The 57,435-nt window shown below is 60.3% G+C and carries 50 protein-coding genes (1 of these 50 only partly in view); 29 read left to right on the top strand and 21 right to left on the bottom strand.

All coding sequences use genetic code 11. The annotated features are described in order from the left end of the window. Positions 1-880, top strand: the 3' portion of a protein-coding gene (locus VF629_RS16535; protein ID WP_331059596.1) for a patatin-like phospholipase family protein. The gene continues 227 nt to the left of window position 1, outside the view; only the last 880 of its 1,107 coding nucleotides appear in the window; the start codon falls outside the window, past its left edge; the stop codon is at positions 878-880. Between the two features lie 22 nt (positions 881-902). Here VF629_RS16535 and VF629_RS16530 read toward each other — a convergent pair whose 3' ends face one another. Next, complete coding sequence (locus VF629_RS16530) at positions 903-1,385, bottom strand: hypothetical protein (RefSeq protein ID WP_331059595.1); 483 nt, start codon at positions 1,383-1,385, stop codon at positions 903-905. Between the two features lie 212 nt (positions 1,386-1,597). On the opposite strand from VF629_RS16530, the gene kbl reads away from it, so the two are divergent. Beyond that, on the top strand, positions 1,598-2,845 hold the full coding sequence (gene kbl, locus VF629_RS16525) for a glycine C-acetyltransferase (protein ID WP_331059594.1): 1,248 nt from the start codon (positions 1,598-1,600) through the stop codon (positions 2,843-2,845). 83 nt (positions 2,846-2,928) lie between these two features. Here the strand turns inward: kbl and VF629_RS16520 are convergent, their stop codons facing one another. Next, positions 2,929-3,366: a DUF1573 domain-containing protein gene (locus VF629_RS16520; RefSeq protein ID WP_331059593.1), complete on the bottom strand. Its 438-nt coding sequence runs from the start codon at positions 3,364-3,366 to the stop codon at positions 2,929-2,931. Positions 3,367-3,592: 226 nt separating this feature from the next. Here VF629_RS16520 and VF629_RS16515 point away from each other — a divergent pair, with 226 nt between their 5' ends. Both VF629_RS16515 and VF629_RS16510 read left to right on the top strand, forming a co-directional pair. Further along, on the top strand, positions 3,593-4,963 hold the full coding sequence (locus VF629_RS16515) for a HAMP domain-containing sensor histidine kinase (protein ID WP_331059592.1): 1,371 nt from the start codon (positions 3,593-3,595) through the stop codon (positions 4,961-4,963). Continuing rightward, positions 4,944-5,669: a response regulator transcription factor gene (locus VF629_RS16510; RefSeq protein ID WP_331059591.1), complete on the top strand. Its 726-nt coding sequence runs from the start codon at positions 4,944-4,946 to the stop codon at positions 5,667-5,669. The genes VF629_RS16515 and VF629_RS16510 overlap by 20 nt, the downstream gene beginning before the upstream one ends. 120 nt (positions 5,670-5,789) lie before the next feature. On the opposite strand, the gene VF629_RS16505 is transcribed toward VF629_RS16510, so the two are convergent. From VF629_RS16505 to folP, 5 genes are all read right to left on the bottom strand, one after another. Further along, complete coding sequence (locus VF629_RS16505) at positions 5,790-6,152, bottom strand: hypothetical protein (protein ID WP_331059590.1); 363 nt, start codon at positions 6,150-6,152, stop codon at positions 5,790-5,792. Between the two features lie 92 nt (positions 6,153-6,244). Then, complete coding sequence (locus VF629_RS16500; RefSeq protein WP_331059589.1) at positions 6,245-10,669, bottom strand: cache domain-containing protein; 4,425 nt, start codon at positions 10,667-10,669, stop codon at positions 6,245-6,247. A gap of 191 nt (positions 10,670-10,860) precedes the next feature. Next, on the bottom strand, positions 10,861-12,261 hold the full coding sequence (locus VF629_RS16495) for a patatin-like phospholipase family protein (RefSeq protein WP_331059588.1): 1,401 nt from the start codon (positions 12,259-12,261) through the stop codon (positions 10,861-10,863). A 497-nt stretch (positions 12,262-12,758) separates the two neighbouring features. Further along, positions 12,759-13,592 (bottom strand): diadenylate cyclase CdaA, encoded by an 834-nt coding sequence (cdaA, locus tag VF629_RS16490; protein WP_331059587.1) that lies wholly within the window; start codon positions 13,590-13,592, stop codon positions 12,759-12,761. A gap of 100 nt (positions 13,593-13,692) precedes the next feature. After that, positions 13,693-14,586: a dihydropteroate synthase gene (gene folP, locus VF629_RS16485; protein ID WP_331059586.1), complete on the bottom strand. Its 894-nt coding sequence runs from the start codon at positions 14,584-14,586 to the stop codon at positions 13,693-13,695. A gap of 106 nt (positions 14,587-14,692) precedes the next feature. Here folP and VF629_RS16480 point away from each other — a divergent pair, with 106 nt between their 5' ends. The 6 genes from VF629_RS16480 to VF629_RS16455 all read left to right on the top strand — a co-directional run bounded on the left by VF629_RS16480 (position 14,693) and on the right by VF629_RS16455 (position 20,628). Beyond that, on the top strand, positions 14,693-15,229 hold the full coding sequence (locus VF629_RS16480) for a DUF1599 domain-containing protein (RefSeq protein ID WP_331059585.1): 537 nt from the start codon (positions 14,693-14,695) through the stop codon (positions 15,227-15,229). Between the two features lie 262 nt (positions 15,230-15,491). Further along, complete coding sequence (locus tag VF629_RS16475; protein ID WP_331059584.1) at positions 15,492-16,763, top strand: TPR end-of-group domain-containing protein; 1,272 nt, start codon at positions 15,492-15,494, stop codon at positions 16,761-16,763. Between the two features lie 98 nt (positions 16,764-16,861). Beyond that, the gene (locus VF629_RS16470) at positions 16,862-18,019 is read left to right on the top strand and encodes a BT_3928 family protein (protein WP_331059583.1); all 1,158 of its coding nucleotides are present in this window, start codon (positions 16,862-16,864) and stop codon (positions 18,017-18,019) included. 98 nt (positions 18,020-18,117) lie between these two features. Then, on the top strand, positions 18,118-19,176 hold the full coding sequence (locus VF629_RS16465) for an ABC transporter permease (protein ID WP_331059582.1): 1,059 nt from the start codon (positions 18,118-18,120) through the stop codon (positions 19,174-19,176). Between the two features lie 153 nt (positions 19,177-19,329). After that, positions 19,330-19,902, top strand: coding sequence for a shikimate kinase (locus VF629_RS16460; protein WP_331059581.1), 573 nt, complete (start codon positions 19,330-19,332; stop codon positions 19,900-19,902). Between the two features lie 69 nt (positions 19,903-19,971). Then, positions 19,972-20,628, top strand: coding sequence for a sterol desaturase family protein (locus VF629_RS16455; RefSeq protein WP_331059580.1), 657 nt, complete (start codon positions 19,972-19,974; stop codon positions 20,626-20,628). Between the two features lie 78 nt (positions 20,629-20,706). Here VF629_RS16455 and VF629_RS16450 read toward each other — a convergent pair whose 3' ends face one another. Further along, entirely contained in the window at positions 20,707-20,886 is a 180-nt protein-coding gene (locus VF629_RS16450; protein WP_331059579.1) for a hypothetical protein, read from the bottom strand. Between the two features lie 159 nt (positions 20,887-21,045). Here VF629_RS16450 and VF629_RS16445 point away from each other — a divergent pair, with 159 nt between their 5' ends. Further along, a complete protein-coding gene (locus VF629_RS16445) occupies positions 21,046-21,672 on the top strand; it encodes a DUF1684 domain-containing protein (protein ID WP_331059578.1) in 627 nt (208 codons plus the stop codon). A 192-nt stretch (positions 21,673-21,864) separates the two neighbouring features. On the opposite strand, the gene VF629_RS16440 is transcribed toward VF629_RS16445, so the two are convergent. The 3 genes from VF629_RS16440 to VF629_RS16430 all read right to left on the bottom strand — a co-directional run bounded on the left by VF629_RS16440 (position 21,865) and on the right by VF629_RS16430 (position 23,826). Next, positions 21,865-22,725, bottom strand: coding sequence for a TPM domain-containing protein (locus VF629_RS16440; protein WP_331059577.1), 861 nt, complete (start codon positions 22,723-22,725; stop codon positions 21,865-21,867). Then, the gene (locus tag VF629_RS16435) at positions 22,722-23,180 is read right to left on the bottom strand and encodes a TPM domain-containing protein (RefSeq protein ID WP_331059576.1); all 459 of its coding nucleotides are present in this window, start codon (positions 23,178-23,180) and stop codon (positions 22,722-22,724) included. Before VF629_RS16435 ends, VF629_RS16440 begins: the two co-directional genes overlap by 4 nt. A 67-nt stretch (positions 23,181-23,247) precedes the next feature. Continuing rightward, positions 23,248-23,826, bottom strand: coding sequence for a LemA family protein (locus VF629_RS16430; protein WP_331059575.1), 579 nt, complete (start codon positions 23,824-23,826; stop codon positions 23,248-23,250). Between the two features lie 186 nt (positions 23,827-24,012). Between VF629_RS16430 and VF629_RS16425 the strand changes: the two genes are divergently transcribed. Continuing rightward, positions 24,013-25,011, top strand: coding sequence for a sugar phosphate nucleotidyltransferase (locus VF629_RS16425; RefSeq protein WP_331059574.1), 999 nt, complete (start codon positions 24,013-24,015; stop codon positions 25,009-25,011). An 18-nt stretch (positions 25,012-25,029) separates the two neighbouring features. After that, positions 25,030-25,494, top strand: a complete 465-nt coding sequence (locus VF629_RS16420) for a hypothetical protein (RefSeq protein ID WP_331059573.1) — start codon at positions 25,030-25,032, stop codon at positions 25,492-25,494. A gap of 94 nt (positions 25,495-25,588) precedes the next feature. Here the strand turns inward: VF629_RS16420 and VF629_RS16415 are convergent, their stop codons facing one another. Both VF629_RS16415 and VF629_RS16410 read right to left on the bottom strand, forming a co-directional pair. Next, entirely contained in the window at positions 25,589-25,969 is a 381-nt protein-coding gene (locus VF629_RS16415; protein ID WP_331059572.1) for a hypothetical protein, read from the bottom strand. 102 nt (positions 25,970-26,071) lie between these two features. After that, positions 26,072-26,740 (bottom strand): carboxypeptidase-like regulatory domain-containing protein, encoded by a 669-nt coding sequence (locus VF629_RS16410; protein WP_331059571.1) that lies wholly within the window; start codon positions 26,738-26,740, stop codon positions 26,072-26,074. Positions 26,741-27,657: 917 nt separating this feature from the next. Here VF629_RS16410 and VF629_RS16405 point away from each other — a divergent pair. The 4 genes from VF629_RS16405 to VF629_RS16390 all read left to right on the top strand — a co-directional run bounded on the left by VF629_RS16405 (position 27,658) and on the right by VF629_RS16390 (position 31,865). Beyond that, positions 27,658-28,767: a hypothetical protein gene (locus VF629_RS16405; RefSeq protein ID WP_331059570.1), complete on the top strand. Its 1,110-nt coding sequence runs from the start codon at positions 27,658-27,660 to the stop codon at positions 28,765-28,767. 74 nt (positions 28,768-28,841) lie between these two features. After that, positions 28,842-29,045, top strand: coding sequence for a hypothetical protein (locus VF629_RS16400; RefSeq protein ID WP_331059569.1), 204 nt, complete (start codon positions 28,842-28,844; stop codon positions 29,043-29,045). After that, positions 29,023-31,083 carry a prolyl oligopeptidase family serine peptidase gene (locus tag VF629_RS16395; RefSeq protein ID WP_331059568.1) on the top strand — a complete coding sequence of 687 codons (2,061 nt, stop codon included), beginning with the start codon at positions 29,023-29,025 and terminating at the stop codon, positions 31,081-31,083. The genes VF629_RS16400 and VF629_RS16395 overlap by 23 nt, the downstream gene beginning before the upstream one ends. Positions 31,084-31,145: 62 nt before the next feature. Further along, the gene (locus VF629_RS16390) at positions 31,146-31,865 is read left to right on the top strand and encodes a hypothetical protein (protein WP_331059567.1); all 720 of its coding nucleotides are present in this window, start codon (positions 31,146-31,148) and stop codon (positions 31,863-31,865) included. Positions 31,866-32,010: 145 nt separating this feature from the next. Here the strand turns inward: VF629_RS16390 and VF629_RS16385 are convergent, their stop codons facing one another. Next, positions 32,011-34,476, bottom strand: coding sequence for a S9 family peptidase (locus tag VF629_RS16385; RefSeq protein WP_331059566.1), 2,466 nt, complete (start codon positions 34,474-34,476; stop codon positions 32,011-32,013). Positions 34,477-34,582: 106 nt separating this feature from the next. Here VF629_RS16385 and VF629_RS16380 point away from each other — a divergent pair, with 106 nt between their 5' ends. Next, positions 34,583-35,632 carry an LLM class flavin-dependent oxidoreductase gene (locus VF629_RS16380; RefSeq protein WP_331059565.1) on the top strand — a complete coding sequence of 350 codons (1,050 nt, stop codon included), beginning with the start codon at positions 34,583-34,585 and terminating at the stop codon, positions 35,630-35,632. 377 nt (positions 35,633-36,009) lie between these two features. Further along, positions 36,010-37,158 (top strand): SDR family oxidoreductase, encoded by a 1,149-nt coding sequence (locus VF629_RS16375; RefSeq protein WP_331059564.1) that lies wholly within the window; start codon positions 36,010-36,012, stop codon positions 37,156-37,158. Between the two features lie 259 nt (positions 37,159-37,417). Here VF629_RS16375 and ahcY read toward each other — a convergent pair whose 3' ends face one another. Both ahcY and VF629_RS16365 read right to left on the bottom strand, forming a co-directional pair. Then, on the bottom strand, positions 37,418-38,737 hold the full coding sequence (gene ahcY, locus VF629_RS16370; RefSeq protein WP_331059563.1) for an adenosylhomocysteinase: 1,320 nt from the start codon (positions 38,735-38,737) through the stop codon (positions 37,418-37,420). A gap of 123 nt (positions 38,738-38,860) precedes the next feature. Beyond that, positions 38,861-39,613, bottom strand: a complete 753-nt coding sequence (locus tag VF629_RS16365; protein WP_331059562.1) for a DUF4397 domain-containing protein — start codon at positions 39,611-39,613, stop codon at positions 38,861-38,863. A 162-nt stretch (positions 39,614-39,775) separates the two neighbouring features. Between VF629_RS16365 and VF629_RS16360 the strand changes: the two genes are divergently transcribed. From VF629_RS16360 to metK, 4 genes are all read left to right on the top strand, one after another. After that, complete coding sequence (locus VF629_RS16360; protein WP_331059561.1) at positions 39,776-40,387, top strand: hypothetical protein; 612 nt, start codon at positions 39,776-39,778, stop codon at positions 40,385-40,387. A 29-nt stretch (positions 40,388-40,416) separates the two neighbouring features. Continuing rightward, a complete protein-coding gene (locus VF629_RS16355) occupies positions 40,417-41,637 on the top strand; it encodes a class I SAM-dependent methyltransferase (RefSeq protein WP_331059560.1) in 1,221 nt (406 codons plus the stop codon). A gap of 64 nt (positions 41,638-41,701) precedes the next feature. Beyond that, positions 41,702-42,436: an SDR family oxidoreductase gene (locus VF629_RS16350; protein WP_331059559.1), complete on the top strand. Its 735-nt coding sequence runs from the start codon at positions 41,702-41,704 to the stop codon at positions 42,434-42,436. 174 nt (positions 42,437-42,610) lie between these two features. After that, a complete protein-coding gene (gene metK / locus VF629_RS16345) occupies positions 42,611-43,870 on the top strand; it encodes a methionine adenosyltransferase (protein ID WP_331059558.1) in 1,260 nt (419 codons plus the stop codon). 136 nt (positions 43,871-44,006) lie between these two features. Here metK and hpf read toward each other — a convergent pair whose 3' ends face one another. The 4 genes from hpf to VF629_RS16325 form a co-directional block, all read right to left on the bottom strand. Next, positions 44,007-44,306: a ribosome hibernation-promoting factor, HPF/YfiA family gene (hpf, locus tag VF629_RS16340; protein ID WP_331059557.1), complete on the bottom strand. Its 300-nt coding sequence runs from the start codon at positions 44,304-44,306 to the stop codon at positions 44,007-44,009. Between the two features lie 37 nt (positions 44,307-44,343). After that, positions 44,344-45,222, bottom strand: coding sequence for a tyrosine-type recombinase/integrase (locus VF629_RS16335; protein WP_331059556.1), 879 nt, complete (start codon positions 45,220-45,222; stop codon positions 44,344-44,346). A 164-nt stretch (positions 45,223-45,386) separates the two neighbouring features. Next, a complete protein-coding gene (gene rpsU / locus VF629_RS16330; RefSeq protein WP_035564799.1) occupies positions 45,387-45,581 on the bottom strand; it encodes a 30S ribosomal protein S21 in 195 nt (64 codons plus the stop codon). Positions 45,582-45,700: 119 nt separating this feature from the next. Beyond that, positions 45,701-46,846, bottom strand: a complete 1,146-nt coding sequence (locus VF629_RS16325) for an acyl-CoA dehydrogenase family protein (protein WP_331059555.1) — start codon at positions 46,844-46,846, stop codon at positions 45,701-45,703. Between the two features lie 366 nt (positions 46,847-47,212). On the opposite strand from VF629_RS16325, the gene VF629_RS16320 reads away from it, so the two are divergent. From VF629_RS16320 to VF629_RS16295, 6 genes are all read left to right on the top strand, one after another. Then, complete coding sequence (locus VF629_RS16320; RefSeq protein WP_331059554.1) at positions 47,213-48,007, top strand: polysaccharide biosynthesis/export family protein; 795 nt, start codon at positions 47,213-47,215, stop codon at positions 48,005-48,007. 65 nt (positions 48,008-48,072) lie between these two features. Beyond that, on the top strand, positions 48,073-50,577 hold the full coding sequence (locus VF629_RS16315; RefSeq protein ID WP_331059553.1) for a polysaccharide biosynthesis tyrosine autokinase: 2,505 nt from the start codon (positions 48,073-48,075) through the stop codon (positions 50,575-50,577). Between the two features lie 80 nt (positions 50,578-50,657). Beyond that, positions 50,658-51,374 (top strand): tyrosine-protein phosphatase, encoded by a 717-nt coding sequence (locus VF629_RS16310; RefSeq protein ID WP_331059552.1) that lies wholly within the window; start codon positions 50,658-50,660, stop codon positions 51,372-51,374. A gap of 90 nt (positions 51,375-51,464) precedes the next feature. Next, positions 51,465-52,484: an NAD-dependent epimerase/dehydratase family protein gene (locus tag VF629_RS16305; RefSeq protein ID WP_331059551.1), complete on the top strand. Its 1,020-nt coding sequence runs from the start codon at positions 51,465-51,467 to the stop codon at positions 52,482-52,484. Positions 52,485-52,648: 164 nt separating this feature from the next. Further along, on the top strand, positions 52,649-54,046 hold the full coding sequence (locus VF629_RS16300; protein ID WP_331059550.1) for a tetratricopeptide repeat protein: 1,398 nt from the start codon (positions 52,649-52,651) through the stop codon (positions 54,044-54,046). Between the two features lie 122 nt (positions 54,047-54,168). Beyond that, positions 54,169-54,999 carry a phosphosulfolactate synthase gene (locus VF629_RS16295; protein ID WP_331059549.1) on the top strand — a complete coding sequence of 277 codons (831 nt, stop codon included), beginning with the start codon at positions 54,169-54,171 and terminating at the stop codon, positions 54,997-54,999. A 96-nt stretch (positions 55,000-55,095) separates the two neighbouring features. Here the strand turns inward: VF629_RS16295 and VF629_RS16290 are convergent. Then, positions 55,096-57,435, bottom strand: a 2,340-nt coding sequence (locus tag VF629_RS16290; protein ID WP_331059548.1) for a T9SS type A sorting domain-containing protein, incomplete at its 5' end; no start/stop codon positions are given.

Below are 57,435 nucleotides of genomic sequence, written 5' to 3'. Positions count from 1 at the left end.
GGCGCTGCTGGCGGTGGGCTACTCGGCGCAGGAAATCATCGACGTGGTGAACGCCACGCCCATACAGCGCCTCAACGACGGCCGCTTCATCTTCTTCGGCGGCAGCCACCGCTTGGTGAAGCAGTACGGCTGGTACCGGGGCGACGAGTTTGCCACCTACCTCAGCGAGCTGGTGGCCCGCAAAACCCAGCAGCCCAACCTCACCCTGGGCGAGCTGCACGCGCTGGCGCAAAAGGAACCAACCCGCTTCCGCGACCTCTACACCACCGGCACCAACCTCAGCACCCAGCGCGTGCAGGTGTTCAGCTACGAAACCACGCCCGCCATGCGCGTGGCCGATGCCGTGCGCATCAGCATGAGCATTCCGCTGTACTTCAGGGCGGTGCTGCTCGATGCGCAAAACCACGTCATCACCGGCACGCCGGCACCCGGCCAGCCCGTGCAGGTGCTCGTTGATGGCGGCCTGCTGGCTAATTACCCCATCGATTTGTTCGACAAGCCCCGCTACCTGCCCGCTGGCACTCCCGCGGTGCCCGATGCCCAAGGCAACGTCTTCAACCCCGAAACCCTGGGCCTGCGCCTCGACCGCGCCGAGCAGATTCCGATGGACACGGCCACCACCGGCCGGCGGCAACTAGCGCCCTACACCATCACGGATTTCAATACTTACGTGGGCGCCCTCTACACCGTGGCGCTGGAAAACCTCAACCCCGTGCAGCCGCTGGATTGGAAGCGCACCGTGAGCATCAATTTCTTGGGGTTCAGCCCCAAAATCAAACGGGTAACGGACGCCGAGAAAAAGGCGCTGATGGACAGCGGACGCGAGGGCGTGCAAGCCTTTATGGCGCGCACCTCTGCCAAGACCAAAGCTGACAAATGAGCCTCTGCTACTTTTTCGCTGTTCAATAGCAACCATAATACCCGTGGCATCCTCCGGTGACTTCTTCCTGATTGAATTGCCACACACTGTCCACACCATTCATTATAAAGAGGCCAAAAAATCTTTCTCGGCCGTTATCGGTCGTGTACTTGGTCATCACGCCATCCTCAAATTCCAGCGTCACTTTTTTGAAGCCGACTGGCAGCAGCAACGGTATAGGTACTATTGCCCACACTTCGATTCCTCGCCACGCCAGCTCGTCGCTTCTGTAAACCCACAGTTCACGTCCTTCTTTTGCCTCTTTGCGTTTGGGACTTCCCCACAGGAAAGCAACCGTCGAATCGGTAACGGCTCCAGGACCGTTACCAGCATCTCCAATTTCGTCCCCGATGTCATTACTGATTGCCACTTGTTTCGTACCCGCCACGATGCTGAGCCCCACACATCCAACCTGAAACAACAGAAGCCCTACGCTGAAAAGACTGATAGCAAACGACTTTCTCATGTAAGGAAACAATTTTGAATGAATTGGTAGCTTCTCAATTACGCCTGTCAAAGTAAACTACCGTTAGAAGAGCAGACATTTGTAGTGTTGTTTCCGCCACGGTCAGAGTCTATTCCGACCGCCTGTGTCACTGCACCGCTTTCATTACCAAATAGAAAGTCCGTGAACAGGGGATTTATCAATCACGCTACTCGTCTCAAACAACCCACCGCATGTACGCCACCCTCCAGCCCGACCTCACCCAACAGCTTCAGGAAATCAAGGACGCCGGCCTTTTCAAAAAGGAGCGCATCATCACCTCGCCCCAAGGCGCCGAAATTGAAACCGACGAAGCCGGCGAGGTGCTGAATTTCTGCGCCAACAACTATTTGGGCCTAAGCTCGCACCCCGAGGTAATTGAGGCCGCCAAAGCGGCCATCGACTCGCACGGCTACGGCATGTCGTCGGTGCGGTTCATCTGCGGCACGCAGGACATTCACAAGCAACTGGAGCAGAAGCTGGCCGAGTTTCTGGGCACCGAAGACACCATCCTGTACGCCGCCGCTTTCGACGCCAACGGCGGCGTGTTTGAGCCGCTGTTCAACGAGCAGGACGCCATCATTTCCGATGCCCTGAACCACGCCAGCATCATCGACGGCGTGCGCCTGTGCAAGGCCCAGCGCTACCGCTACGCCCACAACGACATGACCGACCTGGAAAAGCAACTGCAGGACGCCCAGGCCAAGGGCTCGCGCCACCGCATCATCGTCACGGACGGTTCGTTCAGCATGGACGGCACCATTGCGCAACTCGACAAAATCTGCGACCTCGCCGACAAGTACCAGGCCCTGGTGATGGTGGACGAGTGCCACAGCAGCGGCTTCCTGGGCAAAACCGGACGCGGTACCCACGAACTGCGCGGCGTGATGGGCCGCATCGACATCATCACCGGCACGCTGGGCAAGGCCCTGGGCGGCGCCATGGGCGGCTTCACCTCGGGCCGCAAGGAAATCATCGACATGCTGCGCCAGCGCAGCCGGCCGTATTTGTTTTCCAACACGCTGGCGCCCACCATCGTGGGCGCCTCACTGCGCGTGCTGGAACTGCTCACCGAAAGCACCAAGCTGCGCGACCATCTCGAGGAAAACACCAAATATTTCCGCGAGAAAATGACCGAAGCCGGCTTCGACATTCGCCCCGGCCAGCACCCCATCGTGCCCGTCATGCTCTACGACGCCAAGCTGGCCCAGGAATTCGCGGCCAAAATGCTCGACAAGGGCATTTACGTGGTGGGCTTTTATTACCCTGTGGTGCCGCAGGGCCAGGCCCGCATTCGGGTGCAGCTCAGCGCCGGCCACACCCGCGCGCATTTGGACAAGGCTATTGCGGCGTTCGTCGAAGTAGGCAAGGAGCTGGGGACACTGAAGGAGCCGGGCGCGGCGCAGTCGGCCGCCGGGCAGGTAGTGACCAACACGCCGTGAAGTGACATCAGATGTCCACTAGGTAAAAAAAGCGCCGCCGTTTCCTTGGAAGTGGCGGCGCTTTTTTAGTGGCAAGCAGAAGGTTACTGCGCATTTGCCACCACCGTGCCCTGCAGGCTGAGCACTTGCGGGCCGGCGCCATCGGCGTTGGTGGTCACGGTTACGGTTTTGTTGAATGCGCCCGGGTTGGCCGCGTTGAAGGTGGCGGTGATGACCGAGGACTTGCCGGGCAAAATCGGTTCTTTCGACCACGCGGGCACGGTGCAGCCGCAGGAGCCGTGCACGTCGGCGAGCAGCACCGGGGCCTTGCTCTTGTTGGTGAAGGTGAAGGAGGCCGTAACGGGTACGCCCTGCTTGATTTCACCGAACTGATGGGTGGTTTTTTCCCACTTGATGGCGGCCGGCGCCGTGGAGAAACTGCCGGATGCGGGCGCTGAAGTATTCATGGCCAGCGCTTGTTGGGCCGAAGCGGCAGTGCTGGTCAGCAGCAGAGCAGCGAGGAGCGAGAGGACGGATTTCATGGGCTTGTAGGATTGAGTTGATGTGAAAGATGAATTGCTGAAACAAGGGTTTTCATCTGGCCAGATGGATTGGGTGACGGGCCGTGGCATGGGCGGACCGGCAACGAAACAAAAGTAGACGAGCCCTCTGGCGGGGCTTGTTAACGAAAACCCAACAGTTGTTAATGAGATGTTAATGGTCGGGAAGTTTGAGGGCAGGGGCTCCCAACCGCTGTACTTTCGGACCATGAAGTCCTTACCGATTCGCCTGGTGGTGCTGCTCGGGGTGCTGTCGGTGGTCGGCATCATCGCGGTGCAGGTGTACTGGGTGCGCCGGGCTTTCGACAACGAGGAGCGGCAGCTCGACCAGACGCTGTACATCGCCCTGAAAAACGTGGCCACCAGCCTGGCTGCCTACCGCCGCGTGGACTTGCCCAGCCAAAGCCCCGTGAGCCAGCTGTCGTCGAACTACTACGTGGTAAACGTCAACAGTGAGATTGACGCCAACTTGCTCGACTACTACCTGCGCCAGGAGTTCGGGCGCCTCAACCTGCGCCTCGACTACGAATACGCCATCTACGACTGCGCCACCGACCACATGGTATACGGCAACTACGTGAGCGCCACCGATGCCGCCCCGGCGCCGGCCGCTGTGCCCACTCGGCTGCCCAAATACAGCCAGTACACCTACTATTTCGGCCTGCACCTGCCGCAGCGCGCGCCCTACTTCATGAGCCGCCTCAACGGCTGGGTCCTGACTTCGGGGCTGCTGCTCGTGGTGGTGGTGTTTTTTGGGTACGCGCTGTTCGTCATCCTGCGCCAAAAGCGGCTGTCGGAGGTGCAGCGTGATTTCATCAACGCCATGTCGCACGAGTTCAAGACGCCCATTGCCACCATTGCCATCTCGGCCGAGGTGCTCTCCGCGCCCGACATTGCCAGCCAGCCGCAGCGCCTGCTGAACTACGCCAGCATCATCCGGGAAGAAAACCGCCGCCTCAGCCAGCAAGTCGACAAGGTGCTGCAAATGGCCAAGAGCGAGCGCAGCGAATTCCGCCTGCACCGCGAGCCCGTGAATCTAGCGACGCTGCTGGCCGACGTCATCCGGCAGTTCGACATCAGCGGCAAGCACCCGCAGGGGCGGGTTGAGTTGTTCGTTGATAGTTGTCAGTTGTCAGTTTGTTCTGATGACGCGCACGCCAGCACAACCCTGACAACTGACAACGAACAACTAGCAACTAAATACCAAGTCTGGGCCGACCCCGTGCACCTGGCCAACGTGCTGTTCAACCTGCTCGACAATGCCGTGAAATATGCTGCCGGGCCGCCCGTGGTGCGGGTGGCGTTGGCAGCTGAGGGCCCGCGCCTGCGCCTCACGCTGGCCGACGAGGGCATCGGCATTGCCCCGGCGCACCAGCCGCGGGTGTTCGACAAGTTTTTTCGGGTGCCGGCGGCCAACGACCTGCGGCCGGCCCAGGGCTTCGGGCTGGGCTTGTACTACGTGCGCAACGTGGTGCTGGCCCACGGCTGGCGCATCCTGCTGCGCAGCCAGCCCGGCCAGGGCAGCACGTTCACCCTTTTTTTCCCGCCCGTTCCCGCTCATGCTGCCGCCCGCGCCTAAGGCCCCCGCCCGCATTCTCTACGCCGAAGACGACCCCAACCTGGGCTTCGTGACGCGCGACAACCTGGAGCGACGTGGTTACCTCCTCACCCACTGCCCCGACGGCACTGCGGCGCTGGCGGCCTTCCGCCGCGAGGTGTTCGACCTCTGCCTACTCGACGTGATGCTGCCCGGCCTCGACGGCTTTGCCTTGGCCCGCTGCATTCGAGAGCTCAACCCGCAAGTGCCCATCCTCTTTCTCAGCGCCCGCGCCCTGGGCGAAGACCGCATCGCGGGCCTGCGCACCGGCGCCGACGACTACATCACCAAGCCCTTCAGCCTCGAAGAGCTGGTGCTGCGCATGGAAGTGTTTTTGAAGCGCGCCGCCGGGGCCGTCCCGCCGGCCCCGGCGGCGCTGGGCACCGCCCTCGGCAGCTTCGCCTTCGACCCCCACAACCTCACTTTACACCACACCGCCGGTACCGCCCGCCTCACCCAGAAGGAAGCGCAGCTGCTGGCTTTCTTCGCCCAGCGCGCTGGCCAGCTCCTCAAGCGGGAAGACATCCTGCGCCAGCTCTGGGGCGACGACGACTACTTCATGGGCCGCAGCCTCGACGTGTTCATCTCGCGCCTGCGCAAGCACCTGCGCCACGACGCCCGGGTGCAGCTGCGCAGCGTGAACCGCGTGGGCTTTGTGCTGGAAGTGAGCGAGCAGTCTGCCGCTTAGCGTGCGCGCAAAGCCAGGCTCGCAAACATTAAAAAAAGGCCGCTGCCCATTCGAGCAGCGGCCTTTATCAAATTTGGAGTCATTGCACCAAAACGAGCAGTAGCGCGACCCAAAACTGCCCTAAGCAGTCCGGAAGCCGGTGGCCTGACGAATGCTGCGCTCGTTGCCGCTGGCGGGGTCGGCGTAAGAATGGTCGCCTACTTCCACCGACAGGCGTTTGCCGATGAGCTGTTTGGTGTCGAGGGCTTTGCCTTCTTCGGGCTTGATGCCGGCCGCCGAATACAGCTGCAGAATGATGGGGTGGCCAGCTTCGGAATTGTAGAAGCGCTGGGTAACAAACCCGTCCTCGTTTTCCATGCGCGCGGCGAAAAACGGCACTTGCTGGTGCTCGCTAATGCCTTCTTCAATGTCGGTGATTTCCACGGTGTGGCGGCCGTCGGGCAGGAAACCTTTGTCCTGGCCTTTTGCTACTTCGATTTTCATAACACTAAATTATTTAGGCAAGTCAAACTAAATTTCTTAGGTCATAACGGCCATTTCACGCCAGGGTTGCGCGCCGCACAGCCCTCGCGCGGCTAGCTTTTGGCCTCGGGAGCCGGGCCGCTGCTGGCCAGTGGCGCCAGGCTAAGCAGCCGGTAGAGCAACGGCAGCACGCCGGTAAGGGCCGTGAGGTAGGTTTGGGCCTCGCTCCAGGCGCTGCGCTGCGTCACGAAAATGAACACGCCCACGGCCGCCAGCAGCAGAAAGAGCGGCAGACGCACACTGGCCCAGGTGCCGCCCTGGCTGGTTTCCTGCTCGATGCGCAAGGCCTGCTGGCGGGTGAGCGACGACAAAATGTAGTTGCGGAAGCTCTCGTTGACGAACAGCAGCTTGTGCTGGCGGCGCGCAAACACGAGCAGGCCTTTGTGCAGCAGGTTTTCAATGGCTAGCGCGTTGCGCGAATTGACCAAGCCATCCTGGGCCAGGTCGTACAGCAGGTAGTGCTCGGTGGGCGAGAGCGAGTTCCACAGACTCCGAAACTGAAACTGTGCCCGGCGCTGCAGCAGCAGAATAACGTCTTCCTTGCCCAGGGGCAGGCCGGCGTGGTAGCCTTGCACCAGCCATTCCCCAAGCTCGGGGAGCAAAGGCCTAAGAAAGGGCAAGGCATTACACTCAGTGCAAACGAAAGAATACAGTTCGCGGTAGCGGTCTACAACGGGGCCGCTGGGGGGCACTGGCTGGGGAGCAGCGGCCTGCAGCAGGGCCGGGAAGGTATTGGTGGGCTGGGCTGGTGCTTTCGGAATGGTTTCGTACACAATCTGAAAATCGGCCAGCAATTCCAGCAACTGGTCGCCTGCCGCCCAAATCTTGCCGTGCTCCTTGGCAACCTCTTCTGTGGGGCACGAGCCGCGCGGGTGCCCGCAGTCGCCAAAGGCCATGGGGTGCCGCCGCGAAACCACCACCAGTTCCTTGGCGCCGTGGTCGGTGAGCAGTTGCCGCAGCAGCGCCACTTTGGCAAGGGTCAGGCCGGCATCATCAACCTGAAAATCAAAATTCTCCAGCACCACCCCCGTAACACCGGGACTGTCCGCCGACTTCATGAACTCGTCCAGTGGTGAGCCTGAGGAGGCAGTAGTAGCGGGGAGGAACTGGCGGCAATCGAAATGCCGAAGGCCAGAATTACGGCCTGCCGTCATGCTGGTGCCCGCCTCGGGGTTGAGCAAATACCGATGCTTCGCCCGCGTGGGTAGCACCGTCGCCACTGACAAGCCGTGGCGCGTCAGGGCGTACACTTTGAGAATGTCGAGGTTGTAAATACGGCGGTGCAATCCGCGCAGCAGCCAGTAAAGGGCCGTGAGCAGCAGGCCCAGGCTCAGCATCTGCCCCAGCCAGGGCCGCACGTCGCGCCAACGCGGCCGCCAGTAATCTCCGCTTAAATAATTCCGCAGCGCGTCGCTGGGAAAATACCAGTGCTTTCCCAAGTGCTGGTCGCCGACTTCCGACTGCATGACTTGGCTTGAATAAGCGTTCGGGTTGCGGCTCCGCAACTGGTTGGGGCCGAAAAAGGGGGCCCGGGTTTCCTGCCAGCTGGCGCCGCGGGCCAAGGCATAATGCCCCGCCTGGGCAGTGGTGTCGAAGGCCGGGTGCAGGCCCGTAACCAAGCTGCGGAAGTAGTATTCGGCGGACGCGACCGGGCCCGACAACTTCTTCGCCGCGTCTTTGTCAGCAAAACCGGTATCGAAGAAGAAGCTCGTGTAAGGCGGAGCGTTGACTTGTGCGCCCAGCGCTTGGAATAAGCGCAAGTGGGCGTGGCGGAGTTGGAGCTCCCGCTCGGCCTGGTAGGCCAAATGGTAGCAGTACAAGGCCGGCACTAGGCTGAGCATCACTACCCACGCCAGCCAAGCTTTGGCATACGCGTGCTGGTCTACGTTGGAGTAGGCTGGCGCCGACGAGCTTTGGGTGGCCCTGGCCCGGTGCCACCGCCGGTACAGGTATAGAAAGGCCGCCAAACTCAGCTGAAACCCAATCAGGCATACGCATTCCTCCCATCCCACAAGGTTGGTGCCGGGCGCCAGCCACGGCAGGCTCGCCAGGTTTACCAGGGCAATGGCCGCCACCGTTTGGTTGCGCACGCGCACCCAAGCTCCGTTGTCGCGGTCCTGGGGCCAACGGCGCAGCAACCGGTAGGTAAAGCCAAACAAATACAAGGGCAGCAAGAGCACCAAGAACAATTGCGTGAGCGGCGCCGCCCACGACGCGGCCACGAAGAGCAGCAGGATACCGCCCCCCACCCCGCCCACAATCAGGCGGTAGCTGCCCCTGGCGCGCGGGCCCGTGCGCGGCCACAGATGCGAGAAACTGTCGCGAATGGCCAGCAGTGTGCGGCGCCGCGGCCGCAGCACCAGCAGCGCCCCCGTAAACAGCAGCCCCAGAGCCGCCAGGCCGCCCCACAGCGTGGCCGCCAGCGACAAGGTTTGCACCTGGCGGGCGCGCACGCCGTGAAGGTCGGCCAGGGTCACCAAGTACACCGGCCAGTTGCCCACGGGCCGAATGTGCAGCTGCACTTGCCGGCCCTGGTATTGCACCTGCTCCGAAGCCGTGGTGCGGGCCAGCATGGCCGCTTGCAGCACGTAGGAGGGCTCGCAGTCCTGCAGCAGGTTTTCGCTCAAACTCAGGTTGGGGTCGGAGTGAAACAGGACCTCGCCCGACTGGTCCATCAGGCAGAAGCTGTAGCCGGGGGGCAGCACCGGCTGAGCCAGGCTGCGCAGCTCGGTGCTGTAGAGGCACACTTTTGGCTGTATCGTTCGGCCATTGGCCGCAGCAATGGGCCTCATCGTGCTGCGCCGCACCAGCACGGCGGTTTTGTCGCTGGTGCGGCCGTAGTTCACCACCGAAGCCAGCAGAAAAGCGTCTTCGGGCGCGGTGCTGGGCCAGAACTGCTCCTTCATTGCCTGCTGGAAGTAGATGCGCTCCCTCAGGTTGGGCACGAAGCCAGCCTGCCCGCCATCGGCGCTGAGCACAGCTTCGCCCGTGTCGTCCACCCACAGCATCCGGTCGACTTTGGCTTGCCATGCCGCCGTATCACCAATTTCTCTTGGAAACAAGTGCCCCAACGGAGTATGCGCCGAGCTTAGCGAAGTAAAGTGCGTTTGAAGCCGTTGGCGTGCTGCCGCCAGGGATGGTGTTGCGGGCGGGTTGCCTGCCAGCCACCAGTTCCACGGCGGTGCCAGCAGTGGAGGAAATAAGCCTTGGCCTCGGAAGGGCCAGCCGACCGGTGGCCGCCGGCTCCATTGGGCTATGGGCGACTTCATGGCATAAGCCGACGAACCAGCGGCTTTGGGCACGGCTAGGCTGGCCCAGTGGTCCGCCTGCCGCAGGCGAACGTTAAGTTCCTTCACCTCCGGTTCCAACTTGCCAATCACGGCATTCGATAGCGCCGTGAGCTGCCGGTCCAGCAGGGGCGGCTCAAAAAAATACCGGGCGTTGAGCGAGGAAGAAATGAGCATAAGCATGCCCGTACCCAGCACCAGGGCCACGCTGCAGAGCAGTACGTCGGAGTGGCTGAGGCGCTCCTGGGCGCTCATCAGCAGAATTTTGAGCACAGGCAAGGCGAGCACGCTGAGCACGATGAGGGCCAGGGCCACTTCCAACACCGAGCCGGGCAGGGCTTGCCGCTCAGCGTTGAAACGGGCCGTGGGCACGGCCCCGCACAGCAGCCACGTCACGTCGTCGTGCACCCGCAGGGGCTCCACAAACAGCTGGTACGACTGCCCGGCTATCATCAGCTGGGTTTGGCGGGTGCCTTGGATGCCGGTGGTGTCGCGCAGCCACCGTGGCAAGCCACCTTTCAGACCGGCTTGCAGGTTGACGGTGGCCGGGGTCGGGAACGAGCTGTAGTATACCCGGTCGAACTCTCCACCGGGCGTGCTTTTTCCCAAAATCATGAATTGCCCGAACACGTCGCGGCGCAGTGCTCCGCTCACCAAGTCGGTCAGGCCAGCAGTGCTTAGCACGTAAGCGCGCTTGGCAAAGCCCCCGCTGGGGGCTTCGGGCAGTTGGCAGGGCTGCGCAAACTGCAGCTGCTGTCGGTTGGGCAGCCAGCTGATGGCGGCCGGGGGCTTCGTTGGTTTCCTGGGATTGCCTTTTTTGCTAACGCGCATGCTGTCCTGAAACTTCAGGTAGCTGAACGCAGGCTTGTGGTCTTTCAAGCCTGCAATTGACGCCGCTTTGTTCTGAAAATACGCCGTGTCCCGCCCGCTTCGGGTACTCTGGCCGGCCAAGTCCTGGCGCAGCTTGTATTCTACTTCGCGCTGAATGGCCTCGTTGCGTTTGGCAAATGCATCGGTGCGCTGCTTGAGGTTCTCGCCGATGCGCGCCACCACCCGAAAATAGCGCAGCCGCAGCGAGGCCTCTTGCTGTGGCAAATACACCATCACGTAAGCAGCCACGCCCAGCGCAAACACCAGGCTCAAGCCAATGCCCACAGCGTGACGGCGAAACGATTCGGGAAGCGAAGCCATGAAACGGTAGCGGAGAAACTCGGAATGGTTCGGCTGGCGTACTGGGGCGGGGACACTAAGGATTCCTACTAAAAAGGACCGTCATGCAGAGCGCAGCGACGCATCTCGCCTGCCGCCACTACTTAGTTGAAGCACGCGAGATGCTTCGCTGCGCTCTGCATGACGTTCTGTTGGTTTGCTGTCCACATGCCCTAATGCGCCAGGCTGGGCTCAGGCTTTCCGTCCATGGCTTCGGAGGCTTTCACCACCTGCACCTTGGCTTGGCGCAGCTTCTTGTAGGCGGGCCAGTCGAAGGTTTTGAGAAACTCGGCCGCTCCGCGCGCGCCGGTGGCAAACAAGTCCAGCTTCTGCTGCGTGGGCATGTTGAAATCGAGCCAGTTGAACTGGTCCACGTTCAGGCAATGCACCAGGTGGCGGTAGTCGGAATTGCGCTGGATGAAGTCGAAATCGTACTGCGTGCGGGCCGCGTCGAACATGGCCCCGAGCAAGGCCGGCAGCGAGCCAGTGGCGCGGGGCGCCCCGCGGTCGATGCCCAGCTTCACGCCGAACGTGGGCGCGGCCGGCACCTTGGTGTTGTCGTGAAACAGGTCGATGGGGAAGTTCGACATGATGCCGCCGTCCATGAACGTAGCCGTTTCGGGGATGGCGCCGGTGTAACCGAGTTCTTCCCACGCCTGGCGCTGAGCCTGGGCGTCGGCCTGGCCATGGCCGGGCAGGGGCCCGCGCTGGTAAGGCGTAAAAAACAAGGGTATCGACATGGACGCCCGCACCAGCTCGGAGGGGTGCACCTGGGCCCAATCGTCCCAATACAAGTGCGCCATTTCCGGGAACACGGCCTTGGTTTGGGTCGTGATGTCGGCCGCCACAATGGCCACCCGTCCCAGGTCGGTGGGCGTGTACGGCTCGTCGGTGGGGGTGTTATTCGCGTCGTGCGTGCGGCGCAGGCCGCCCGGCGGCACTTGCTCGCGCCGGGCCGTCATCTCGGCAATGGTGCCGATGTTTCTATCGGTCAGTAGCTTGCTTATCCAGTCTTTGAACTTCTGGCCGGGGTGCAGGCCAAAATCGTCGCGCAGGTTGTCCACGATTTGCAGGCCGTCGTTGATGAGGTCCGCTTTGGCCACGTTCTTCTTTACCCAACCCCAAAAACCGTGGTGTTCCTCCTTTGGCCGCAACAAGTCGTTGGTAAAGTCTTTGGCATCCTTGTCCCCGTCCACGAACTCGTAGAAATTCTGGTTGGCCAGCTGCTCGATAATCCAGTCGGTGCTGGCCTCGTCGCGGCGGGCGGCCACGGCCATCAGCAGCGCGTTGATGGACCCCGCCGAGGTGCCGCCCAGCCCCAAAAACCGGATGCCCACCTGTTCGAGCACGTACACGTAGCCCACCAGGGCAATGCCCAGCATGCCCCCGCCCTCCATCACCAGGTCCACGTATTGCAGCGGGTAGTGCTGACCGTCGGCTTCGACATCGGGCCCGCCGCCTACGTCCGAAATGCGCCAGCCGGGCCGGCTGGCAATGTGGGCGCGGAGGCTGGCTAAGGCTTGCACCACTTCCGGGTGCTGGGTAAATTGGTCAGGAGACAACGTTGGGTTCATGGCGCGATGCGAAAAGAGTGAGAGAACACAGCAAAAGCCCCGCCTTGGGCAAGGCGCGGAACACACGGCACGCTAAACTATTCCTACCCCCGAATGCATGGGCGCGCCCGTCCAGACCCGCACAGGGCGTATAAGCGGGGTGCGCTCGCCAGAGCAACACAGCCCGGAAAACCCAGACGAAAGACACAAAAGCAGGCATCGGCAGGGGTAGACAGCGTGCGTACTCAACCTTGCGGGGCAACGAGCTACCGTCAGTCGCCCGCGCCAAGTCACTGTTTAAATCAATATTGTGGATATTAATTTAAACAATATACATCAACCCGAAGAAATATTATCTATTTTTTCTTTCAATTAAACAATTTTTGCATCTCCCGCTCAAAAAACCCTGCCAGCGAAGCGCGTGGCTTAGAAGCTGTTTGAATTAGCAACAACTGCGTTGGTGCGGTAGAGAGGCAACATGTTGCGTCTCTACCCGGCAGGCCAACTCAAACAGCTTCTTAGGCCGCCGGTTCGGGCTTGAGCGCCACCGCGGACGAATTGCTTGCCCCGCTCAGCAACCACTCGTTGAGGCGAGCGCGGAGTTCGGCAGTGGCCAAGTCGCGGTGCACTTCGCCGTGGCGCACCAGGCTCATGGCGCCGGTTTCTTCGCTCACCACCAGCACCACGGCGTCGGTGATTTCGCTCAGGCCGATGGCGGCGCGGTGGCGCAGGCCGAGGGAGGCAGGCACGTCGGGGTTTTCGCTCACCGGCAAAATGCAGCGGGCGGCCAGGAGGCGGCCACTGGCCACAATCACGGCGCCGTCGTGCAGGGGGCTGGTTTTGTTGAAGATGCTTAGCAGCAGGCGTTTGCTGATTTCGGCGTCGAGGCGGTCGCCGGACTCGGCAAACGCGGACAGGTCCGACGCCTGGGTGAAGCAGATGAGGGCGCCGGTGTACTTGTTGGAGAGGCTTTTGGCGGCCTCCACAAACGGGCCCACGGCCAGGGGCGCGGCGTCGAGGGAGCGTCCGCGGGCCCAGCCGCGCACCCGTTCCAGGGCGGTGGCTTTGCCCACGTTCAGCAGAAAACGGCGGATTTCCTGCTGAAACAGGATGATGCTGGCCAGCACGCCCACGCTCATGAACTGCCCCAAAATCTTGGTGAGCAGCTGCATGCCCGTGGCCTTCACCACCAAGTACAGCAGGTAAAACAGAATCAGGCCCAGGGCGACGTTGAGCGCCACCGAACCGCGCAGCAGCTTGTAGAGCTGGTAGAGCAGCACCGTCACCAGGAGCACGTCGGCCGCGTCAATCCAGCCGAAATGCAGGAAATTGATGGGGAAAGGGCCGGACATGCGGGTGGGACTAGGTGGAGGGCGGGGTGCGCCTGCCTAACAGAGGCGCTGGGAAGTGCGGCCGTTGCACGGCGGGCCTCCCAGCCTCAAATTACGGCCTTTATTCCGCCATTGGAAAGGTATTGGCAAATAATTCTATGGTTTGGGCGGCTTCGGCCACGTCGTGAGCGCGCAAAAGCTTGGCGCCGCCCTGCAGGGCCACCATGTGCAGGGCCGTGGTGCCGTTGAGGGCCGTTTCGGGGCCCAAGCCCAGGGGGCCGTACACCATCTTTTTGCGCGACAAGGCGGCCAACATGGGCAAGCCCAGCGCTTGCAGCTCGCTGAGGCGGCGCAGCAGCTCGTGGCTTTGGGCGGCGGTTTTGGCAAAGCCGAAGCCGGGGTCGAGCACGATGTCGACCACGCCGGCCTGCCGCAGGGCCGACACACCGTCGCGAAAATAGCGCAGCAGGGTGAGCACCAGGTCGTCTTCGTAGTGCGTGAGCTTGGCCATGGTTTGGGGGTTGCCGCGCAGGTGCATCAGTACGTAGGGCACGCGCAGGCGGGCCACGGTGGCAAACATGGTGGGGTCGAGGGTGCCGCCGCCCACGTCGTTCACCAGGTCGGCCCCGGCGGCCACGGCGGTTTCCGCCACCCGGGCCCGGAAGGTGTCGACGGAAAGGAAAGCCTGGGGAAATTCGCAGCGCACGGCTTCCACGGCGGGCAACAGGCGCCGGGTTTCATCGTCGGGCGAGATGTCTTCGGCGCCGGGGCGGGTGCTGTAGGCGCCAAGGTCGAGGACGGCGGCGCCGGCCGCGAGCATGGTTTCGGCGCGGGTCAGCAGGTCCTTCTCAGAAGCCACGCGACTGCCGGCGTAGAACGAATCGGGCGTGAGGTTGAGAATGCCCATCACCTGCGGCCGGTGCAAGCTGAGCAAGCGGCCGTGGGGGCTCAGCAGTGAAGTGGTGAAATGGTGAAGTGGTGAGTTTGCGGTTGGGTAGGTGGCGAATGCAGGCATAGCTAAAGCACGGGCGGGAAAACGACAATATCCGGCCAACGGCCCGAACTTGCGGCGTGAAGCCCGCTGCACGGCTCACCATCTCACCATTTCACCACCTCGCCGCTTGACCACTCCCGAACACTACGACCTGCTGCTGGCCCGCTGCCGCGCCCTGTTTCTGGCCAAAACCCACGACTACGGCACGGCTTGGCGCATTCTGCGGCTGCCTTCGGTGACGGACCAGATTTTCATCAAAGCCAACCGCATTCGCACCATTCAGGAAACCGGCGTGCAGCTGGTGGCCGACGACGTGAACGAGGAGTTCGTGGCCATCATCAACTACTGCCTCATTGCCCTGATGCAGCTGCACCTGCCCGCGGATACACCGCTGGACATGGGCCCTGAAGCCGTGGCCACCGCCTACGACGCCGAAGCCGCCGAAAACCGCCGCCTGCTGCTGGCCAAAAACCACGACTACGGCGAGGCCTGGCGCCAAATGCGCGTGTCGAGCATCACTGATTTGATTTTGATGAAGCTGCACCGCGTGAAGCAGCTCGAAGACATTGGCGGCGCGGCCCTGGTGAGCGAAAGTGTGGAAGGCAGCTACCGCGACATGCTGAACTACGCCGTATTTGCGCTGATTTTGCGCGGCGAACAGTAGCAACGGAGGCCCTGATTCATGATGTGAATCGGAACGTCATGCTGAGCGCAGCCGAAGCATCTCGCTCGGGGCAGTAATCCAATCGTAAGAAAAGAGTCACTACCACACGCGATATGCTTCGGCTGCGCTCAGCATGACGGTAGAGTAGTGCGGCAGACGGCAAGGCAAACTCCAGTTGGTATTCAGACTGATTCTTGGCCATCTTCGGACAATTGCTTGACCTGTTCATGCATCTTCCTAGCATAAACCAGCACTATTCTTCATGAAACTCTGCCTTTTTCTGCTGCTGTGGGTTGCCGCTTTCTCGGCCTCGGCCCAAACCATGTCCCGCGCTGACTCGCTGCTGATGCGCGCCCAGCAAGCCAGCAAACAAAAAGATTATCCGGCCGCCATTAAGGCGTTTCAAGCGGTGGTGAAGGAGCCCACCGTGAAGCCCAGCTATAAGGCAGCGGCGCTGTACAACATTGCCTGCTACTACGGCCTGCAGAACGACGCGCCCAATGCCCTGAACAACCTGCGTCGCGCCATCGAGGCCGGCTACGTGAAGGCCGACCACATTGCCGCCGACTCGGACCTCGCGCTGCTGCACTCCGACAAGCAGTGGCCCAAACTGCTGGCCCGCGCCCGCAAGCTGCAAGCGAAAACCATCATTCGGCGACCCGAAGACGTGAAGCTCGTCACCACCGACCTCGACCATTTCTGGACGGCCTACGCCGCGGCCCAGCGCGACACCGCACACGCGGAGGCTATTTTCCGGAAGCAGTACTTTGACAAGGCTTCGGTGGGCTTGCAGGACTACCGCGCGCTCAAAATTGCGAGCGACGCCACCTTCACCAAACGCATTTTGCGGCGTCCGCAGTACTACAATTCCATTCGAACCACCACGCTGGCTTTGGCCGACCAGAAGCCCAAGATTGTGGCCGCGTTTCGGCGGTTTCAGGAGTTGTACCCGGCCGTGAAGTTTCAGAACATCTACTTCGTGGTGGGCGGCTGGGTGTCGGGCGGCACCGTGTCGGACGCCGGCTTGCTCATCGGCGCCGACCAAGTTGCCAACGGGCCCGGCGCGAATACCTCCGAGCTGAGCCTGGTGCAGCGCAACCGCTGCGCCCCAGTCACAGAAATGCCCTCGCTGATGGTGCACGAGCTGGTGCACCTCAACCAGGGCCCGCAAGACGGCACGCTGCTCAACTACGCCCTGAACGAAGGCATGGCCGACTTCGTGGCCGAGCTCGTGACCGGCCACGTTACCAACGCCCGCCTGCACCCCTACGGCAACGCCCACGAGAAAGAGCTGTGGGCCGATTTCAAGAAAGAAATGTTGGGCACGAACTCCAGCAACTGGATGGCCAATGGCTTGCAGGAAACCCCCGAAAAGCCCTGCGACCTGGGCTATTACGTGGGCTATAAAATTTGCCAGGCCTACTACAACCAGGCCGCCGACAAGCAGCAGGCGCTGGCCGCCATCCTGTCCATCCGCGACGCCAAGGCTTTCCTGGCCCAGAGCGGCTACGACGCGGCGCTGGCCCAGCGCTAGGCCGCAGGACACGCAACGCGCGGTTTTCGCCCCGCGGCCGGCACCCAATTCAAACTTTGCGCGTTGCCTAGCCGTTTGCCACGGGCTTACTTTGTCTTATGTCAACCATTAAGTTTAATTCTGCCCCCGCGCCGGGTTCCCATTTGCTGCGCACCACCACGCGCGTTGCGTGGTTTTTGCTGGGGGCGTTGTTCATTTTCTCCGGGCTCATCAAGCTAAATGACCCGGTGGGCACGGCCCTGAAGCTGGAGGAATATTTCGACGTTTTTGCCGCCGACCTGCCCGCGCTGGGCGGCTTGTTCAAGAGCCTGGCCAGCAGCTCGCGGCTGCTTTCCATCATTCTGAGCTCGGCCGAAGTCATTCTGGGCGTGGCGCTGCTGCTGCGCTGGCACCTGCGCGTGATTCTGTGGATACTGCTGGGGCTGCTGGTGTTTTTCACCTTCCTCACGTTCTATTCGGCCGCCTTCAACAAGGTGACGGATTGCGGCTGCTTCGGCGATTTCATCAAGCTCACGCCCTGGACTTCGTTTGCCAAGGACGTGTTTTTGCTGGTGCTCTGGTTCGTCGTGTTTTTCAACCAGCGGTTTTTGCGCCACTCTTACGTGCAGGGCACCACGGGCATCATGACCATGACCTTTGCCTCGGCCATTGCCATCGGCATTGGGGTGCGGGCGCTGGGCCACCTGCCGTATTTCGACTTTCTGCCCTACAAAATCGGCAACAACATTGGCCAGCTGATGAAGGCCAGCGCCCCGCTGCGCTACAAATACATCATGGAGAAGGGCGGGCAAACCCAGGAGTTCACCACCTACCCCGACTCCACCTGGACCTACAAGAGCATGGTGGCCCTCAACCCGGAGGATGGCCCCAAAATCACCGACTTCCGCGTGTGGAGCGACGAGGGCGACTATACCCAGGAGCTGCTGCGCGGCAACAAGCTGGTGCTCATCGTGCAAAATACCGACAAGTCGGACCGCGACCGACACGCGCTGATAAACAAGCTCTTCGCCGACGCCAAGCAGTCGCGCCTCAACATCACGCCGCTCATCATCACGAGCAGCAGCCCGGCCGAGTTTGACGTGTTCCGGCACAACGCCAACTTCGCCGTGCCCTTCTACTACGCCGACGCCACGGTCCTCAAGTCGATGATTCGCTCCAACCCCGGCTTCATCCTGCTGAAGGACGGCGTGGTCAAAGGGAAATACCACTACCACGACATCCCCACGATTGGGAAGGTGGAGGAGAAGATGCAATAGCGTTAGGGCAGGAGGGTATGGGGGTAGGAGGGCAAAAGTTTGTCGTCCTCATGGCCTCCCGCCTACCCTCTTGCCCTCCCACCCCCACACCCTAAAGTATGCTCTCTTTCATTCTTCGCCGCCTGGGCCAGGGCCTGCTTGTGCTGGTGGGCGTGGCGTGCACGGTGTTTTTGCTGTTCAACGTGCTGCCCGGCGACCCGGCCGCCCTGCTGGCCGGCCAGCGCACCGACCTGGCCACCAAAGCCGCCATTACCGCCGACCTGGGCCTCGATAAACCGTTGCCCACGCGGCTGGCGGGCTACCTCAACGACGTGTCGCCGCTGGGCCTGCACCCGCGCGACTCGGCCGGCCGCGCCCGCTACGGCGGCGTGGCGCTGCTGCCGTTGGGCACGCAGGCCGTGGTGCTGAAAACGCCCTACCTGCGCCGCTCCTTCCAGAGCAACAAAGACGTGCTGAGCATTCTGCTCGACTATTTCCCGGGCACCATGTGGCTGGCGTTGGCGGCCATGCTCATTGCCAGCGTGGGCGGGGTGGCGTTTGGCGTGGCAGCGGCGCTGCGGCCCCAGTCGTGGCTGGATAGGGTGCTGGTGAGCACGTCGGTGCTGGGCATTTCGGTGCCGTCATTCGTGGCGGCCATTGCCATTGCCGTCACCTTCGGCTTCTACTGGAGCCACTGGACGGGCCTGAGCCTGACCGGGCAGCTCTACGAAACCGACCCGTTCACGGGCGAGAGCCACTTGGTGTTGCGCAACCTGCTGCTGCCGGCCGTGGCGCTAGGCATCCGGCCGCTGGCCATCATCACGCAGCTCACCCGCTCCAGCATGCTCGACGTGCTGAGCCAAGACTACATCCGGACGGCGCGCGCCAAGGGCCTGAGCAAGAACGCCACCGTGCTGCACCACGCCCTGCGCAACGCCCTGAACCCCGTGGTGACGGCCGTGTCGGGCTGGCTGGCTTCGCTGATGGCCGGCGCCTTTTTCATCGAATACATCTTCAACTGGAAAGGCTTGGGCACGGTGACGCTGCGGGCCGTTGAAAACCTCGACTTTCCGGTGGTAATGGGCGCTACCTTGTTTGTAGCCGCCCTGTTTGTGGTGATAAACATTGCGGTGGACGTACTCTACGCCGTGCTCGACCCGCGCGTCAAGCTGGGCTAAAAGCCGCGTTGGCATACCGTCATGCCGAGCGGAGCCGAGGCATCTCGCTCGGGGCAGTAATCCAATCGCAAGGAAAGAGTTACTACCACACACGAGATGCCTCGGCTGCGCTCGGCATGACGTTCATTTGAATCATTGACCGGTAGACAAACAGTGCAACAATCTCTATTTCCGCCCGGCGGCTCGGGCCACTTGAGCTTGGTAGGCTTGCCCGGCTCCGGCAAAACCACGCTGGGCCGGCAGCTGGCGGCCCATTTCAACCGTCCGTTTCTGGACTTGGACGCCACCATCGAGGCCCGCACCGGGCGGAGCGTTTCGGAGATTTTTGCGGCGGAGGGGGAAGCTGGCTTTCGGGCGGTGGAGGCGGCGGTGCTGCGCGAGGCGTTGGCGCACCCTGGCCCGCCGCTGGTGCTGGCCACCGGAGGCGGCACGCCTTGCTTTCACGACAACATGACCCTGCTCAACCGCGCGGGCCCCACGCTCTGGCTCGACGTGCCGGTGGAGGCCTTGGCCGCACGCTTGCCGGCCGCCGAAGTAGCCAAACGCCCCCTCATGGCCGCCGCAGGGGGCGCCGAAGCGTGGTTGCGCGAAACCCTAAGGGCCCGGTTGAAGTTTTATGCCCAGGCGCGGTTGCGGTGCTCGGCGGCGTGCACGCTGCCCGCCGTGGTGGCCCAGTTGGCTGGCGCGGGTTTTGCGTTGCCCCCTACATTGCCCCCCGCGTCGTAATTTTGCGCTTTACACCGTTCGTCGTTAGCTAGCCCTATGCAGTCCGTATCTCCCAAAGAACCAGACGTTATGCCCGCTCCCGCCGCCGCACCGGCGCCGGTGCGCCCCAAGCACAAAGGCTCGGCCCAGCTGTTCCAGAACCCCGTGCTGGAGCGGCTCTCGCACACGCACATTGCGTTGCCGGTGAGCATTTTCTTGGCCACGGCGGCCCTGAGCCTGTACTACGGCCTCACCCACGGCTTCATGTCGGGCTTGTCGGCGCTGGGGCTGTTTTTGGTGGGCTTACTGGCTTTTACCTACGCTGAATACGCCGTGCACCGCTACTTGTACCACATTCCGGCCACCACGCCGGGCCGGGCCAAGTTTCAGTATACCCTGCACGGCGTGCACCACGAGTACCCCAAAGACAAAACCCGGCTGGCCATGCCACCCATCGTGACGGTGTTTGTGGCCTCGCTGCTGTTTTTCATCTTCCGCTTCAGCTTTGGCTCCTACGCGTTTGGGCTGCTTTCGGGCTTCACGTTTGGCTACGCCATGTACCTGTTTGTGCACTACGCCATTCACGCCTACGCGCCACCCAAAAACTTCCTGAAAGTGTGGTGGACGCACCACAGCCAGCATCACTATCGGCAAGACGAGGTGGCGTTTGGCGTGAGCAGCACCCTCTGGGACCACATCATCGGCACCATGCCCAAGACGAAAGTGGAAGAGCCCTCGGCTTCGTAAACCTTCTGAAACACCAACAAAAAAAGCGCGGCCCCGCATCGGAGCCGCGCTTTTTTTGTTGGTGTTGATGGCTAGTGCCTACACGCGGGGGCCACGCATTTTGCGCACGATGAACCACAGCAGGAACACGATAATGAACACGGCAATGATGCCCGTGTAAGCGCCGGCTTTGAAGATGCTGCCGATGGCGTCACAGCCCGTTAGCGTGGTGGCCAGGGCCAGAAGAAAGACAAACAGAGAGATGCGGGAAGCATTCATGGCATTGAGGGAAAGGAAGGGTGGAGGAAATTCCCAGCAGCGCTAGCACCGCGGAATACCTGCTGATACTGAGGCCACGCGCAAAAGGTTGAGCGCTGGCACGCCGGGGCCGCCAGGAGACTGGCGCGGCAGTGGCGGCTGGCTCCCTAGCTTTGGGACATGAAGAAGTTCTTGCTTTTTGCCCTCGTCCTGCTTGTGGGAAACCTCACTTTGCGGGCTCAGACGCCCCGCCTGGATGCAGCCGCGCACCAGCGAAGCGTGGCAGAGTTTCAGGAAACGATAAACAAGGAATTCAAGAACCCGAAAGAGACGCCGCTTACGCCGGCCGAGCGGCGCGCATTTAAGACCTTGCCCTTCTACCCCACCGACTACGCCTACTACGTGGAAGCCACTTTCGTGCGCGACTCCACCTCGCAGCCCTTTGCCATGGAAACCAGCACCAGCCGGCGCCCGCTCTACCGGAAATACGGCGAGTTGCGCTTTGAGCTGCAAGGCCAGCCGCAGCGCCTGAGCGTGTACCAGAGCGTGGACCCACTGAAGGGCCCCGACCTTGCCGACTACCTGTTCCTGCCCTTCGCAGACCTCACCAACGGCCACGGCAGCTACGGCGGCGGCCGCTTCATCGACTTGCGAATTCCGCCAGCCGGCAGCACCACCCTGCTGGTTGACTTCAACCGCGCTTATAACCCGTTATGCGCCTACAATCACGGCTATTCCTGCCCCGTGCCGCCCGCCGAAAACCGGCTGGCCGTGGCCATTCCCGCCGGTGTGCGCAGCGACCATTAGGCAACGGCTGTCATTGCGAGCGCAGCGCAGCAATCCGTCCTGGTCTCAGTGAGCAGCCCTCAAACGTGAAAAGCCCCAGCACTGCGCAGTGCTGGGGCTTTTTAATAAAAGGGTATCACAGTGAAAGGCTAGTCGCTGAGACCAGGACGGATTGCTGCGCTGCGCTCGCAATGACGAGACGGCGAGCAGTTTCTACCAGTTGCCGCTGGCGCCGCCGCCGCCGCTGCTGCCACCACCAAAGCCGCCGAAGCCACCACCGCCACCTCCGAAGCCACCGCCTCCGCCGCCAAAGCCGCCTCCGAAGCCACCACCACCGAAGATGATGGGTGGCACGAACCCGCCGCCAAAGCCGCGGTTGCCGCGGCCTCCACCGCCGCCGCGCCGGCTGAGGAAGAAAAAGACGAGCACCAGAATGGCGATAATGAGCCAGAACGGCGGGCCCGAACCGCCCCGGTCACGCCGGGGCCGGGGCCGGGCGTCGGCGGGGTCGGCTTTGTATTCGCCCTTGGCGAGGGCAATGAGCTGGTCGGTGGCGCGGTCGAGGCCGGCGTAGTACTGGTTCTGCTGGAAGGCGGGCACCAGCGTGTTGCTGATGATGCGCTTGGCGATGGCGTCGGGCACGGCGCCCTCCAGGCCGTAGCCGGTTTGGATGCGGGCCACCTTTTCCTGCTTGGCCACCAGCACCAGAATGCCGTTGTTCGAACCCTTGCGGCCGATGCCCCAGTTCTCGTAGAGCTGCTGGGCGTAGTCGGCTATTTCGGCCCCGTCGAGGGTGGCCACCGTCACCACCGCTATTTGCGACGACGTGCTGTCGTCGTAAGCCACGAGCTTGCGCTCCAGCTGCTCGGCCTCGCCGGGCTGCATGAGGCCGGCTAGGTCGTTCACTAAGCGCGGCGGGTTGGGGCGCGGCGGCAGGGACTGCGCCCAAGCGCCAACCATGGGCAGCAGCCACAGCAGGGCCAGCAGCAACGGCCAACCCGAACGCGCCGCCCATGCGCGGGCCGCGGGGCGAAGTGGCTTCAACACCCAGGCGTTAGCCACGGAAATTTTCATGCGTCGGAAGACGGCTTGGGGCCGCCGAAAGAAATGGTATCGTCCAGCTCGTTCTGGTCGGTGGCACGGTCGTAGGGGAAGTAGCGCTTCAATTGCTCGCCCACCATCTTGATGCCGCGCTCCAGGCCCAGCACGTAGTTGTCGTGGCGAAACTGTTCCAGCACGGTTTCCTTGGTGGTTTCCCAGAAGTCGTCGGGCACGGCCGAGTTGATGGCCGCGTCGCCGATGACGGCAAACTGCCGGCTTTTCCACGCCATGTAAAACAGCACGCCGTTGCGGGCGGCCGTTTTGTGCATGTTGAGCTCGGCAAATACCTGGGCGGCGCGGTCCAGCGGCTCGGGCGTGGGGCACGTGTCTTCAAGGTGCACCCGAATTTCGCCCGACGTCGTGGTTTCGGCCTGCCGAATGGCAGCCACCAAGGCCTCGTCCTGAGCGGGAGTGAGTGGGGAAGTCATAGATTAAGCCTTGACAAACAGCCTGTCATGCTTCGCCTGAGCTCGGCATGACGGGCTATCGAATGTCTTAAAACTGCACAGTGGGCGCCTTGCTGGCGGCGGGGTCGGCTTCGAAGTAAGGCTTCTCAGCAAAACCGTACATCTTGGCAAACAGGTTGTTGGGGAAGGACTTCACCGTGCCGTTGTAGTCGTTGGTCACGGCATTGAACTTGTTGCGCTCCACGTTGATGCGGTTTTCGGTGCCCTCAATCTGGGCTTGCAGCTCCTGGAAGTTGGCGTTGGTTTTCAACTCGGGGTAGTTTTCCGAAACGGCCAACAAACGGCCCAATCCCGAAGAAAGCTGGCTTTGGGCGGCCTGGAATTTCTCGATGTTTTCGGGCGTGAGCTGGTCGGCGTTGAGTTGCACGCTGGTGGCTTTGGCCCGGGCTTCGATGACGGCCGTGAGGGTGGCTTGCTCCTGCTTGGCGGCGCCTTTCACCGTGTTCACCAGGTTCGGGATGAGGTCGGCGCGGCGTTGGTAGGCGCTCTGCACGTTGGCCCACTGGCCTTTCACGGCCTGCTCTTTCTGCGTCATGGCGTTGAAGCCGCACGACGACTGAGTGAGCAACAGGGCCAGGCCCACGAAATAAAGAAGAAAGCGTTTCATGTTGAAAAAAGAGAATGGGTGAAGCGTGAAGGGTACTGCGGCCAAAACCTCCGGCCGCTGCGCCGGTTTGGTTCCGGCTTGGCGCAAAGTACGTAGCTTGGGCTTACTAGTTGTAGCTTGCTGCACTGCGGCACCAAGTGCCTTCTTACTATCGTCTTCCAACATTCTTCATTACAGCCCCGCGCAATGAAAGCTGTTATTCCCGTCGCCGGCATTGGCTCGCGCCTGCGCCCCCACACCCACACCCAGCCCAAAAGCTTGGTTCCGGTGGCCGGCAACACCATTTTGGGCCACATCATCGACCGCCTCACCGGGGCCGGCCTGACGGAGTTTGTGTTCATCGTGGGCTACCTCGGCGACAAAATTGTGCGCTACGTGCGGCGCCACTACCCCGACCTGCAAGCCACCTTTGTGGTGCAGGAGCCGCGCGAGGGCCTGGGCCACGCGCTGTGGCTGGCCCGCGAGGAGTTCCGCCACGACCCCGACGGCGTCCTCATCCTGCTCGGCGACACCATTGTGGACGTGGACCTGCCCGCGCTGCTGGCCACGCCCGGCTCGGTGCTGGCCGTGAAGGAGGTGAAAACGCCCAGCATGTTTGGGCTGGTGGAAACGGCCAACGGCCGCGTGAGCAAGGTGGTGGAGAAACCCAAGATTCCGAAGTCGAACTACGCCATGGTGGGCCTCTACAAGCTGGCCTACCCCGAAAAGCTGGCCCAGGCGTTGGAGTGGCTGCGCGAAACCGACGTGAAAACCCACGGCGAGTTCCAGCTCACCGACGCGCTCATGCACATGATTGAGGAAGGCGAAGTGATGACCACGGCTTCGGTGGACAACTGGTTTGACTGCGGCCGCAAGGAAACCCTGCTCGAAGCGAATGCCCGCTTGCTCAACACGGCCGAGTTTTTGGAAGGCCGCGACTACTCCGAGTTTCCCGACGCCGTGATTATCCCGCCGGTCAGCATCGGCCGGGGCTGTCGAATTTCGCAGTCCATCATCGGCCCCAACGTGGCCATCGGCGACAAAACCATCATTCAAAACACCATCCTCAGCGACTCCATCATTGGCAGCTACTCCGAGCTGCGCTCGGCCGTGATGCACGACTGCATCGTGGGCTCCGACGCCTCGTTCCGCGGCATGAACCACTCCCTCAACATCGGGGACAATACCGAGATTGATTATAGTTAACTTTGCTTATATCGCTCAATGAAAATACCGTTCCTTTCCCGCTTCACTGACGACAACACCGACCCCATTTTGCCAAAAATAACCTATGCCCGCTCGGTTGGGGCGGGCCAAAAGGCCCGCTTTGGGGCCCTGCTCGGCGGCATTCTGCGGGAGTTGCCCGAACTGCTGGCCGTGTCGGTGGTGGAGCTTCGCTCGGGCGAGCTGCTGGCCACGCACCATGTCACGGGCAAGTCGAACCCCGCCAAAGCCGCTGCCTACAACGCCGAAGTCATCAAGCAGAAACAACTGGCCCTGCAGGCCATGGGCTTGGCCTCGGAGGAAGCCATCGAGGACATTCTCATAACGCTGAGCAGCCAGTGGCACGTGTTGCGCCTGCTGCCCGGCCAGCGCCATTTCGTGCACCTCATGGTGAGCACGCGCGACACCAACCTGGCCTTGGCCCGCGCCGTGATGCAGGCCAAGGCCGCCGAAGCAGCCACCTAAAACCGCAAATTGCCTGCTTACAACCACAAAAGTCACCCCTAACGGAGTGACTTTTGTGGTTGTAAGCAGGCAAGCAAATACGTCTCAGCGGACGCTATTTGAGCAAATCGACTTGCTGGCGGAGCACGTCGCGGGCAATGGCCAGGTTGGTGTCGCGGGCGTTGACGGCCAGGTAGATGAATTTTTTGCCGTCGTCGAGCAAGTTAATCAGGTGCAGCTGGTTTGTGAGGCTGATGAGGATGTCATCAATCTTTTCGCCGCTGAGCTTGAGGGCCGACATGGCCTTCTGCTTCTGCTTCACCACTTCGGTGTTGTAGGCAGCTGCCGTTTCCGGGTTGAAGCTCGGCGAGTTCGAGTGCGACGCCAAGCACATGCCCGACTGCACCTCAACAATGGCCACGGCCAGCAACTGCGGTAAGTCGTTGATGATGTTTTGCACGGCTTGGCCGGCGGGAGAATTAGTTGAGTAAGCCACTAGAAAATTTGTACTGATATGAAAGAAGCGAATAAGAAAACAAGCACGTGGTGCGTCTACGGCCAATGAATAGAGCCGTCGTCAGCACCACGGCCCGACGGATTAGTTGAACCAGAACCAGCGTTTGGTTTTGCGGGCAGGTTTGGCAGGCGCGTCGTAATTGGGTACCAGGGTCACGTTTTCCACGGTTCTGCCGCGGCCGTTTATGTTGATTTCCTCGTCCACGTATCCACCAAAGCCATACGCGAGCGTGGTGGCTTGGCCGGCGGGCACCGCTAGGGCGTACTCGCCATTGGCGTTGGTGCTCACGCCCCTCGAAGAACCCTTTTCGAACACAGTGGCCCCAATTATGGGCCGGCCGTTTTCATCCAAAATTCTGCCGCTAACGGTGGCCATGCGCATGGCGCTGGTTGCGGCAGGCGCTTCGGCCACGCCGGCCGTGGCGTCGGCACCCGTGTTGGCAAATACAGCCCCGCCCGCCAGGGCCGCGATGGCAACCAAACCCGCCACTCGTTGGCGCACCCGCTTGGGCGAAGTGCGCGCCAAAGTCAGCTGGCGCTGCATCCAGCCAACGGCCTGCACTTGCTCGCCGGTTTGCTGCATGTTGTGGAAGCGCTGCCAGGTTTGGCCGGCGCTTGCGGCATCGTTTTTCAGATAGGCGTCAACCAGTCGGGTGTTTTCCTGCGATAAGTCGCCCCTCAAGTAAGCGTCACGGTACACGGGCAGCAGCTCCCCCGTGGCGGCGTGAAATGGGTATGCGGTTAGCTTCATAAAATGCGGGTTGAAAAAAGATAAGTGGATGTGCATGAAGCCCACGGCGCGACGGAACAACGCCTGGAACACCGCAATACTACGGTAACTTGTTGAGTATTTTATATATAAAAGTTAAACAAAAGGCGACGTTTTAGTTGAACGCCAATAATGAGCCTATGAACCCCAAAAAGCAGCCGACGAAAACCGCGTTTTTTTTGAAAAATTTACGACAACTGAAATAGAACTATTTCTAGCGACGAGCTTATCGCTGCCAATCAGCATTTTGTGTTCCTTTTTGCCTTCGCCCGGCAGCGCTGCGCACGCTCCCACGCCCGGTTCAATTAGCGTCGCGCATTGTTCAGCTTATCTTGGGAAGCGACCGTGCCTTCAGCACTCATGAGCCACCCCAGCAATTTTTTCACCTCATTTAGAGCAGGTTTGCGTTCCTTCTACTGCGCGCTCCCTGAGAAAGACGTTGCGTGGAACCTGTGCTAAATCAACAGGTATCAGAGCAAGCCCGCACGAAAGCAGAAAGCCAGTCATGCCAACGCCCACCTCTTCCACTTGGCAAGCGGCTGTCACTAAGCCAAGACAAAATAAGTTGTACTTTTCCGTTTTAAGCAAGATTCCACAGATTACACCAAAAGCAGCAGTGTAGCAGATAGCACTGTCTAATAGCCAAGCAGTTATCAGATGTAAATCCTGGGTAACTACGATTATGAATTGGTAAAAATACTTAACTGTCAGCCTGCCTATTGACTGCCTGAATTCTACTGATTCTATCAACCGGTAACTACGTTTTGGAAAAGACGCTTTTCCCCCACAAGCTTTCAGGGGAGCTTATCTCGGGCTTTATAGGTGGCGGCACAGACATTACCCAAAGCCATAAAAAGTCGTGTTCAACGCCGTACTTTCCGGTAAAATTCGTTGTAATCATGACTTCACGCCTTGCTTTGCACTTTCTACTAGCCGTTGTGCTACTGGGGTTTAGTAGCTCTTTGCGCGCCCAAACGCCCCTGGGCCAGCCCACGCTCGACGAGGCCAAGGTGCAGGTGTGGTGCGCCACGGTGCGGTTTGTGTACGACGACGCGGGCCGGCCCAACCTAAAAAACACCGTACGCTGCGAAGCCGGCAACCTCGACGCGCTGGCCGCCAGCATTCGGCCCGACAGCCTGCGCGTGTACAGCCTGCTGTATCAGCCCATTGAAGGCCGCGGCAACATCTACCAAGGCAAGAAGGACAACCAGGCCCGCCTGGCCGCGCTAACCAAAGCCATTGTTACGAAGCTGAAAGGCTCGCCGGCCCGCCGCCGCGACCCCGCCCGCATGGAGCGCGTGGCTGCCCTCGAAACCGCCCTGACCAACTACGTGGAAAGCGGCACCCCGCTCGGCGACGTGCCCAGCGCTATGACACCCGAAACGCCCGACACCACGGCCACTGGCGCGGTAGCCCTCGGCCCGGCCGAAGCCGCCGAAGCCCAAGCCGCCGCCGAGCGCGACGCCGCTGGCAACTCGGCCACAGGGAAGGCCGCCAACTCGGGCAGCTTGCTCGACCGGTTTGCGGCGCCGCTGGCACTCATTCTGGGCATTCTGAGCTTGGTGCTTTACATCATGCTGCGCGTGACGCTGGGCCAGTGGCGCCGCCAGCAGCGCCGCGAAACTCTGACCGCCAAGCAAGCCGCTCAGGCGGCCCAAGCCGCGGCTGCCGAAACCAGCGCCGCCGTGGCCGACTCGGTGGCCCGCGTGAAACGCGCCGAAGCCTTGGTGCTGGCCGCCGCGCCCGACCCATCGGCCGCTCAGGCGCCGGCCGCTCAAGTCAACGACCAGCTTAGCTCAGCGCAACGATTGGAAGTGGAGCGTTTGGTGAGCCAGCGCGTAGACGAGGAATTGCGGTGGCTGCGCAGCAACTTGCCCGAGCTGGTGGCCTCAGTATCGGCCCAGCCGATGGTTGAAACTGAAGTTGATAATCAAGCGCCTCAGCCGACGGGTGCGCCAGCCATCCAAGGGCAGTCGAAGCCCACGGCCGATGACGTGCAGATGGATTAACTTTCGGTAGCCCAGCGCGTATGCCCGCCGGGCTCTTTCGCGTCGGCAACGGCCGTTCCTTTTATCCGTTCCTTATGAAAGCTGCTTCTTGTCGGCTGGCGCTGCTGGCGCTGGTGCTTGCCACGGCCTGCCGCGCCACCACGCAGCCGTCCCAAAACACGCTGCCGCGCCGCCAGCCCCTCACCGAAGCCACCACCCCGGAACAAGCCGAACCCACCCGCAAGGACCGGCTAGCCCTCCCCGACACCACCCGCCGTGCAGTACCCGAACAGCCCTAAATCCGACGTTACCGACACTTATTTCGGCGTTGCCATCCCCGACCCCTACCGCTGGCTCGAAGACCTTGACTCACCCGAAACCACGGCCTGGGTCACCGAGCAAAACAAGGTCACCTTCGGGTACCTAGGCCAGATTCCCTTTCGGGACAACATCCGCGAGCGCCTCACGGCCATGTGGAATTATGAGCGCTACGGCGTGCCCGAACAAGTGGGCGACGAGCTGGTGTACAGCAAGAACGACGGGCTGCAAAACCAAGCCGTGCTCTACCGCCAGCGCGGCGACGACGCGCCCCAGGTGCTGCTCGACCCCAACCAGTTTTCGGCCGAGGGCACCACCGCATTGGCCGGCATCGAATTCAGCCACGACCACCGCTACCTGGCCTACGCCACCAGCAGCGGCGGCTCCGACTGGAACCAGGTACGCATCATGGACCTCGCTACCCAGCAGCTGCTGCCCGAGGAGTTAACGTGGGTGAAAGTATCGGGCACGTCGTGGGTGCGCGACGGCTTTTACTACAGCCGCTACGACGCGCCGAAAGCCGGCGAAAACGACCTGTCGGGCAAGAACGAGTTTCACAAAGTGTATTTCCACCGCCTGAACACGCCACAGTCGGAGGACCAGCTGGTGTACGAGAACCCAGAAATGGCCCTGGGCTTTCGCATTGCGGGCGCCACCGAAGACGAGCGGTTCCTAGTCCTGTACCTCACCGACGGTCTCTCGGACGGCAACCGCCTGCAAGTGCGCGACCTCACCGACCCCGCGCAAGCCGACAGCTGGGCCACGCTGATGGCCTCGTACGAATTCAACAACACGGTGATTGGCAACGTGGGCGGCGAAGTGCTGGTGTACACCAACTACCAGGCCCCGCGCTACCGCGTGGTCCGCATCGACCCGCGCCACCCGGAGGAAGCCCACTGGCACGACGTGCTGCCCGAAACCGAGCACAAGCTCGAAAGCGTGAGCCACGTTGGGGGTCGCCTCATTGCCGGCTACCTGCACGACGCCAGCTCGCAGGTCCGGGTGTATTCGGAGCAGGGCGAGTTTCAGCACGAAGTGCAGCTGCCGGCCATTGGCACGGCCAGCGGCTTTGGCGGCCGGCGCGATGCCACCGTGGTGTACTACGCCTTCACGTCGTTCACCTACCCCACCACCATTTACCAGTACGACCTGGCCAGCAACACCAGCACGGTGTTTCGGGCCCCAAGCGTCGACGTAAATCCGCAGGACTACGTGACCGAGCAGGTTTTTTACCCGAGCAAGGACGGCACGCCCATTCCCATGTTCATTGTGCACCACAAGGACGTGCAGCGCAATGGCCAAACCCCGACGTACCTCTATGCCTACGGCGGCTTCAACGTGTCGCTCACGCCGAGCTTCTCAGTGGCCCGCATGCTGTGGCTTGAAAACGGCGGCATTCTGGCGGTAGCCAACCTGCGCGGAGGCGGCGAGTACGGCGAAGCGTGGCACCAGGCCGGCATGACGCCGCACAAGCAAAATGTGTTCGACGACTTCATTGCCGCCGCCGAGTATCTCAAAACCACTGGCTACACCGACACCAAACATCTCGCCATTGCCGGTGGCTCGAACGGTGGCCTGCTGGTGGGCGCGGTAGTGAATCAGCGCCCGAACCTGTGCCAAGTGGCCTTGCCTGCCGTGGGCGTGATGGACATGCTACGCTACCAGAAATTCACCATCGGCTGGAACTGGGCGCCCGAATACGGCACTTCCGACGACCCCGCCCAGTTCGAAAACCTGCGCCAGTTCTCGCCCCTGCACAACCTGACGCCCGGCACCGCCTACCCCGCTACCCTCATCACCACCGCCGACCACGACGACCGGGTGGTACCCGCCCACTCCTTCAAGTACGCCGCCGCCCTGCAAGCCGCCAACGCCGGCCCCAACCCTACCCTCATTAGAGTGGATGTGAACGCCGGCCACGGCGCCGGTAAGAGCACCAAGCTACTGATTGAGGAGTGGGCCGACGTGTGGAGCTTCTGCTACGTCAACATGGGCGTGACGCCCGCCGTGAAGCTGTGAACCTCTCGCCAATGATTATGCCCTTCGTGAAGTATTGCTGGCTTACAGTGGTAGTGCTGCTAATGGCTTCGCTTTCCAGCCAGGCGCAGTGGAAGCTTGTAAACGCTGACTGTGCCTTTCCTGCCAACATAAAGTATTTTAATACGGTAGCCGACGACCAACCGGTCAGCAATACCGACTTGAATAAGCGCAGTCCAAGTGCAGATAAAAAGCCTCGGCCCTTGCTTCATGCTGCTGAAGTAGCCGAGGCAGAATACGATTATGAGGCCGGAAAGTATGCCGAAGCAGCGGCACATTTAAAGCCATTCGTTGGCGAGAAGCTAGTCTCTCCCAAACTTCTTAGCCTGTATGCGCGGTCACTCTACCGGGTTCCGGATGGCAAAGACCAGAGCTACGCAGCCTACCAGCGTCTTATTGAGATGCTCGATACCTACGGACGCGAAGACGCAGCCACCTGCGCGATTTATTTAAACTTTAGCGAGTCATATTACAAATTGGCTACCATGCAGATGGACAAAGGTCAGTGGAAGCTGGCGGCTTACAACCTTTCGCGCTTCCTGTTCACCCTCAATGCCGTGCCTTCATGGAAAACCGATGACATCTACCAAAGTGCCCTCGAATACCAAACCGAGTGTTTCTCGGAACTAGGTGACCTAGTCCTTACTAGGCATTACGGTCAGCGCACTCTGAAATTTTTCCCTCAGAACCAGTACGTACTGTCGTATATGTCCCGCTTACCTGAACCAGTTAAAGCCAAGCCTCAAGCAACTCCGAAGAAATAGTCAGGCAGAAGAAAAAGACATCGGGCGGGCCCCCGCGTAGCTATTACGTGCTACGCGGGGGCCCGCCCGATGTCTTTTTCTCCCCTTCACAATATTTTCACAGCTGCTCAACTGAGCACCACTGTTTTCAATAACATTGCAAGTGTCACTGCCCCGCACTTCCATTTCCCCCAGCTGGTTTAAGGTTAGTTTCGAACAGCTTCAGGATACGCTTGTACTCATCGGTCCACGACGAGGGCTCTATAAAGCCGTGGTCTTCGACGGGGTACACGGCCAGCTCCCAGTTATCCTTTTTCAGCTCAATCAGGCGCTGCGAAAGGCGCACAATATCCTGGAAATGCACGTTGGTGTCCACCATGCCATGGCACATGAGTAGGGCGCCCTTCAGGCCGCTGGCGTAGTTGATGGGCGACGAGCGGGCGTAGGCGATGGAGTCGTTGTAGGGCTCGTTGAGGATGTTGTCGGTGTAGCCGTGGTTGTAGTGCGCCCAGTCTGTCACGGAGCGCAGCGCGGCCCCGGCCCGAAACACGTCGGGCTGCGTGAACATGGCCATGAGCGTGATGAAGCCGCCATAGGAGCCGCCGTAGATGCCCATGCGCTCCGGGCTGACGCCGTACTTTTCTGTGAGCAGCTTGGCGCCGTCCACGTGGTCGGTGAGGTCTTTGCCGCCCATGTAGCGGTAGATGCCCGTACGCACCTCGCGCCCGTAGCCGGCCGAGCCGCGGTAGTCAATATCGAGCACCGTGTAGCCCTTGTCGACCAGCAGGTTGTGGAACATGTATTCGCGTGAGTAGTTGCTCCAGTACTTGTGCGCGTTCTGCAAATAGCCGGCGCCGTGCACAAAAATCACGGCCGGGCCCTGGGCCACGGGACTGGCCGGGCGGTAGAGGCGCGCGTACACGTCGGCCCCGTCGCGGGCTTTAATGGTGATGATTTCCGGGTCGCGCCAGGCGTAGCTTTCAAACTCGGCCGAGGTGCTGTGGGTGAGCTGGCGCATCTTGGCCTTGGGCTTGTTGTCCATCACGTACAGTTCCCAGGGCTTGTTGGTGTAGCTGTAGCGCACGGCCAGGGTGCGGCCATCGGGCGACACCGTGACTTCGTGGGCACCGGGGCGGGTGGTCAGTTGCTCGAGCTTGCCACCGTTCACAGGCAGGTGGTAGAAGTGCTGCTCGCCGGGATGGGTGGCGTTGGCAATGAGGTACCACGTCTTGCGGTCACGGCTCAGCTCGGCGCTTTGGATTTCGAATTTGCCGCTCGTTAAGGCCTTTTTCTGGCCGCTGGTAGCGTCCACGGTGTAGAGGTGGCTGTAGCCGGTTTCCTCGCTCTGGAACCAGACGCGGCGGTTGTCAGGCATCCAGCCCACGTTGCCCGGCCCGTTGCCAATGCCCGGCCCGCTAATCCAAGCGTCGTCGTGCTGCCGGTCGAGCAGTTTAATTTTCTGGGTGGCGGGGTCCAGGCTCACTATCCAACGGTCCTTGTTGTCGGCGGTGCGCATCACCAGGAAAGCCTGCTTTCCGTCGGTCGACCAATACGGGCCGAATGGCTGCACGCGCCGCAATTCGGTGGCCGACTTCTTGGGCTTGCGTGCCATGGCCGCCTTGGCCGAATCGGCCGGCATGGGAGATTTGACCGGCATCTTATATTCCTTGCGGTACGCCGGCTGCTCGTCCAAACCTTTCAGCTCAGTGTAACCCAGCACAAACGTGGTGTCGCGGGCAATGTCGTAGAGGCCCATTTCATAGGCTGTTTGCGAAGCCCCGACTTTGGTGCGCGTCGAAATGTCTTCGGTGAACCCCGAAGCCGTCACGAAGCTGGGCACCAGCGCCACTTTGGTGTCTTTCGGCTCCTGTCCCAGCCGGTAGGTCACGTAGCGGCCGTCGGGGCTGAGCTGCAGGTTGTCCACGGACTGCGTCCCGAGGTAAATGATTTTGGGCTGGAGCCCGGCCAGGGCCTTTTGCTGCCGCTCCCGCGCCTGCCGGTCCTGGTCGCGCAGCCGCACCACGTCGAACAGCGCCAGCTGCTGGGCCCGCAAATACCGCTCGGCCTTATCAGTAGGCAGGGTGCTGGCGGGCTTGCTGCCCTTGCGGAAGTCGGTGCGCTGGGTGGTTTCGCCGGTGCTAGGGTCCCAGGTGTACAGGTTTTGAGCCCGCACGTAGCTCACCAGTTGGCCCAGCATAGCAAACGTTGGGTTGCTCTCGCGCTCGGCGGTGTTGGTCACACGGCGCACCTTCTGCGTCTTCAGGTCCAGCAGGTAGATGTCGCCGTCGCGCTCGTACACCTTGCGGGTATACGCCGCATTGTACACGCCACTGCTGGCGGGCAACGCCCGCTGCTCACGCACGCTCACTTTGCGCGGCGCCGCGCTGCCCGTGGGCGCTACCTGGTACAGCGAGTCGCGCCGTTCCTTGGTGGGGTTCCAGGAAAAGTAAATGCGGCGTCCGTCCTCACCCCAGTACACGTTGGCGGGCGAAGTTCCCATCCACTGCGCCGGGTCACGCATGATTTTATCAACCGTGAGCGGTGCTAGGCCGGCGGCCGGCGCGGCCGGTGCCTGAGCCATTGAGGGTTCTGCTGCGAGCAGTAGCAACCCCAGAAAGTAGAACTTGTGCATAAAACAAAGCTACTCGGCCCGCGCAAGAAATGACACCCCTGCCTGCGTGCAAACAATTCGCGGCCTGCGCACGTCTCCGTTGTTCCCCAACCCGACTACTCATCTCATGGAATTAGGCATTAGCTCATTCGGCGAAGTGGCGCCGGCCCACGTGGCTGGCCAGGACCACGCCGCCCACCAACGCATGCAAGAACTGCTGGCCCTGGCCAAGCGCGCCGACGAAGTGGGCCTCGACGTGCTGGCCCTCGGCGAGCACCATCGCTCCGACTTCATCATCTCCTCTCCCGAAGTCATCCTGGCCGCGGCCGCTGCCATCACCCGGCGCATTCGCCTCTCCAGCGCCGTCACGGTCCTTAGCTCCGCCGACCCCGTGCGCACGTTCCAGAACTTCGCCACGGTGGACCTGATTTCCGGCGGCCGGGCCGAGATTATCGCCGGCCGCGGCTCATTCATTGAATCCTACCCCCTATTTGGCTACGACCTCAACGACTACGACGAGTTGTTTGTCGAGAAGCTGAGCCTACTGCTCAACATCAATGGCGCAGAAGTGGTAACCTGGCAGGGCAAGCACCGGGCCCCCATTGCCGCACAAGGCGTGTACCCACGCCCGGCACAAGCCAAAATCCCGGTCTGGATAGGCATTGGCGGCACGCCCGCTTCGGCCGTACGGGCCGGCAAACTGGGCTTGCCCCTCACCATTGCCATCCTCGGCGGCTCGCCCGACCGCTACGTGCCCTTCGCCGAACTCTACCGAGAATCAGCTCAGAAGGCCGGTCACAACGCGGCTCTATTGCCGCTTTGCCTCAACTGCCACTTCCACGTGGCCGAAACGTCCGAGCAAGCAGCCGACGAGTTTTTCCCGCCTTACTCCACGCTCATGAACCGCATCGGTCGTGAGCGCGGCTGGTCGCCCATGGACCGTCGGCATTTCGATTTTCTGCGCGGGCCGCAGGGGCCGTTGTTCGTCGGTACGCCGCAGGAAATCACAGCCAAGCTGCTGAATCTGCACGGGCTGTTCAACAACACCCGCTTTCTAGCCCAACTAGTGCTGGAAGGCATTCCGCACGCTAGTGTGCTCCGGTCAATCGAGCTATTTGGTACGCAAGTGGCACCCGCGGTGCGCGAGGCCTTAGGCGTAAGCGTAGTTGTGGAGTAGACCCGATAGTTTCTGTGGTTGCTGTGCGCGGCTTTACATATCTAGTCTAGCGCCCTCCACAAAAGCTCTATTCGGTATTTAGTTGGTCATCCCAGCAATACCCTTGGAACGTCATACTGAGCGCAGCCGAAGCATCTCTCCCGCAGTAGCAGTAATTGGTTTACTCTTTGCAGTAGAGATGCTTCGACTGCGCTCAGCATGACCTAAACAAAAATACCAAACACGCTTTCGACTCTACTTAGGAAAAACTCGCTCGTCGCGCTCGGCCATTGCACGCAGAACGTTTTTCCGTGTTTTCTACGGCCCAAATCCGTGTTTTTAGCCATCCGAAGCTGCGTACAAAAGGGGGTGTTCTACCTCACTTTATTCCCAGCTTTATGAAGATTGCCCTCAAACCACTAGACCAACAGACCATTGTCGTTACCGGCGCTTCGAGCGGCATTGGGCTCGTCACGGCCCGCATGGCGGCCGAAGCCGGCGCCAAGCTAGTCCTGGCCGCCCGAAACGAAGAAGCCCTTCAGCAGCTAGCCGAGGAGATTCGCGCACAGGGCGGCCAAGCCATCGCCGTCCGGGCCGACGTCGGCATCGAGGAAGACGTGCGGCACATAGCCGAGGCGGCCATTGCTGAGTTTGGCAGCTTCGATACCTGGGTCAACAACGCCGGCCTTTCCATCTTCGGCCGCTGCGACCAAGTCACCATTGAAGACCAGCGGCGCATGTTCGACACCGTGTACTGGGGGGTCGTGTACGGCTCGCGCACGGCCGTGGAACACTTCAAGCAGCGCGGCACGCCCGGCGCGCTCATCAACATAGGCAGCTTTTTTGGCGACCGCGCCACGCCCGTGCAAAGCACCTACTGCGCCGCCAAGCACGCCGTGCACGGTTGGACCGATGCTCTGCGCATGGAACTGGAAATGGAAAAAGCTCCTGTCTCAGTCACACTCGTTCACCCTGGCCGCATCGACACGCCCTACAACGAGCACGCCCAGAGCTACTACGAGCATCAGGTGGCGCACCGCGGCATGGTGTACCCGCCCCATACAGTTGCAGAGGCCATCCTCTTTGCCGCCGCCCACCCGAAGCGCGACATGTACGTGGGCGGCCAAGCCAAGGTGCTGAAGATGCTGGGCGACGTGGCCCCCCGCTTCATGGACAAGCTGATGGAAGTGATAACCGACCCCGGCCAAGTGGACCCCGCCCGGCTGTCAGTCAACCCGCAAACCAGCGCGCTATACAAAGCCGGTTATGGCCTTAAGGAAAATGGCTCGCACCAAGGCTGGTTTCGCTCGGGCAGCATCTACGTGAAGATGCAGAAGCATCCGGTGCTGGCCGCGGCAGTTGTGGCAGGATTGGGCCTGGCCCTCAATGCGGCGAGCAAAGCACGCAAAAGCCAAAAGACTACGGCGGGCAACGCGGCCGCGCCTACCAACGAGGCCGCTGCTCCGGCTGCATCGGCTGCTTCAGATGGCCAAACGGATGCTGGGGCCGATGAAGTAATAATTTTAACGGAGATTGAGGTCTATTAAGTGGGCGTAGCGTGGACTCTGCGAGTCCGCGCGTTACCTGGGCCGTTCTGCTATACGCGGACTCGCAGAGTCCACGCTACGAATGCACAGCCCCTAAAACCGCTGCTCACAAGCAACGGCAACTTGCTCGCGGGGCCGATGCGAAGTGTTATGGCAACCTGCCCCCTATAATTCCACCACAAAGCACCTTGCTGCTGCCACAAAAAAAGCCCCGCCGAATAACGGCGGGGCTTTTTTCTACGTGCAAGAAGCGACGTTTCTAGTAGCGGTACAGGTCCGACTTGAACGGGCCTTCCACCGATACCTTGATGTAGTCGGCTTGCTTGGGGGTCAGTTCGTCCAGCTCCACACCGATTTTGGCGAGGTGCAGGCGGGCTACTTTCTCGTCCAAGTGCTTGGGCAGGGTGTACACTTGGTTTTCGTACTGGTCGGCACGCTCCCACAACTCCAGCTGAGCCAGAGTCTGGTTGGTGAACGAGTTCGACATCACGAACGAAGGGTGGCCGGTGGCGCAGCCCAGGTTCACGAGGCGGCCTTCGGCGAGGATGATTACCTCTTTGCCTTCAATGGTGTAGATGTCAACCTGGGGCTTCACGGTGTCCTTAGTGTGGCCGTAGTTTTTGTTCAACCACGCCATGTCAATTTCATCGTCGAAGTGACCGATGTTGCAGACAATGGCTTTGTCTTTCAAGCTGCGGAAATGCTCTTCGGTGAGGATGTCGCAGTTGCCGGTAGCCGTCACGATGATGTCGGCTTCCTTCACGGCAGTGGTCAGTTTCTTCACGGCGAAGCCGTCCATGGCCGCCTGCAGGGCGCAGATGGGGTCAATTTCGGTCACGATAACGCGGGCACCAGCACCGGCCAACGAGGCAGCCGTGCCTTTTCCTACGTCGCCGTAGCCGGCCACCACGGCCACTTTACCGGCCATCATCACGTCGGTCGCGCGACGGATAGCGTCCACGGCCGACTCTTTGCAGCCGTACTTGTTGTCAAACTTCGACTTCGTCACCGAGTCGTTCACGTTGATGGCGGGGAAAGGCAGCGAGCCATTTTTCACGCGCTCATACAGACGCAACACGCCGGTCGTGGTTTCTTCCGACACGCCTTTGATGCCAGCGGCCAGCTCGGGGTACTGGTTCAGCACCATGTTGGTGAGGTCGCCACCGTCGTCCAGAATCATGTTCAGGGGCTGACGGTCTTCGCCGAAGTACAGCGTCTGCTCGATGCACCAGTTGAACTCCTCTTCGTTCATGCCCTTCCAGGCATACACCGGGATGCCAGCTGCAGCAATAGCGGCCGCGGCGTGGTCCTGAGTCGAGAAGATGTTGCAAGAAGACCACGTCACCTCAGCGCCCAGCGCTTTCAAGGTTTCGATGAGTACGGCCGTTTGAATGGTCATGTGCAAGCAACCGGCAATGCGGGCGCCTTTAAAAGGCTGCGCAGCACCAAACTCCTCACGCAAGCTCATCAAACCGGGCATTTCGGCTTCGGCCAAACGGATTTCCTTGCGGCCCCACTCGGCCAGGCTCATGTCCTTTACTTTGTACGGAACGTACGTTTTCGTCGTGGTTTCCACCATGATGCAGATTAGTTGATGTTTCGCGTTTCAACCGCAAAGATACTTGATTTGTTCGGGCGGCCATACGAAAAAGCCCTGGCTGGCAGGCTGGGGCTTTTTCACTGCAAGCAAAATATTGCGTGCTTAGTTATTCGCGATAATAATGGCCTGAATCTGCTGGGCCTGTGGCACAGCACCGCCGGAAATGCCTCGCACCACAATGGTATAAATTTTACCCGATTCAAACGTCTTGGTGGTCGCCGTGCCCGTACCGGTACCGTCGCCCACGGCCACCAACTGCGTACGGGGGGCCGCGGCGGAAGTAACAGACAAAGTCAGAGCGCCAGCGTTAACGACAACAAAGGGGGAAGCAGCACCAAAAGCAACATCAGTCGTCAGGTCGGTAGGGGCACCGGTTGGAGTAGCAGCGGGAATCGATAGCCGCACCGGCGTAGACGCTCCAACGCCCAAATGCACGAGGCGCACTTTTGCAGTTCCAGTGGCAGGAATCGTCAGGTCGTCCTGCACGGGGAGCAGCAATACGCTGCCAATAGTGGCGGTGGGCGAGTAAGCAAATACCGTGTAGCTCTGGTCTTTAACTACCGAAATAGGCAGAGTGGCTACTTGCTGGGTGCCACTATTAATGCGCAAGGTTTGGTTGCCTGCGTTCACGTTCAAGTAAGCACTCGACTGGCCGTAGTTGAGTTGGCCCACCTGTTGGTCATTCACAAACGCCGTCACCTGCGTGTTAGCCGCGGCGGCGGCATGAGAAATCAGCACCTTGCCCTGGTCGGGGGCGGGAGCCGCGGGCTCATCGTCTTTGCTGCAGGCGGCCAGCAGCAAAGTAGCCGGCAGAAGGGCCTGAAGGGCGCGGCGGAAAATGGGAGATGTTGCCATAGTTAATGAGGTATCAACTGAATTGATATGGAGGGATTGCGTGCCCGGCAATAGCCGGCCGGCTCGCCCTGAACGTATAAGCCCCGCTATTTGTTGAGACTGGGCCGGAAAAAAGGGTTGCATTCCCATTTTGGGCCTCATGGTCGCGCTATCTTTGCTTTCATGTATAACATTCACCAGTCGTCGGTGCCTCAGCGGTTTCGACTACTCATTGCGGGCGCAATGGCGTTGTTTCTGGGCCTTGCGCCGGCCCTTGCCCAGCAGGCTCCTGCCACCATCCGCCTCGAGCCCACCGACGCCGAGCGCGGCCTGAACGGACACCAGCACAACTTCGATTTCCTGGCGCCCGGCGCCAGCGGCGACAGCTACCAAACGGCCGGTTTTTTCGGCCAAAAGCTGCGGCCTTTCTTGGCTGGCAACGCCGAAGCGGTAGCTTACTTAGATAAATACAAGCGCCAGAAAACGATTTTTCTGGTCGACCGTTTGGTCGCACTGGGTTCTTTTGGCGTGTACGGGCAGCAAATTTTTGCCGGCGGCGACCCTCAGTATTTCAACAGCACTCAGAAAGTTGCGCTTGGCGTGTTTGCCGCCAGCGTGCTGGCCACGGTGTTCATCAACCGCAACACCAACACGCACTTGCAGCGTGCGGTGAAGGCCTACAACGATGACCTGGCCCACGGCGGCGTATGGCCCCGCTTGCGGCCCAGTTCGGTAGGCATTGGCATGGCACCCACCGGCCAGCCGCAGCTGGCCTTGCGCTGGGCATTACGCTAAACGCCGGGTTTTCTCGTATAGCTTTTTCCATGGACTACCCCTTGCCCGAAGCGGCCAGGCGCTACGTAGCCGCGCACTTGCACGACGACCCCGCGCACCTGGCCCTCCAAGCCCGTCGCCACCCCGGCCTGCCCGTGCCGGAGCTGGTGCGCCAGATACAGGCCCGCCAGAAAGCCCGCGCCAAGCTGCCGGCCTGGGCTGACAACCCCGACTTGATTTTCCCGCCGGCCCTCTCGGTCGAGCAGGCCTCTTCGGCCCGCACTGCCGCCTTCAAGGCCAGCTTGGTGGAAGGCCAGCGCCTGGCCGACCTCACCGGTGGCTTCGGGGCCGACTCGGTGCACTTCGCCGCCCGCGTGGCCCACGTGGACTACGTGGAGCGCGACCCCAAGCTGGCCAATATTGTGCGCTACAACTTGGCCCAGCTCGAAGTGCCGAACGTGGCCGTGCACGCCACCGACGCGCTGGACTTTCTGAAAACGACCCCGCATCACTACGACTGGCTCTATCTCGACCCGGCCCGCCGGGACACCGCCGCTCGCAAGATTTTTCTGCTGCGCGACTGCGAGCCCGATGTGGTGAAATTGTTACCCTTGCTGCTGCACAAAGCCGACCGCGTGCTGCTCAAAACTTCGCCCATGCTCGACATTGAGCACGCCGTGCAAGGGCTGGGCCACGTGCGCCGCCTGTGGGTGGTGGCCGTTGACAATGAAGTCAAAGAAGTGCTATACGAACTGGGCCAGGAGCCCGCCGTGGACCCCGAGCGTTACGCCCTCAACCTGCGCCGCGACGGCACCCAGCAGGAGTTCCGCCTCAACCGTGCCCGCGAGGCCCGCGCCACGCCCCGCTACGCCGAGGCCCAGCAGTACCTGTACGAGCCCAACGCCGCGGTGCTCAAGGCCGGCGCTTTCAAGAGCATCGGCACTGCTTTCGAGCTGCTCAAGCTGCACCAAAACAGCCACCTCTATACCTCAGACGTCCTGCGGCCGAATTTCCCAGGCCGAATTTTCAAAGTATTGGCCACCGAAAAAGCCGACGGCACGGCCCTGAAAGCTTACTTGGGCCCCGAAGCCCGTGCCCACGTCACCACGCGCAATTTCCCGGAATCGGTGGCTGACTTTCGTCGGCACACGGGCATCCGCGAGGGCGGCGACATCTACTTGTTCGCCACCACCGACTTGCGCGGCCGGCCCGTGGTGTTGGTGTGCGAAAAGGCGCAAGCGCCGGTGACCTCGGCCCCAAGTCAGCCCTGAGCCGGGCCCTTTCGTAAAGCAGCAACAGAAGAAGCGCAGGGCTTTTTCGTCAAGCATGCTGCTGATGCGTTTCAAAGACAAAGTGTGCCTGGTGACGGGCGGGACGTCCGGCATTGGCCGGGCCGTGTGCGTGCGCCTGGGGGCCGAAGGAGGGCGAGTGGTGGTGCTGGGCCGCGACGTGGCCGACGGCAAGGAAACCGTAGGCATCATCACCAAAGCCGGCGGTGAAGCCGTTTTCATGGCCTGCGACCTCGCCAAGCCGCGCGCCATTGAAAGCACGGTGAAAAAGGTAGTGGCCAAGTACGAACGGGTCGACGTGCTCATCAACGACGCGGCCATGATGACCTACGACCCGCTCGTGGACTTGCCGCTGGACAAGTGGGATTTGCTGATGCAAGTCAATTTGCGCGCCCTGGCGCAGCTCACCCAGCTTTGCCTGCCGCACATGCCCAAGGGCAGCTCCATTGTGGCCATCAGTTCGGTGCACGCCCACCAAACCACCGCCAACGTGGTGCCTTACGCCACCAGCAAAGGGGCCATGGAGGCCTTTGTGCGCGGCATGAGCCGGGAGCTAGACCTGCGCCAAACCCGCATCAACGCCATTGCGCCCGGCGCCGTGGACACGCCCATGCTCTGGAGCAACCCCAACGTGAAAAGCGGCGCCGAAACCATCGACAAAGCCACCGTGGGCCAACCCGAAGAGCTGGCGGCTGCCATTGCCTTCATGGCTTCGGACGAGGCCAGCTTCATCCACGGCACCACCTTGGCAGTGGACGGAGGGCGTTTAGCGCAGCTTTAGCAGCTGATTTGAAGCACGTAGAACCCGGGGGCTGTTGAGAGCGACTACAGTTATCTGCTTCGTTGATAACGGCGAATAGCTCGGATTTCCGTAGTTTTGCCCTGCGCCCGCCTCCCGACTTGTGGTGAACTGGACGCACATATCTCTTTCTTTCTCGCTCTTTTCGCGCTTTCAATGCCCTATCTGTTCACTTCCGAATCGGTTTCGGAAGGCCATCCCGATAAAGTTGCCGACCAGATTTCTGACGCCATTCTCGACGAGTACCTGCGCCAGGACCCCACTGCCAAAGTAGCTTGCGAAACCCTCGTAACCACCGACTTTGCCCTCGTGGCTGGCGAGATTAAGTCCACCGCTCACGTCGACGCCGAGCCCATCGTGCGCGAGACCATTCGCCGCATCGGGTACAACAAACCGGAATACCTGTTCAACGCCGATACCTGCGAGGTGATGAACCGCCTGCACGAGCAGTCGCCCGACATCAACCAGGGCGTGGAGCGCGCCAAAGACGAAGACCAGGGCGCCGGCGACCAGGGCATGATGTTCGGCTACGCCAGCCACGAAACGGCCAACTACATGCCGCTGGCCCTCGACCTCTCCCACCGCTTGCTGCAGGAGTTGGCCGCCATCCGCCGCGAAAACCGCGACATGCCCTACCTGCGCCCCGACGCCAAGAGCCAGGTCACGATTCGGTATTCCGACGACCACCATCCGGAGGCCATCGACACCATCGTCATCAGCACGCAGCACGACGAATTTGACGCTTCGGAAAGCGCCATGCTGGAAAAAATCAAAGCTGATGTGCTGGCCACGCTCATCCCGCGCGTGAAAGCCGGCCTGAGCGCCGATGTGCAGGCACTGTTCACGGACCAAATCACCTACCACATCAACCCCACCGGCAAGTTTGTCATCGGCGGCCCCCACGGCGACTCCGGCCTCACCGGCCGCAAAATCATCGTGGACACCTACGGCGGCAAGGGCGCTCACGGCGGCGGTGCCTTCTCCGGCAAGGATTCTTCGAAAGTAGACCGCTCGGCTGCCTACGCTGCTCGCCACATCGCCAAAAACCTGGTGGCCGCCGGCGTGGCCGACCAAGTATTGGTGCAGGTAGCCTACGCCATTGGCGTAGCCCAGCCAGTAGGCGTTTTTGTGACGACTTATGGCACTACCAAAGCCAAGGGCAGCACCAGCACCCTCACCGACGGCGAAATCGCTGAGAAAGTAAACAAGCTGTTCGACCTGCGCCCTTACGCCATCGTGAAGCGTTTCGGCCTGCAGAACCCCATCTTCGCGCAGTCGGCAGCCTACGGCCACATGGGCCGCCAGCCCGGCACGGTGCAGGTAACCATGAAGGACGGTGAAGTAAAGACCTTTGAAACCTTCACTTGGGAGAAGCTGGATTACGTCCCCCAGATTAAAGCTGAATTCAACCTGTAATTAATGATTACGGCTAATAGTTAGTGATTAATCTTGCTTGTAAAAAGAGCCCCGCCTGTGAGAACAAGCGGGGCTCTTTCGTATGCGGAAAATGCAAGAGAAATTAATCATTAACCGCTAACCACTAATCATTATTTCAGTGGCTTAGCGTCTTCTCTTTGTAGCGCGTGATTTGGCGACGCAGGCTGTCAGCGGCGGCGTCTGCAGCGGCTTCGAAAGAAGCAGCGTCTTCGGCGCTGAACAGCGTGGTGCCCGGCACCAGCAGCTTTATTTCCACGGTTTTGTTGTCGATGCCGTCTTTATTGTTGAGGCGCATGATTACTTCGCCATCGGTTACTTTATCGTAAAAAGTTTCCAACTTATTCAGGCGTTGCTGCACAAAATCAAGCAGTTTTTGGTCGGCGTCGAAGTGCACCGAATGCATCTGTACTTTCATAAAGCAATTGATTAAGAGGGTAAAGGGTAAAAGAAACTCAAGCCCGTGGGTGAGCTTGTTCAAATACGGATTTTAGGCGGTCCACGGACAGGTGCGTGTACACTTGCGTGGCCGCCAAGCTGGCGTGCCCCAGCAATTCTTTGATGGAGTTGAGGTCGGCGCCCTTGCCCAGCAGATGGGTAGCAAAAGCGTGCCGCAACGCGTGTGGGTGCTGCTGGGCGCCCGAGGTTGTAATCTGGCTCAGGTATTTTTTCACCGTGCGGTACACGAACTTGTCGTACATGGGCTCGCCCTTGTCGGTGAGCAGCAACGGGCCCGCTACGGCCCCGAATTCGTGGGCGCGTTTTGCCTGGTATTTCTCAATTACCAGCTTCAGCGTAGGATTGAGCGGCACAATGCGCTGCTTGTTGCCTTTGCCCGTTACGCGCACGGTGCTCGCGCCCAGGCTCACATCGTCGGCGTGAATGCCGATGAGCTCCGACAGGCGGATGCCGGTACCATAGAGCATTTCGAGCACCAGTTGGTCGCGCTGTCCGGCAAAGTCATCCCCAAACTCAAACGAATTCAGCAAGCCGTTCAACGCTTCTTCGGGCACAAACTCGGGCAGCTTTTTGGCCATTTTAGGGGCCTTGATGCGGAGCATGGGGTTGGCTGCGATGCGCCCAGCGTGCAGCAGGAACTTGTAGTACGAGCGCAGGCAGGCCACCTTGCGGTTCACGGTGCGCGGGTCGAGGTTTTCCTGCATCAACTCCACCACCCAGCCCCGGATGAGCGCATGCGTGGCCTGCGCCGGGTCGGCCAAATCGTAGGCCGATTTCAGGTAAGCTGCAAACTGACCCAGGTCCGTTTGGTACGACGTAATCGTGTGGGGGCTGTAGCGACGCTCGAAGCGCAAAAAATCAAGAAAAGCATCCATACCAACACCAAAAATGCCCGGCGTTTGGGCCGGGCATCCAATGTACTGGTTTTTTATTTTCCACCAAGCATTGCGTTGTGGTATGGACGCGAAAAAAACGGCCAGCTTGCCTAAAGTGGCAAACCAGCCGGTTTTTGTAACGCTAACGCGGCTCTAAGCGCAGGCTATTCGTTGGGCTGGCCGTAGGTGGCGAGCTTGTACACAGCCTTTTGCTTCATCTTGCGCTCCGTGATGCTGGGCTTCTGGAAGAAGGTGCGGCGACGCAGCTCTTTCAGCACGCCCGTGCGCTCAAACTTCTTTTTGAAACGCTTCAGAGCGCGGTCAACCGATTCGTTGTCTTTGATTTGAATGATAATCATATCAGGGAATGAGGGAGATTTTTCAGGAGGGAGCCGAGTAAATCGGGCCGCAAAGATAAGTAGAATTGCTTGGGCAACCAAAAATTCTTCCCGCAAGCCTCCTGAAGCTTTGCGATTTACTATTTCAGGAGCGCCCGGGCAATTACCAGTTTCTGGATTTCACTGGTCCCCTCGCCGATGGTGCACAGCTTGGCGTCGCGGTAGTATTTCTCGGCTGGGTAATCCTTGGTATAGCCGTAGCCGCCAAAAATCTGCACGCCTTCATTGGCAACGCGCACGCTCACTTCCGACGCGTACAGCTTGGCCATGGCCGACTCCAGGTTCACGTTCAGGCCGCGGTCTTTCATGTCGGCGGCGCGGTAGGTGAGTTGGCTGGCGGCTTCAATTTCCGTGGCCATGTCAGCTAGTTTGAAGGCAATGCCCTGGAAGCTGCTGATGGGCTGATTGAACTGGTGACGCTCCTTGCTGTATTGCACGGCGGCCTCAAAGGCGCCTTGGGCAATGCCCAGGCTCAGGGCAGCAATGCTGATGCGGCCGCCGTCCAGCACTTTCAACGACTGCACGAAGCCGTCGCCGACCTTGCCAATGACGTTCTCCTTGGGCACTTTGCAGTCGGTAAAAATCAGCTCGGTGGTTTCTGAGGCGCGCATGCCGAGTTTGTCTTCCTTGCGGCCAGCCTCAAAGCCCGGCGTGCCGCGCTCGATGATGAAAGCCGTCATGCCGTGCGAGTCGCCCACTTCGCCGGTACGCACAATGACCACAGCCACGTTGCCCGACTTGCCGTGCGTAATGAAGTTTTTGGCACCGTTAATAATATAATAATCCCCGCTCTCGTCGAGCACAGCGGTGGTGCGCATGTTGCCGGCGTCAGAACCCGTGTTGGGCTCGGTCAGGCCCCAGGCCCCAATCCATTCGCCGGAGGCCAGCTTGGGCAAGTATTTGTGCTTTTGCTCTTCCGAGGCGTGCTGCAGGATGTGGCCGGTGCAGAGGGAATTGTGCGCCGCCATGCTCAGGCCGATGCTGCCGTCAATCTTGGCCAGCTCCGCAATGGCGGTTACGTACTCCATATAGCCAAAGCCCGACCCGCCGTATTCCTGCGGCACCAGCACGCCCATCAGGCCCAGCTCGCCCAGCTGGCGAAAGACGTGAATGGGAAACTCCTGGCTTTCATCCCATTTCATCATGTTGGGCTTGATGTGCTGGGCGCCAAAATCGCGCACCATTTGCGCAATCATGGTTTGGTTTTCGGTGGCTACAACTTCCATAGAATAGGAAATGAGGGTGGGATTTGATAAAGATGACAATACCTGCACCCACAACAATTTGTTGCTGGTTTTGGCTCCACGAAAGTACGATTGCAGGAGTTGAAAACAGGAGCAACACCGGTTGCCGTAAACGCCTGTTCTTGAATGGGCCCTGCAAAAGCGTTACTTTTGAGGCTTTTTGGGGGAAATCTGACTTCGAGGCAGAATTTTTTCCGAATTTTTCGTTTGATTCCCCACTAATTGGCCTTCATGCCGACTCCTTTCCTTCGCCGTTTCGGGCGCCTCTGGCTGCTGGCGCTGCCCGCATTGCTGTTCTTTTCGTCTTGCGGCACTAGCCGCTACTACCAGAAGCGCACCCTGTTTCGCTTGACCGACGAGCAGGGCCGGCAGATTGACAGCACCAAACTGCGCGTTGCGGTGAACCGCACGGAGCGCAATTATGTCATTCAGGCCAACGATATTTTGGAAGTGCGGGTGAACACTAATAGAGGAGAGCGCATTCTTGACCCCAACGGCGAATTGCAATTTGGCCAGCCAACGGGCTCCACTCCTGCCCGAAGCACTACCCGCCCTGCTTCGCGCAACATTGGCCAAGGCGCCGGGGCCGCTACCGCGGGCTCAGAATTCTTGGTGCAGGCCGATGGCACCGTTACGCTGCCTCAGGTGGGCCGCATCAAGCTCAGCGGGCTGTCGCTCCTGCAAGCCGATAGTGTACTGGCCGGGCGTTTTTCGGAATATTACATTCAACCTTTCGTCACTACCCGGGTGAACAACAACCGAGTCATCGTACTCGGCGTTTCGGGCGGGCAGGTCATTCCCCTCGCCAACGATAACATGAACTTGCTTGAAGTTTTGGCATTGGCAGGGGGGATAGATGGGGCAGCTGGCGGGGGAGGTGGGCCTAACCGCAACGGCGGTCGGGCCGACAACATTCGCATCATTCGTGGAGATTTAAAAAACCCACGGGTTCAGCAAGTTGACTTGTCCACGCTCAACGGTATGCGGCGCGCCAATCTGCAGGTCGAACCCAACGACGTCATTTATATCGAGCCTATTCGCCGTCCCCTAATAGATGCGTTGAATGAAGCGAGCCCACTCGTTAGCGTGGCGAGCTTATTGCTGACAACCGGCTACTTACTTATTAATCTATTTAGACAATAAGCTTCTATCTTCCGTAGCTGCGTGCAGTACGTACGCTGGGGGCACGAGTTGATAACTCCATTGTAATGGCTATAAACGAAAATACAGAGTTGGAAGAGCTCATCCGGAACGCCAACGGCGGACTTGCGGCTCCTCCGGCGGCTCCCTTTGCAAGTTCTTCATCTGACGATGAGGACGAATCGGCGGGCCTTGACCTCGGCACGCTGGTGCTGGTGGCTCGGCGCAGCCTGCTGTGGCTGCTCTTGCTTACGGCGCTAGGCGTGACGGCTTCTTGGCTGTATTTGCGCTACACCAAGCCGGTCTACCAGTCGCAATCAATACTCAAGATTGACGAACGTTCTGAAGCAGCTACGCTTGGCTTAGCCGGGCAGGTGGCTCCTGTTGCTGACAAGGCCCGTAGCAGCAAGCTGGCCGGCGAAGTCGAAGTCATCAAATCGGGCATTATCTACCGACGCCTCAAAGACTCTTTGGCGCTGGACGTGAACTACTACGTGCAAGGGACGGTGCTGGAGAGCGAAATGTATGGCACTTCCCCCTTCCGCGTTCGCTACGACATTACCAGTCCCAGCTATTATAACCGCAAATTCAACTTAAAATTTACGGGTCCGCAGCGTTTCCGACTCGACATCATGAGCAATGACCAGGCGTTGGGCGGAGAATTTAGTCTGGGTCAGACCATTTCTTTCCCCGGCTTAAAGCTTCAGGTAACCGGCACGCCTTTTTTAACAGCAAAAGCCCTCGAGCCCGATTATCATTTCACCATTCAGGACGAAGGCGCCGTCAATAGCTACCTCGACAAAAACCTTGCGGTTGAAATAGTCAATCCAGACGCCAATACCATCCAAATTTCTTTCAAAGACTTCAATCCAAGCAAAGCACAAGCAATTGTCAATAAAATTGATACCGTCTATCGGCAAGAAAAGCTGGCTCGCAAAAGAGAGTCAACGGAGCAGCAATTGAATTTTTTGGATAAAATTTCGGCCGTAACGGAGGACAAGCTGAAAGAGGCGGAAGTCAATCTGCAGAACTTCACGGAAGAAACCAAAACGTACGACGTAAAGTCGGACGTAGCGGCCATTGCCGATAAGTTGGAAGCGCTTGAGGCCAGCCGAGCCGAGTTGCAGGAAAAAATGTCGCTATTGGCTGAAATAACCCGGCTGGCAGAACAGGAACGCCTCACCAATTCCGAGACTGAGACAGTTGAGGAGAGTATCCCGACGTTGTCGAGCCTAGAAGACCCCCAACTCGCCACCGCACTAAACGACCTGAATGCGCAACAGTGGGAATTGCGCCGCATTTTGCGTTCGAGCACCGATAAGACCGAAGGAGTACAACGACGCCAGGCGGAACTGGTCTTCACCCGCGAAAGCATCCGGCGCCTGCTGATACAAGACCGAAAGCTGCTAAACCGTAAAATGCAGCTACTTGACCAACAGCGCAACAAGTTGGAAGGCATGTTGCAGAGCCTGCCGGCCAAGGCAACGGAACTGTCGCGCCTGATGCGGCCCTTGGACTTGTACACCAAGTCCTACTTGATGCTGTTTGAGAAAGAAATAGACTTTAATATCCAGAAGGCGGGTAACACCGCAGACTTCCAGATTTTGTCACCGGCCTCGCCGCCCGCTGAGCCCATTTTCCCGAGCAAGCTGCTCGTGTACGCGGTGGGACTGGCAGGTGGCCTGCTGCTGGGCTTGGGCCTGATTGCGGTACGGTATTTCATGCACAACACGGTCACGAACGTGCGGGAGCTGGACCGCGACTCCAAAGCATCGGTGCTGGGCATTATTCCGACGTATGACAAGGAGAAAATGGAAATTTCTCGTCTTGTGGTTGATAAAAACCCCAAGTCGGCTATTTCGGAATCCATCCGCTCCATTCGAACCAACCTGGATTTCATCAGTTCGGCCAAAAAGAAACGGTTGATTTCGGTGACGTCCACCATTTCGGGCGAGGGCAAAACCTTTGTTACGGTAAACCTGGGCGGCATCATTGCCCTGTCGGGCCAGCGCGTCATTATTCTGGACCTGGACATGCGCAAGCCCAAGGTCAACTTGGCTTTCGACGCCGAAAACACCCGCGGCATCAGCACCATCCTCATTGAGCGCCACAGCGTGCAGGAGTGCATTCAGCCCACCACCATCGACACGTTGCAGTTCATTTCGGCCGGCCCGACTCCGCCTAACCCGTCGGAACTCATTCTAAGTGACCGGTTCGACGCCATGATTCAGGAACTGTATCAGACCTACGACGTCATACTCATCGATACGCCCCCGGTGGGCTTGGTGACGGACGGCATCCTGATTATGCGCAAGGCCGATATTCCGCTCTACATTGTGCGGGCTGACTATTCGCGGAAGGCATTTATCAAGAACATGAACCGTCTTATGCGCAGCAACAATTTCACGCGCATGTGCACCATTCTCAACGATGCTCAATCGGGCACTGGGTATGGCTATGGGTATGGGTATGGCTACGGCTACGGCTACGGTGCGTACGGACAAGGCTATTACGAAGAGCCGGCGAGCAAGCCGCTTACCTTTGGGGCGAAGGTGAAAAAGTTTTTCACTTAATCAACGCACTCTAAATGGCTTCGTTTTGGCAACGGCTTTTTGGCGATGCTTCCGCTTCGGAGGCACCTGCTGCCACGGCCTTGTCCTCTCTCGCAACCCTGGGTGCCGACATGCACTCGCACCTGCTGCCCGGCCTCGACGACGGCGCAGACTCCATTGAGAAGTCGCTTGAACTCCTCCGGGCGTTGCGCGACCTGGGCTTTCGGAAGTTGATAATGACGCCCCACATCATGGGCGACTTTTACAAGAACACCCCCGAAAGCATTCGTGCGACCCTGGAATACATGCGCGAGGCTGCGGCCAACACCGGCTTGGGCGATGTCGTACTCGAATGCGCGGCCGAATATTACTTGGACGAGTTCTTGGGGCATAAGCTGAGCGACGGCACTGAGATGCTCACCTTCGGGGGCGACAAGCGCTACCTGCTGCTTGAGACGTCTTATATGAACGAGCCGCTCAACTTGTTCGATATCGTCTTTGAAATGCAGGCCCAGGGCTACTGTCCGGTGCTGGCCCACCCCGAGCGCTACACGTACCTGTACGGCCGGTTTGCTGAACTGGAAAAGCTGCGTCGCGACCAGAACGTGCTACTTCAGGTCAACCTCAACTCGCTGGCGGGCTATTACTCGCCGGGCGCCAAAAAGGTAGCCGAGCAGCTCATTGATGCGGGCTTGGTGGACTTTGTGGGCACCGACACGCACCATTTGCGCCATACCGACACCCTGCAGCAACGGGCTCTGGCCCAGCCACACATGGAAAAATTATTGCAATTGCCGCTGCTCAACCGAACACTTTAAGGATTTGGTTGCTGATAAGGAAGTGCGCACATTGCTCACCGGTTTCTGAGCAGCAAAGCACCCTTTTTGCTTTACCACGCGACAACCCTCATGATATTTGTCACTGGCGGCACCGGCCTCATTGGTTCTTTTCTGCTGCGGGCGCTGCGGGCCCGCGGGCTGGCCGTGCGGGCGTTGCACCGGGGAGCGGTACCCGCCAACGCCGCAGCGGGGGTAGAATGGCTGGCCGGTGACCTGCTCGACACTGAGCTGCTTCGCGAGGCCCTCACGCCCGATGTGACGCACGTCTTCCACTGCGCCGGGCTCGTGTCGTACGCTCCCCAAGACGAAGACCTGCTGCTGGCCGTGAATGTGCAGGGCACGGCGGCCGTCGTGGATGCTTGCCTGGAGCGGCCGGGCATTCGGCTGGCGCACGTGTCGTCGGTGGCGGCGCTGGGCCGCCCCACGGCCGGCATTCCGGCGGCAAGCGGCGTCCTCACCGTGACCGAAACGGCCACCTGGGACCTGGGAGCTGCGCACCCGGCTTACGCCACGTCCAAGTACTTGGGCGAATTGGAAGTGTGGCGCGGCGTGGCCGAAGGCCTGTCGGCCGTGGTGGTGAACCCGTCGGTGGTGCTGGGGCCCGGCGACTGGCACCGCAGCAGCACGCGCCTGCTGCGCTACGCCTACCAGCAGCACCGCTTCTACACCCGCGGGCTGGTCAATTTTGTGGACGTGCGCGACGTGGTGGCGCAATTGTTGGCCCTCGCCCTGGACCGGCCCGCCCTGAGCGGCGAGCGGTACATCCTGAGCGCAGAGGCCTTGCCGCTGGCCGACTTTTTCCGGCAGGTGGCCGCCGTCATGCGCCGCCGCCCGCCCACGGTGGCCGTGCCCAACTGGGCCGCCGAAATCATCTGGCGCCTGGAGCACGCCCGGGCGGTGCTTACCGGGGCCCGGCCGCTCATCACCAAAGACACGGCCCGCGCCGGCCGCCAACCGGTGGTGTACGCGCACGCCAAAGTACAAAGTGCTACTGGCCTCGGATTCCGCCCGTTAGCCGACACTATGGCGTGGTGCGCGTCCGAATTAATGGCCAATCCTACCCTCGCACCGGCCGTTGTCGTATCTTAGCAACAACCGGATTGCACGGTTTTAGCCAATATTTGTTATCATTGATAGAGTACTGATAAAGTGGAGTGGAACCGCGTTGGCAAACGGCCTGACACGAAGTCCTAACGGCAGCTTGCGGCGACCCACAAAACCAGATTAATCCACTTAACTGCGGTTTTATGCGCATGAACGAACATTTTGAAAACCACCGGGCTGTGCTGGATATTGTGCGCCGCTTCGAGCGCATGGTGGACCACCAGGAGCCTGTATTCTTTGATTTGGAGGACTTTGAGAACATCATCGACCACTACGTCACCAACGCCGAATTCGACAAGGCCCTGCAGGCCTGCGAGGCCGCGCTGGGCCAATACCCTTTCTCCACCGAACTGCTCATCGACCGCGCCCAGGTAACGGCCATGCGCGGCGACTACACCGAAGCCGAACGCCAGATTGACGAAGTAGCCGCCCTGGACCCCACCAACGCCGACGTGGCCGTGACGCGGGGCATCATCAGCACGCAGCGGGGCGAGTTTGCGCAGGCAGTGGAGTTTTTCCGGGCCGGACTGGAACAGGAGCCCGAGCGCGAAGACATTCACTTCAACCTGGGGCTGGCGTTCCAGAGCTGGCAGAAATTCAAAAGCGCGGCCAAGCACTACAAGCAGAGCCTGCGCCTGAACCCCGACAACGAAACCGGGGTGCAGGAGTTGCTGCACTGCCTCGACATCACGGCACGCCTGGAAGAGCACGAGGAGTTTTTCAAGCGCTTCACCGACGACGACCCGTACTCGGCCACGGCCTGGTACAACCTGGGCCAGTACTGGTACCGCCGCGAGGACTTTGCCAAAGCCGCCGAAGCCTTTGACTACGCGGTGGTCATCAGCCCCGATTTTTACGACGCCCACCACTGGCTCGCCGACACCTTTGTGTGCCAGCAGGAATACAAAAAGGCCATTGCGGAGTTCGAGCTGGCCTACCCAGCCGGCGAGCCCACCGACGAAGCCCTGTGCAACATCGGCGAGTGCTATGAGAAGCTGCGCGACTGGGAGCCCGCCCGCAAGTACTACCGCAAGGCGCTGGAGCTGAACCCGGAAATGGACGAAGCCTGGTTTGGCCAGGGGGTGCTGCTGCAGGAGCAGGGCCGCTGGTTCGAGGCGATTCACTACTTCCGGAAGGCGACGGAGCTCTACGCCGAAAGCGGTGAGTACTGGTCGGCGTTGGGCGCGGCCGAAAACCAGGTGGGCAACGTGGTTAGCGCGCTGGAGTCGTACGAAAAAGCCACTGAAGTGGCCCCCGACGACGTGCAAGGTTGGGTGAGCTGGAGCGCCATCCTCTACGAGCAAGGCCATTTCTCGGAAGCTGTGGACCTGGTGCGGCATGCCGTGAACCTGCACCCGCACGAGGCACACTTCCATTACATGCTGTGCGCCTACTTGCTGGCCGATGGCCGCCTGCGCGAAGCGTACGATGTGCTGGAAACGGCCCTCACGCTCAATTTCGAGCAGCACGTGCTGCTGTTTGACTATTTCCCCGCCCTGCGCGAGCAGCCGGGCTTGAAGAAGCTGATTGAACAGTTTCGCAAATAAGACTTCCCGTTGACGCTACTTTTGCAACCGCCCGTCGTTCGACGGGCGGTTTTTCTTTGCCGCGGCCACCCCTATTTTGCAGCCCGCGCATTTCCCTCTTTCACCCAATTACCGTTGTTTTGATGAATTACGACCTTTCTCAGCTCCCCGAGCGCACCCCTAAGCCCCGCGAACAAGGCTATACCATGGTCATGGACAAGGGCATGAGCCTGCGCGAAGTGGAGGACTTTCTGGAAGTAGGCGGCGCCTACACCGACGTGGTGAAACTGGGCTGGGCCACGTCCTACGTGGTGCCCAACCTGAAACGCAAGCTGGAAATCTACCGGGCGGCCGGAATTCCGGTGTACTTCGGGGGCACGCTGTTCGAGGCGTTCATCATCCGCAACCAGTTCGACGATTATCGCCGCCTGTTGGACACGTACGGCATGGAGTACGCCGAGGTATCGGACGGCAGCATCGACCTCGACCACGAGCGCAAATGCGAGTACATCCGCGACCTGAGCAAGAGCGTGCAGGTGCTGAGCGAAGTGGGGTCGAAAGACGCGGAGAAAATCATTCCGCCCTACAAGTGGATTGCGCAGATGGAAACCGAGCTGGCGGCCGGCGCCATCAAGGTAATTGGCGAGGCCCGCGAGGGCGGCAACGTGGGCCTGTTTCGCAGCACCGGCGAGGTGCGCTCGGGCCTGGTAGAGGAAATCCTGACCAAGATTCCGTCGGAGAAGATTCTGTGGGAAGCCCCGCAGAAAGCCCAGCAGGTGTGGTTCATCAAGCTATTGGGCGCCAACGTGAACTTAGGCAACATTGCCCCCAACGAAGTGGTCAGCCTGGAAACCATTCGGCTGGGCCTGCGCGGCGACACGTTTTCCCACTTCCTCGACATGGACGCCGTGGACCCCATGTTCCGCCCCGCCGCCAAGACCGGCAAGCCGGGTACTTCTATGCCTCGCGGCTAAAGCAGCCATTCGGGCTAAACGAGTCCACCGATTATAACACGAAAAAGCCGGCCCCCCTTGCGGAGGCCGGCTTTTTGATTGCCTGAGGTGTCAAGCTTACTGCTTGGCAACCTTCAGCTTTTTCACTTCGCCAGAAGGCAGCGTAAGGTTCACCATGTACAAGCCAGCTTTCAGCTCAGACATGCCTGGTACGGCGAAGTCACTGAGGCCGGTGGTGAGCGTCACGGCTTCCTCGCGAATCATACGACCCGACAGGTCGGTGATGCGGAGCTGGCCTTTGCCGCCTTGCGACGACTGCAGGGCCAAGTGTACTTGGTCGCCGTTGCGGAAAGGGTTCGGGTAGGCGGCCAACGTGGTGGCTTCCGATGCCTTGCCCTCGAAGCTCACCGAGCGTGCGGCAAAGAAAGTCTCTTTGCCGTCGAGGTCAATTTGACGCAGGCGGTAATAACGGATACCGGACTTGTTTTTCTCCACGTCGATGTAACGGTACTCCGTTTCGCGGGTGCTGTTGGGCGAGGCGCTGGCCACTTCGGCCAAGGAGCGGAAGTCCTTGCCGTTGGTCGACACCTGCACTTCGTAACCTTTGCTGTTTAGCTCGGTCGCCGTTTTCCAGGTAATCAGCGCGTTGGCGCCGAGGCGCTGGGCATCAAACGCCGTCAGGCGCACGGGCAGAGGGTTCTCGGTGTCGCCCAGGGTGAAAGTGGCAAACGTGCGCACCCCCGTTCTGGTCACGATGTTGTTCGTCTGGTCAACCGGGCCGTCGCGGCCTACCAGCCCGAAGGTGCCACCCGAGTTGGTCGAAACGAAGATGGTTAGGTTGGGTTCTGGAATAACGCCCGTGCCGCCAGGGCCCAAGTTCACGGTTTCGTTGTCCAGGTAACGGAATCTCATAGTAGCTGTCAGGCCGCCGCTATTGGTGTTGGGGGAACTAGGCCGCACACCAAAGATGCGCCGGATGCTGAACTTGGAGCCCAGCGGCGTGTAGTTTTCAGCCGTGTTGCGGGTCACGAGTACGTCGCCAGGGTTGTTGGCGCCGGTAAAGAGCAGTTCCAGACCGATACCGCCGAAGGTGCGAGGCGCGGCTTCGTTGGCCGTCACGTTGGCCCGGTTGGTCTTGACGAAGCCGCGGATGTAGGAAGTTTCCGTTTCACCCACCAGCTGCGCCCCGTTGTTGTTGTTGTTGGAAGCGCGGTCCGACAATTCCACAAACGAGCGGGTGGGCTGAGCAATGTCGGTGGTGAAGATGCCGCCACCGTTGGCGTTGTCAAACGTGAAGCTTTCGGTGATGAGCATCGAGCCGGGCAGGTTCTTGATGCCACCGCCCGAAATCACCACGTTGGCAAAGCCCGAACCGCCGCTAATTTCCTGGTTTACGCCGGCCAGTTCCAGCGTGGTGCCGTCGCGCATGATGAAGCTATCGAACTGGTTGCTGAAGTCACCGGTGACTTTGAGACGGCCCACAATCACGCGCAAAATCGAGCGCAACGCCTGTGAGCCGCCCTGCAACGCCAGGTTGCGGGCCAGGGCTGGGCCCGAACCGATGTTGTTTTTGACCGTGTTGCGCGAGGTGGTGTAGCTAACGTCGCTGTTGATGTTAGGATAGGGCGTGGAAACCGAAGGACCAAAGTCGGGAATGATGACGTTCGTATTCGCGTCAGGTACGCGGTTCAAGTCCCAGTTACCAGGAGTGAACCAGTCGTCATCGATACCACCCGTCCATGTAATCGTGACGATGGGAATGCCCGTGGTGCTGAGGGTGGCGCGATAAAAGTTGGTGTTATTGTCGTCACGCAGAATAGCGAAGGTGCCGTTGGGACGGGCCACATCGGCCTCGAAATAGGTTTCAATGAAAAAACTGCCGATGCCTTGATTGGCTAAACCCGTAATCAGATTTTGCTGGGCAGTTGTGAGGTCAAAGGTGCGGGTGCCGTTGGTAGCAGTACCACCGCCCTGCAGGGCAATGTTGGTGAATCCGCCGGCCGTGAGGGCTCCGCTTTTGTAAATGCGGTAGAACAGGCGCACAGCGCTCACTTGGTCACCATTGCTTTCAAACGTAGTCACTCGCCCGCCGTTCAGAAACAGCTGGCCGGTGTTGATGTCAAAAGCACCGAAATTGAATCCCTGAAAGTCCGGCGCTGAAGTGGCAGCACTGGCGTCGTACGTAACGTTGGTGGTTTTGGGGTCCACGCCGTCGCTGTCTACCAGGATTTGGGTCGAGGAAATGTTGGTTGGCGCCGGCCGGGCACCTATCACCCGGAAGACCGAACGGCGAAACGTAGTCTCCAATCGGGTTCCGTTCACGTTGTCAATGGCAGTAAAGCGAACGTCGAAGCGGTACTGAGCACCCGGCGCCGCGCCGGCCGGGCTGACGACTGAGGCCAACAAATTCCGACCGATATTATTGAGCGAAAAGCGGCGAATGTTGCCGGAAAGGCC

The sequence above is a fragment of the Hymenobacter sp. genome (genome assembly GCF_036388155.1).
Classification (GTDB): domain Bacteria; phylum Bacteroidota; class Bacteroidia; order Cytophagales; family Hymenobacteraceae; genus Hymenobacter.
Note: the sequence above shows the minus strand (reverse complement) of the source record. Positions and strands in the feature narration are given on the sequence as shown.

Bases quoted from the DNA above. Each gene is read 5' to 3' on its own strand.
- VF629_RS16300 (WP_331059550.1), top strand. From the start codon at position 52,649: ATGAACGAACATTTTGAAAACCACCGGGCTGTGCTGGATATTGTGCGC.
- VF629_RS16445 (WP_331059578.1), top strand. From the start codon at position 21,046: ATGAAGAAGTTCTTGCTTTTTGCCCTCGTCCTGCTTGTGGGAAACCTC.
- VF629_RS16315 (WP_331059553.1), top strand. From the start codon at position 48,073: ATGGCTATAAACGAAAATACAGAGTTGGAAGAGCTCATCCGGAACGCC.
- VF629_RS16350 (WP_331059559.1), top strand. From the start codon at position 41,702: ATGCGTTTCAAAGACAAAGTGTGCCTGGTGACGGGCGGGACGTCCGGC.
- rpsU (WP_035564799.1), bottom strand. From the start codon at position 45,581: ATGATTATCATTCAAATCAAAGACAACGAATCGGTTGACCGCGCTCTG.
- VF629_RS16365 (WP_331059562.1), bottom strand. From the start codon at position 39,613: ATGGCAACATCTCCCATTTTCCGCCGCGCCCTTCAGGCCCTTCTGCCG.
- VF629_RS16355 (WP_331059560.1), top strand. From the start codon at position 40,417: ATGGACTACCCCTTGCCCGAAGCGGCCAGGCGCTACGTAGCCGCGCAC.
- VF629_RS16435 (WP_331059576.1), bottom strand. From the start codon at position 23,180: ATGACTTCCCCACTCACTCCCGCTCAGGACGAGGCCTTGGTGGCTGCC.
- VF629_RS16430 (WP_331059575.1), bottom strand. From the start codon at position 23,826: ATGAAACGCTTTCTTCTTTATTTCGTGGGCCTGGCCCTGTTGCTCACT.
- VF629_RS16390 (WP_331059567.1), top strand. From the start codon at position 31,146: ATGGCTTCGCTTTCCAGCCAGGCGCAGTGGAAGCTTGTAAACGCTGAC.
- VF629_RS16335 (WP_331059556.1), bottom strand. From the start codon at position 45,222: ATGGATGCTTTTCTTGATTTTTTGCGCTTCGAGCGTCGCTACAGCCCC.
- metK (WP_331059558.1), top strand. From the start codon at position 42,611: ATGCCCTATCTGTTCACTTCCGAATCGGTTTCGGAAGGCCATCCCGAT.
- VF629_RS16510 (WP_331059591.1), top strand. From the start codon at position 4,944: ATGCTGCCGCCCGCGCCTAAGGCCCCCGCCCGCATTCTCTACGCCGAA.
- VF629_RS16295 (WP_331059549.1), top strand. From the start codon at position 54,169: ATGAATTACGACCTTTCTCAGCTCCCCGAGCGCACCCCTAAGCCCCGC.
- VF629_RS16375 (WP_331059564.1), top strand. From the start codon at position 36,010: ATGAAGATTGCCCTCAAACCACTAGACCAACAGACCATTGTCGTTACC.
- VF629_RS16425 (WP_331059574.1), top strand. From the start codon at position 24,013: ATGAAAGCTGTTATTCCCGTCGCCGGCATTGGCTCGCGCCTGCGCCCC.
- VF629_RS16410 (WP_331059571.1), bottom strand. From the start codon at position 26,740: ATGAAGCTAACCGCATACCCATTTCACGCCGCCACGGGGGAGCTGCTG.
- VF629_RS16495 (WP_331059588.1), bottom strand. From the start codon at position 12,261: ATGAACCCAACGTTGTCTCCTGACCAATTTACCCAGCACCCGGAAGTG.
- VF629_RS16400 (WP_331059569.1), top strand. From the start codon at position 28,842: ATGAAAGCTGCTTCTTGTCGGCTGGCGCTGCTGGCGCTGGTGCTTGCC.
- VF629_RS16520 (WP_331059593.1), bottom strand. From the start codon at position 3,366: ATGAAATCCGTCCTCTCGCTCCTCGCTGCTCTGCTGCTGACCAGCACT.
- VF629_RS16385 (WP_331059566.1), bottom strand. From the start codon at position 34,476: ATGCACAAGTTCTACTTTCTGGGGTTGCTACTGCTCGCAGCAGAACCC.
- VF629_RS16455 (WP_331059580.1), top strand. From the start codon at position 19,972: ATGCCCGCTCCCGCCGCCGCACCGGCGCCGGTGCGCCCCAAGCACAAA.
- VF629_RS16325 (WP_331059555.1), bottom strand. From the start codon at position 46,846: ATGGAAGTTGTAGCCACCGAAAACCAAACCATGATTGCGCAAATGGTG.
- VF629_RS16420 (WP_331059573.1), top strand. From the start codon at position 25,030: ATGAAAATACCGTTCCTTTCCCGCTTCACTGACGACAACACCGACCCC.
- VF629_RS16505 (WP_331059590.1), bottom strand. From the start codon at position 6,152: ATGAAAATCGAAGTAGCAAAAGGCCAGGACAAAGGTTTCCTGCCCGAC.
- ahcY (WP_331059563.1), bottom strand. From the start codon at position 38,737: ATGGTGGAAACCACGACGAAAACGTACGTTCCGTACAAAGTAAAGGAC.
- VF629_RS16440 (WP_331059577.1), bottom strand. From the start codon at position 22,725: ATGAAAATTTCCGTGGCTAACGCCTGGGTGTTGAAGCCACTTCGCCCC.
- hpf (WP_331059557.1), bottom strand. From the start codon at position 44,306: ATGAAAGTACAGATGCATTCGGTGCACTTCGACGCCGACCAAAAACTG.
- VF629_RS16475 (WP_331059584.1), top strand. From the start codon at position 15,492: ATGAAACTCTGCCTTTTTCTGCTGCTGTGGGTTGCCGCTTTCTCGGCC.
- VF629_RS16530 (WP_331059595.1), bottom strand. From the start codon at position 1,385: ATGAGAAAGTCGTTTGCTATCAGTCTTTTCAGCGTAGGGCTTCTGTTG.
- VF629_RS16470 (WP_331059583.1), top strand. From the start codon at position 16,862: ATGTCAACCATTAAGTTTAATTCTGCCCCCGCGCCGGGTTCCCATTTG.
- VF629_RS16515 (WP_331059592.1), top strand. From the start codon at position 3,593: ATGAAGTCCTTACCGATTCGCCTGGTGGTGCTGCTCGGGGTGCTGTCG.
- kbl (WP_331059594.1), top strand. From the start codon at position 1,598: ATGTACGCCACCCTCCAGCCCGACCTCACCCAACAGCTTCAGGAAATC.
- VF629_RS16380 (WP_331059565.1), top strand. From the start codon at position 34,583: ATGGAATTAGGCATTAGCTCATTCGGCGAAGTGGCGCCGGCCCACGTG.
- folP (WP_331059586.1), bottom strand. From the start codon at position 14,586: ATGCCTGCATTCGCCACCTACCCAACCGCAAACTCACCACTTCACCAT.
- VF629_RS16405 (WP_331059570.1), top strand. From the start codon at position 27,658: ATGACTTCACGCCTTGCTTTGCACTTTCTACTAGCCGTTGTGCTACTG.
- VF629_RS16465 (WP_331059582.1), top strand. From the start codon at position 18,118: ATGCTCTCTTTCATTCTTCGCCGCCTGGGCCAGGGCCTGCTTGTGCTG.
- cdaA (WP_331059587.1), bottom strand. From the start codon at position 13,592: ATGTCCGGCCCTTTCCCCATCAATTTCCTGCATTTCGGCTGGATTGAC.
- VF629_RS16450 (WP_331059579.1), bottom strand. From the start codon at position 20,886: ATGAATGCTTCCCGCATCTCTCTGTTTGTCTTTCTTCTGGCCCTGGCC.
- VF629_RS16500 (WP_331059589.1), bottom strand. From the start codon at position 10,669: ATGGCTTCGCTTCCCGAATCGTTTCGCCGTCACGCTGTGGGCATTGGC.
- VF629_RS16360 (WP_331059561.1), top strand. From the start codon at position 39,776: ATGTATAACATTCACCAGTCGTCGGTGCCTCAGCGGTTTCGACTACTC.
- VF629_RS16305 (WP_331059551.1), top strand. From the start codon at position 51,465: ATGATATTTGTCACTGGCGGCACCGGCCTCATTGGTTCTTTTCTGCTG.